This window comes from uncultured Duncaniella sp., from assembly GCF_910578445.1.
GTDB lineage: Bacteria > Bacteroidota > Bacteroidia > Bacteroidales > Muribaculaceae > Duncaniella.
In genome coordinates this window covers 1-57,671 of sequence record NZ_CAJTQC010000019.1, presented here as the reverse complement: position 1 = coordinate 57,671, position 57,671 = coordinate 1, and the positions used below count along the sequence as shown (strand labels likewise).

The following is a 57,671-nucleotide window of genomic DNA, read 5'->3' as shown; positions in this document are numbered from 1 at the left end:
GTATTTCAGGCATTCGCCTCGTTGTTTATCGACAGTGGATTTTCCTCAGCTTTGATTCAGCGCAAAGAGCCGACACGTCTTGACTACTCGACTGTCTTATGGTTTAATCTCGGCGTGGCTATAGCTTTGTATATAGTGCTGTTCTTTGCTTCGCCTTGGATTGCGCAATTGTTTGGCGGTGACCAACGGCTGATTCCATTGGCAAGGGTGATGTTCCTTTCATTCATTCTAAATGCCAGTGCGATTGTCCAGACCAACATACTTATGAAAAAGATGGAGGTCAGGATGGTGGCCGTCAGCAATTCAATCGGACTGATTGCCGGCTCTGTGGTCGGCATCGGTCTTGCAGTCACCGGTTGGGGGGCATGGGCGATGGTATGGCAGACAATTGCCATCGGAGCTGTGAAATCCTTGATTTTGTGGACAACCGGAGGGTGGAGGCCGCTATGGGCTTTTTCGTCAGAATCTCTTCGTAGCTGTTTTGCCGTTGGTAGCGGTGTCATGTTTTCGTCGTTTCTCAACACGGCGTTCCAGAATATATCAGGTTTTATCATTGGTCTGAGAGCCGGACTTGTGCCGTTGGGTTACTATGGTCAGGCCGACAAGTGGAGTAAGATGGGCGTCATGTCCCTTTCTCAAGTCTTGACAGCGTCATTTCTGCCATTGCTGTCAAAGGTGCAGGATGATTCGGAGCGTTATGTGCGCATGTGTGCGAAGACACATCGTTTTACGGCCTATCTTCTATTTCCGGCAATGGGCTTGTTGATATTGATGGCGCGCCCTATTTTCCACACATTGTTTGCCACTAAATGGGATCCGTCGATAATACTTTTCCAGATTCTTTTAGGTCAGGGCGTTTTTACGGTGCTGATGTTGCTTTACCGCAATTACATATTGGGGCTTGGGAAAGCAAAATTGCTTGTCGTGACTGAAATTGTCAGGGACTTGGCAGCGATTGTCGCTATAGTAATAGTTTTTCCTTACATCGGTCTGGAGTCGCCGGAATCGCCGGTTGAAGGTTTGAAATATCTGCTTTGTGGACAGTTTGTGGCTTCGGCTATTACGTGGGGTGTGACGCTTTACTATGTCATTCGGCTTACAAAACGTTCGCTATGGGCATATATGCTTGACATTGTCCCTTATTTTTTTCAGACTGTGCTCATCTCGATTCCGTGTGCGTTTATAGGAAATCTCGATTTGCAACCATTAATTATATGTCTGTTGCAGGCAGTTATATTTGCCGGTTTGTATTTGGGCGGAAATTTCTTGATGAATTCAAAAATACAGCGTGATGCGATCGGCTACTTTAAGGGTAGGCTGTAGAACGTCAGGTGAAAAATTAAGGGATATATATATTATGTATATATCTCAGTTCGTAGAATGATGTCTTAGCCGAGTCGACTTGATTCCGAGATATCGAATAAAATTATGTGCGTTAAATTTTATTGTCTGATTGACTCAATCATGATTCCAGACAATTATAATAGGACGCAGACTGGCGTGATAAATGCTGTAAAAAAGAGAGTCGTGTCGTATATGGATTTATACTTTGGAGTCACTTTTTGAAAACGTGTGGACTCAATAGGCGGCCTTAGCCTCGGAATCTGTAGCTGGGGGTTGCGGCGGAACTGCGGGTGATATACAGAGTCAGTTTGAAAATTTAATTAATAATGCAATCAGACTAATGATTGTCGTCAAACGTATGGTGGTGGCCGTATCATTGCTTCCTGTGGATAGCGACTGGTGACGCGCTTTGAAATTGATGCCTCTAAGTTGAGATATGCAAATGTCTAATATTACATAGTTATTAAGGGAAATTAACATGTTATTACTTGTAATATTGTAAATTTTACCTAAATTTGCAATTGCAGAACTATAATGATGTGCAGATACTTAATCGTGTAGACTATACAAAGTCTAATGTTTATATTTTTGACTAAAGTAACTGTTTTCACCATGAAAAAGAAAGAACCTAATTATATCCACTGCTTATGAAAAAATATATCTATACATTGGTTTTACTTCTGTCATTTTCTTCGATTTTGGCAGAGGAAAGGGATATGGCTAAACTGAAAGCCCAGTATGTCGCATGGAAAAGTTATGATAATAAAAAACATGATAACCCCCGTAAGCGTGAATATAAATACATTCTGCAAATAGGAGATGGCTTATCATATTATTATGATCCTCAGACCTATTATGTTGACTCTCTTAACAATGATCCAGCGGGATGTGCAATCAGAGACAAGGTTATGGGAGATGCTTTCAGGCAAGCCCGTGACACCGGTGAAGATCCCTTTAAATTGATGAGAGAAAAAGGGTTAATGGCAGATAGCAGATATAAATGCAGGAAAAATTTCTCAACTAACCTGATAACAGTCTGGGATAGCAATGGTGACATATATCAGTATGAGGTTGATATGAATGATCTTTCATGGGAATTGTGCGATTCGACAACGACGATCCTTGACTATGAATGTCATCTTGCGACGGCGGATTATCACGGTCGAAGATGGACGGCTTGGTTTGCTCCGGAGATTCCTGTTCAGGATGGTCCGTGGCAATTATGCGGTCTTCCAGGGCTTATCATGAAGGCTCAGACAGACGGTGGTGAATATGGATTTGAAATCACAGGTCTGCAAAAATGCAGTGAGCCATTCAAGCCGACTCTTATCAATCCTGATAAACTCTTCAAGACTAAAAGAATATCATTTTTGAAGATGAGAGATTATAGCCGACGCAACAGAAGCGCGCAGATAGCTGCCATGACCAATGGAAAGGTAATAGTAAATGCTGATTACAAAGGCACTATCGATTTCCTCGAAACTGATTACCACGAGTGAGACAGAAAAACAGTGTCGTAGAATGACATAATGGTCATGGAATCAATGATGCCACTCGTCGTCGGCGCTCCATTGGCTGTCAAAATTTTATAAAAAGTTAGCGGAACATATGGATGGCCGGAATGGCATTCCATATGTTCCGCTTTTTATCTGACTAATGGCGTGATCGATTTTAATTTTGTGAGTTGACGCGTATTGAGCCTCCGATTGACTTGTCGACTTTCGAATTGCGGACGGTAAGCCCTGAGGCTTTTATAGAACCGCCGCTTGATGCGGAAAAAGAGCCTTTCGTAGAGATGCCGGCGACTTTGATGGATCCACCTGATGATGCCTCGCAATCAATCGAAGCTGTGGAGACATTGTTGACACTTATGGATCCGCCGGATGATACTTCGAGTTCTGCCTTGTTGGCCTTTAATTTTTTGATGCTGATTGCTCCACCTGATGTCGCATCGAGTTCAACACGGCTGCAATCTATTGATGTAAACGAAATTGAAGCGCCTGATGATGCTTCGAATTCCATTTTACGTGATGAAATTGAAATCGGGACATCGCATCTGACAGATGCGGCTGCCGAAACATCAATTTCGTTGACCATCGGTGCGCTTACCGTAACGATTACACCTTTGATTTGGCTGCCGTTACGATTGCCAAAGCGGTCTCGTTTAGGCGATATTTTAAGGGTCTTTCCACTTATGCGTACATCAATATTCGCGATTCGTTTTGAATCTCCTGAAATCTTGACCGTGGGGTTGTTGCGATTTCCCGGCTGGTAGATAATCTTTACTCCTGCACTTGCTTCAAGTTCGGAGAATGGTTGGCGTATGTTGACGATTTTTGTTTCAGCGGATGCTGAGAATACCCCTAATCCCAATACGAGAAACAGAAGGGTGATAAGTGATTTTTTCATCATTATAGTGTAGTTTTCGTTAATTTTAAAGTTCTTAATGAGGGCCCGGATAGTTAACGTTTCTATATATAAGACGGAGAAATCACGGATTAGTTACAATAAATTTTAGATTTTTTATAATATATTGATAATCAGAGTCTGTTATCACGGCCTATTTTGTGGCAATTGGTTTGTTTGGCGTGAAGATCCGGTCGATTATTGCGGCTATAGCTCCGTCGCCGGTGACATTGCACGCTGTCCCGAAGCTGTCCATCGCGATGTAGAGAGCTATCATCAGTGCCACCATCTGCTGGTCGAAACCAAGGATTGATTGCAGTAGCCCGATTGAAGCCATTATAGCTCCGCCGGGGATGCCGGGCGCGGCTATGATGGTTATGCCAAGCATGCCGATGAAATGACAGAAGAGACCTAAATCGTGTGGCTGGTCGTGCATGATCATCAGCGCAAGCGCGCATGCGACTATTTTGAGCGTACTGCCGCTCATGTGGATAGTGGCGCATAGCGGAATTACGAATCCTGCTATGTCTTCGCTTACACCCATTTTTATGGACTGGCGTAGTGTCACCGGAATTGTGGCGGCCGATGACTGTGTCCCAAGTGCCGTAAAATAAGCCGGAAGCATGGTGCGCAACATTGTGAATGGATTTTTGCGCGCAAATAATGCTGCGATGCAATATTGTAGCACCAGAATGAAGACATGGAGGATAAAGATGATGACTATTATTTTTATGAAGCATTTCAATATCATCCCCACCTGTCCTTCAAGGGTCATGTTTAAGAAGATGCCGAAGATGTAGATAGGCAGAAGTGGAAGGATGGCGGTGTCGATTGTCTTTGAGACAATATCACGGAATTCGTCGAAGCCTCTGCGAAGGGCAGTCTCTTTGACAAATGCCATGCCAAGCCCGAACATAAAAGCAAAGACAAGCGCCGTCATGACTGTCATAAGAGGTGGCATTTCGATATTGAAAAATGGCGATATTTTCGGCGTATCGCCGAGTAGAGCCATCCCTTGTTCACCGCCGATGAGAGACGGGAATGACAGTGAGCCGGTGAAATAGGAGAGTATTCCGGCAAAAAATGTCGCGGCATAGGCTATGGCGGCTGTGACGACAAGCAGTTTGCCTGCTCGTCCGCCGATGTCGGCGATAGCCGGTGCTACGAACCCTATTATTATCATCGGAATCATGAATCCGAGAAACTGGGAGAAGATTGAATTGAAGGTGGCCATTATCTGAGCAAACCACATCGGCGATATGTATCCGATGGCTATGCCGAGAACGATGGCTATTAGTATTCGTGGTAGCAGACCAAGTTTTTTCATGATTTTTTAGAAAGTTAAGATGTTATTTCCATAGTGTGGAGGATGCGTCGGATGGCATTCGCCAGTCGCCACGGGGAGAGAGGCACACGGAGCCGACTTTAGGTCCGTCAGGGAGGCATGAACGCTTGAACTGCTGGCTGAAGAACCGGCGGAAGAATGTAGAGAGCCAATGGCGGATTACCTCGTCGGGATATTGCTCTTTCGAGAATGCATGGCGTGCAAGAAGATAGATTCGTTCGGGAGTGAATCCGAAGCGGAGTGTATAATACAGGAGGAAGTCGTGGAGCTCGTAAGGACCGACGAGGTCTTCGGTCTTCTGTTTGATGTTTCCGTTGCTGTCGGCCGGGATTAGCTCGGGGCTGATTGGGGTGTCGATTACGTCGAGGAGGCATTTGCGCACTGTCGACATTTCCGGGACTTCATTGGCGAAATATCCGACAAGGTATTTGACAAGAGTTTTGGGAACGCCGGCGTTTACGCCATACATTGACATATGGTCACCGTTATACGTAGCCCATCCTAAGGCGAGTTCCGAGAGGTCGCCTGTGCCGAGGACGATGCCTCCGGTCTGGTTGGCAATGTCCATCAGAAGTAGTGTGCGCTGACGGGCCTGTGAGTTTTCATAGGTCACGTCATGTATGGAAGGATCATGGTCGATGTCTTTGAAATGTTGTGTGACGGCCGGAGCGATTGAGATTTCGCGTGAAGAAACGCCGAGACCTTCCATCAGTTCGACGGCATTAGTGTGTGTGCGGTCTGTCGTGCCAAAACCCGGCATTGTCACACCGATGATCCCTTTGCGGTCAAGTTTCAGGCGGTCGAATGTGCGTACGGCGATGAGGAGTGCAAGCGTAGAATCCAGACCTCCTGAAATGCCGACTGTAAGAGTGGTGCAGTGAATGGCGTCGAGGCGTTTGGCAAGTGCTGCGACCTGAATGTTGATGATTTCCTCGCAACGCTCGCGTCGTGCTTCGTCGCTTGCCGGGACAAACGGATGTGGGTCTATATATCTTAATAGTGTTTGTGTATCGGCGGAAAGGTCGGTTGTGTCGGCATTCCTGACTATGGGTTCTATTTCGATACCGTTGCATTCGGCTTCTGCACAGTCGGCAAATGTGGTCATGTGGAGACGGTCGCGGTTGATGGCCTCAATGTCTGCGTCGGCAATCGAAGTGTTGTCAGAAGGATTCCAGCGCTCGTTGGCCTTTAATATAGTGCCGTTTTCTGCGATGATTGCTTTGCCGTCAAATGTCAGGTCGGTTGACGATTCGCCCCATCCCGCGCCGGCATATACGTATGCGCACAGGCAGCGAGCCGACTGCTGACGTAACAGTGACCGGAGGTAGGCATATTTGCCAATGAGGTCATCGGAAGCCGACAGATTGAGTATCACCTGCGCTCCTGCCATTGCGAGGCGTGAGGAAGGAGGAATAGGAACCCAGAGGTCCTCACAGATTTCTATGCCGACTTTAGCGCCATGGGAATTGAATATGCGTCCTGCCGACATTTCGAACTGTTCGCCAAGAATGCTGACAGTCACGGTTTTTCCTGACGGAAGAGGCCTCCACCATCTGCGTTCATAAAACTCGTTATAGTTTGGAATGTATGTTTTCGCTACGAGGTCGACACGTCCGTTGCGGATAAAAGCAGCGCAGTTGTAGAGCGCTCCGGCATGGCTTACAGGCAGGCCGACGGCGAAATGTAGATTGAGAGTGTGGGAATAATCGCGAAGTTCAAGAAGCGCACGGCTTGCGGCATTGAGGAGCGTTGAATTGTGAAAGAGGTCGGCGCACGTATATGCCGTCAGGCACATTTCAGGGAATACGGCAACTTCTACGCCAGCTTTATCGAGTTCGGCAAGTTTTGATTTGATTTGCGAGAGATTGAAATCGACATCAGCGACGCGTACGGTCGGTGCGGTGGCGGCTATGCGGAGAAAACCTGAATGCATTGTTGCTGGTTTTAGAGATTGATAAAAATTGAAGTTCAGATTCAGTCCTATATATTTCTAAGGTTATATAGGTCGATGAAGAGAATAGAGTACGAAATTAGAAATAATTTCTTGATTTTTGTCAAAGTTGTGTTGATAAAGTTAGGGGAATGAGTTAACTTTGCGGACAATCAACATGAAAATAAGCTTCCGGGTTGTTTTCCGGAGCCCACATGAAAGATTATGCACGATGTCTTTATAAGTGAATTTATAAGTCTTAGCTGGACCAACCTTTGGTGGGGGTTGGGGATTGGCTATGTCGTGATGATTCTTTGTGTGATAGTGGTTGTCATAAGTGAAAACCGCAATCCGTTGAAGACATTGGGGTGGGTGATGGCTCTGCTGCTATTCCCGGTAGGAGGTGTAATCCTGTATTTTGTATTCGGTCGCAGCATACGCAACGTGCGTATGATTTCGCGCCGTAACCGCCGGAAGCTTCTTAAGCATGAGGGTACGCAGCCCTTGCCGAAACTCGACAAGCAGCTTTCAGTCGAAAACCGTCAGCGCATCAGACTTGCCTACAGCATAGGGGGCGCAAACCTTTATACCGGAAACGATGTCATGATTTTCAGCAACGGTGAGCGTCATTTCGAAGAGCTTTTCGACGATTTGCGAAATGCGCGGGAATATATCAATCTGCAATTTTACATCATTGCTTGCGACCCACTCGGACGACGGTTGCGTGACATTCTAATCGAGCGAGCGCGTGCCGGTGTCAAGGTCAGGGTGATTTATGACTACATCGGGTCGTTTGATGCCCGCCGTCGTGACTTTTTTCAGCGTATGAAAGAGAATGGAGTGGAAGTGCACTCGTTTTTCCGTCTTTCGTTTCCGACGCATGTCAATCGTCTTAACTGGCGCAATCACCGCAAAGTCGTGGTCATTGACGGCAAGATCGGATATATAGGCGGAATGAATGTGGCTGAGAGGTATGTGTCGGGCGGAACTTTGGGGAAATGGCGCGACACGGCTGCTCGTATCACCGGACCGTGTGTCGCCGCTTTGCAGTATCATTTTGCCGTTGACTGGAAGTTCATGGGCCACGAGCTTCTCTGCGATCCAATCGGGGCTGTCACTGATGTGTTGCACGAGGGCGTGAGTAATGTCACTATGCAGGTGCTTGCATCCGGCCCGAATGACCGTTGGGGAAATATGACATTGCTTTTTTATAAAGCTATTTCATCGGCGCGTCGGCGCGTCTGGCTTCAGACCCCATACTTCCTGCCAAGCGAAGGACTGCTGAAAGCGCTCGAAAGCGCGGCGCTTGCCGGTGTTGATGTCAGGGTGATGATGCCTATGTGGTCAGACTCTCGTGTGCTCACATATGCGTCCCACAGTTATGTGGAGGAATGTCTGCTTGCCGGAGTAAAGGTCTATCTTTATGATGCCGGAATGCTGCATGCAAAGGTTCTGATTGTGGATGACGATTTTTCGACACTCGGGTCTACTAATTTTGATTTTCGCAGCCTTGAGCATAATTTTGAGGAAAATCTGGTCATGTATTCGCCTGAGACCAATCGCATACTTACCAAAAATTTCGAAGAGGATTCCAAGGAATGTGTCAGGCTTAAGCTTGCTGAATGGAATCGACGCGACCGCAAAAGAAAATTTCAGGAATCACTCTGCCGTCTCCTGAGTCCGATATTATAATCTGGCTTATAGACCGATATGGGCGGCCTGAGTAAGGGGTCAAAGCCTTTTTTACAGCATGTAGCCTATATGGTATATAAAAAACGAAGGGTGGCCTCACGGTCATCCTTCGCTGCTTACACATAGTACTTAACGTCAGTGGATTTATAAATGTCTAATAATGCAAATGTCTCTTGATTTTGGTTGAGAGCTTTGTTAACATCACGGCGCGAATTGTTTTACTTAAAATGTTTTTGAGCATTGCGCTCCGTGATGTTGATGCAAAGTTATATTTTAATTTTTAAAAATCCTAATCCTGTAAGGTTGCTATAAAACACATCTTTATAACATGGATATGTTTTGTTGCCGAAAGGCTGAAAATTTGTTAAAGATGCTGTGGATATGGCAGACAGATTGTAAGCCATTTTAGGTTGGATTGAATCAAAATGTTATTAAGTTAAAGTAAGTTAAATATTGTATGCAAAGAATGTTCATTGCATGTAAATAGTGCGTTTTGATGAATGGTGACACCTATAATTAAAATAGGAGAGTGGTGATTGAGATTAATTGAGGAAAAATAATTAACTTTGGGGTCGCGTTTTGCCAAACGGCTTGTTGCAGGCGGTGTTTTTTATCCGTTATCCGATGAGGCGTATGTATTTTCGCCTGTGAGCGTTTTTATGGAAGCTCATGGCTACTCCGTTTGGCCAACATGAACACAACAGATGCACAATAACTCAGAGATGAAAGAAGACAGCACAAAAATAGTGTCGGTCGGACAGATTGACATAGGTGTGCCGGCAGAGCGTCCGACACCCGATTTCAACGACCTCCCCATAATTGCCATGCGTGACCTCGTGTTGTTTCCGGGTGTCACTTTCCCGATAACACTTGCACGTGAAGTGTCGGTAATGACAGCTGCCGCAGCAGCTGAAAATCATATCCCTGTCGGAATATTCTGTCAGCGGGATGCTTCGACTGAACATCCGGCATTGGAGGACCTTTACGAATATGGCGTCGTGGCCGATGTCCTGAAGACTTTCGATCTGCCCGACGGGACGCATACTGCGATTCTTTCGGCGCGTGAAAAAATCAAGATTACCGGGAAGGCTGAAGGACGACATATCCCGGGTGCGCTTGCAGCTCAGGTAAAGTCTGTCCGGGAGAGCACCTCGCGTCAAAGCGACAAGGAGTTCATCGCACTCGTAGACGATATACGGCAGACAACACTCAATATTCTTCATGCCGGCAACGAGAAGATGACAGATCTTGCATTCAACATAGAGAATATCCCGGGGCCGCAGTTGCTTATAAATATTATATCGACACATTCTCCGTTCACACCTGAGGTGAAAATCGAGCTCCTGCGCAAGAATCGCATGAAAGACCGCGCACAGCTGCTCCTGTCTCATCTTGCCCATAGCGAGGAAATGGCTGAAATCCGTGCGGATGTCCATCGCAAGGCACGTCGCAACATCGACGAGCAGCAGCGCAATGCATTCCTTCAACACCAGTTTGAGGTGCTCCGCGAAGAGCTCTACGGCGATGATGACGATTGCAGGGTTCTTGAAGAAAAAGTCAAGAAGCTTGATTTGCCGGAGGCTGTGAAGCGTACATTCGATAAGGAACTCGAAAAACTGCGCAGACTTAACCCGCAGAGCCCCGACTATTCGGTTCAATATACCTATCTGCAATTGCTGACAGACCTTCCGTGGGGAAAATATTCTGAACTCGATACAGATTTTCAGGCTGCCGAAAGGATTCTCGACGAGGATCATTATGGCCTTGAGAAGGTAAAGGAGCGCATTCTCGAACAGCTTGCGGTGATGATGAATACACCGGAAGGCCGTTCGCCAATTATCTGCCTTGTCGGTGCGCCCGGTGTAGGCAAGACTTCGCTTGGTCAGTCGATTGCGAAGTCGCTCGGTCGCAAGTATCAGCGAGTGTCGCTCGGCGGTCTGCATGACGAAGCTGAAATCCGCGGTCATCGCCGTACGTATATAGGCGCGATGCCGGGACGTATCATTGATGCCATCAAGCGCGCAGGGACATCTAATCCGGTCCTCTTGCTCGATGAAATCGACAAGACAGGCAGCGATTTCAAAGGAGATCCCTCGTCGGCTCTTCTCGAAGTGCTTGACCCTGAGCAGAACAGTCATTTCCATGATAACTACGTGGATGTCGACTATGACCTCTCGCACGTGCTTTTCATCGCTACCGCCAATACTCTTTCGACAATTCCACGTCCGTTGCTTGACCGAATGGAGATTATAGACATCTCCGGCTATCTCCCGGAAGAGAAAATAGAGATAGCGCGTAAGCATCTCGTGCCGCGTCTGGCTGAAGAAAACGGATTTGGTAAAGACGAAATCACATTCTCGACTGAAGCACTGACGAAAATAATAGAAAGCTATACGAGTGAAAGCGGTGTCCGCCTGCTCGAAAAGGAACTTGCCAAAGTGATCCGCAAAATCGTTCTTGGAAAGATGCGCGGTGAGTCATATAAGCTCCATGTCGAGCCCGATGATTTAAGAGCATACCTCGGTGTCGAGACTTATACCCCCGAGCGCTATGAGCTTTCCGACACTCCCGGAGTGGCGACCGGTCTGGCATGGACCGCTGTCGGTGGCGAGATACTTTTCATCGAATCGTCCATCACACAGGGTAAGGGAGAGAAACTGACAATCACCGGAAATCTCGGTGATGTGATGAAGGAATCTGCCGTAATCGCCACTCAGGTGGTGAAAGCCCGTGCTGAGCGTTATGGCATTGACCCCGAGAGCTTCGAGAACCGTCAGCTTCATATCCATGTCCCGGAAGGTGCTATTCCGAAAGACGGTCCGTCGGCCGGTATTACAATGTGTACGTCAATACTGTCGGCCATTACCGGACGCCCTGTCAAATCGCGTCTTGCAATGACTGGCGAAATAACTCTTCGTGGCAAGGTGTTGCCTGTCGGCGGTATAAAGGAGAAGATTCTGGCTGCCAAACGGGCCGGCATTACTGATATAATACTCTGCGCTGACAACCGTAAGAACATTGAGGATATAAAGCCGGTTTATATTTCGGGATTGACTTTCCATTATGTTTCGACTATAGATGAGGTTTTTGCCATCGCATTGGGAAAATAGCCTTCTGATATTAAATATGTATAATTCATAGGTGTATGAAAAGAATTCTCCTCCACATTGGGCTGATGTTTCTGGTGGCTGTTGTCATTGGATGGCTTGCCATGATGTGGCTTGATGTGTGGACTCGTCACGACGACACGATTATAGTCCCGACTGTTAAGTCGCTCACTTACGACGATGCCTCCCGCCGGCTTTCCGAGGATGGGCTTGTCGCGGTTCTGAGCGATTCAGTCTACGATAAGTCGACCCGTCCGGGAACAGTAATCGACCAGAATCCTAAGGTCGGGACAGTTGTGAAAGAAGGCCGTGAAATTTATCTCACAATCAATGCTTTTTCGCCTAAGATGGTGACAGTCCCGACTCTTACCGACATATCGGTGCGTCAGGCCAAGTCGATACTCGAGGGATTGGAAATCAAGAATATTGTCGAGAAGCGCATCCCAAGCGACTTCAAGGACCTCGTGCTGGGTGTCTATTATAAGGGCCACCGTCTTTCACCCGGAGCGCGAGTCCCTGTCAATGCCACGGTCGAACTTGAAGTCGGCCAGGGAGTAAACGACACGTTCGTTGATGATGACAGCATCGCCGAATCTTCGGATTCCATTGAACATCTCAATCTTTTCGAATAAAAGGAATGAAAGAGCTCGATAAGGATGTCCCGGCTGAGGATATGACGGATTTCGACATGGAGTCGGAGATTGATGCCGGGGAAGTTAGTGTCGGTGACGGCGCAGAAACGGAGATGTATGAACACTTCCGTTTTGTGGTCGACAAAGGTCAACAGCTTCTGAGAGTCGACAAATATCTTGTCACCCGGATGGAGAAATCGTCGCGCAACCGCATTCAGCAGGCTGCGGATGCGGGATGCATTCTGGTCAACGGCAAAGCCGTGAAGTCGAATTATCGTGTCAAGCCGCTTGACACGATACAGATTGTGATGGACCGTCCGCGTTATGAACTTGAAATCATACCTGAAGATATTCCGCTTGACATAGTGTATGAAGACGACGCGCTTCTTGTCGTCAACAAGCCGGCAGGACTCGTGGTGCATCCGGGTCACGGAAACTATTCGGGGACGCTTGTCAACGCTCTCGCATGGCATTTCCGCGACAATCCCGACTACGACGTGAGCGATCCTCGCCTTGGCCTTGTCCATCGTATTGACAAGGATACCTCCGGGCTGCTTGTCGTTGCCAAAACTCCTGATGCGAAGACCCATCTCGGCCGGCAGTTTTTCAACAAGACAACTAAACGTGAGTACAACGCCCTTGTCTGGGGAGTGCCTGATCCGAAAAATGGCCGTATAGAAGGAAATATCGGGCGAAATCCCAAAGACAGGCTACAGATGGCTGTGCTGCCCGATGATGATCCTACGGGAAAGCATGCGGTCACTCACTACGAGGTGCTTGAGGATTTCATACATGTGGCCTTGGTGAAATGTGTGCTTGAGACAGGACGCACTCATCAGATACGTGTGCACATGCGTCATATCGGTCATCCGTTGTTTTCGGATGCACGCTATGGCGGCGATGTGATATTGCGTGGAGAACGCAGCGGTTCCTATCAGAAATTCGTGGGAAATTGTTTCGCTTTATGTCCTCGTCAGGCTCTGCATGCGCGTACGCTTGGCTTTGTCCATCCTGACACCGGTGAAGAGATGTTTTTCACAGCGCCTATTCCGGCCGACATGACCGCGCTCATTGAAAAATGGCGTTCTTATGCAGTGAAATGAGTCTGTTCCCTGTCTGTAATCTAAGGATTGAGGCCTAAATTTGAACTTTGTTGTTAAAATTTGGTTAAATCTCTTGACATCAGCCACAGTCGGTTGTATTTTTGCACTTTATTATTTATCATGGCTAAAAGGCGTCATCATTTAATTCCGTTGTTCACCACTCGTGCAACCGCGACACTGTCTGTCGCGCTGGTGCTTTTCATACTTGGCCTTGCTTCCTTCATGGGCATAGCTGCCCACAAGGTGACACAAGGGATAAAAGAAAATATGGGATTCGTTGTGCTCTTCAATGAAGAAGTCACAGCCTCTGATATCAGTTCGGTAAAGGCGAAAATAGAAAAAATGGGAGGTGTGCGTGCCACAGTCTACTCGTCGCCTGATGCGGTTCTTGACCGTTGGCAAAAAATGGTAGGCGAGGAGGAAGACATCGTGCGTCTTGCCGGTGTGAATCCTTTTGTCGGAGAGCTTGAGGTGAAGGTCTATCCTGCATATGCTTCAAGTGACAGCATTGCACTTCTGACGTCTCCGCTCATGCTCATGCCTCAGGTTAGCGAGGTTAAGGTCCACACGGCTCTTGTCGACCGTGTGAATTCTTCGTTGCGAAGCCTTTCGCTTGCGTTGGTGTTTGTAGCCGTGGCATTGCTTACGGTTTCATTTATCCTGATATTCAACACTGTCCGTCTGACGGTTTATGCCCGGCGGTTTACCATTTACACTATGAAGCTTGTTGGCGCTACAGGCGCATTTATACGTCGGCCGTTTCTGGCCGATAATATCGTCAACGGTTTTGTCGCAGGAGTGATAGCGTCGCTGGCTCTCGTGGCGACAGTTTGCTATGGACGGACCTACGAGCCTGAACTGGGCGACTTCCTTAGCTGGGAGATTGTTGCGGTTGTTCTCGTCGGGATGGTGTTGACAGGTATGCTTATCTGCTTTATCGCTGCAATTTTCGCGGCAAACCGTTATCTGCGGTTATCATACGATGAAATGTTTAAATAAATCAAATATATTAATATGGCTTATAACCCTGCTCCAAAGCGCGACGAGGATGAATCGCGCCTGCTGAAAGAAAACGAAAGCAGTCTTCCGTTACTGAAAACCAATTTTATTCTTATGGCCATAGCGGGTATTCTCATTGTGGCAGGCTTTTGTCTGATGGCCGGCGGAGCTACCGACTGGGATGCCTTTAATCCTGACATATTTTCGACACGACGTATCGTTGTCGGGCCCTCGATTGCATTTATCGGTTTCATTTTCATGGGTTTTGCAATCATGTATAGCCCTAAGGGTAAAGAAAAGAATGACTAAAATTTATCTGAAATAATAATACAGAAATGGATTGTATTGACGCTCTTATTTTAGGCATAGTCCAGGGACTTGCCGAATATCTGCCTATCAGCAGCAGTGGACATCTTGAGATTTTCCGTGAAATTCTTGGCCTGAAGCTTGAAGGCTCGGATGCCCTTGAATTTGACATTGTGCTCCACGTAGCCACTGTGCTTAGTACTATAGTGGTGTTATGGAACGAATTTGTGCCTCTCTGCAAGTCATTCTTCACCATTGCGCGTGACGATAAATTTTTCTATGTCTGCAAGATTCTTCTTTCATGTATCCCCGTGGCTATTGTCGGGCTCTTCTTTAAAAGTTTTGTAGAACAATTTTTCGGTGATGGTCTGACTGTGGTCGGCTGCTGCCTTTTTGTTACTGCGATTCTCCTTTCGTTTGCCTACTTCTTTAGAAATCCGCAGCGTGAACGTGTCGAAGGAATCAAGGGACACGACATCACATGGGCCGATGCTTTCATCATCGGTTGCGCACAGGCTGTGGCCGTTCTTCCCGGTCTCAGCCGTTCCGGCACTACGATTGCTACAGGTCTGCTTCTTGGCGACAAGCGCGATAAAATTGCACAATTCTCGTTCTTCATGGTTATAATCCCTATTCTTGGTGAAGCTCTCCTGAGCGCCAAGGATCTTATTGCCGGAGAAGGCGTTGGCGCTTCTGTCGGTACTTGGCCTCTGGTCATCGGATTTTTCGCTTCATTCATAGTTGGTTGTATCGCCTGCAAATGGATGATCAACATTGTGAAAAAAGGTAAGCTTATCTGGTTTGCGCTCTACTGCCTCTGTGCAGGTATCCTCTGTCTCGTATGGTAAAATCCTGAATATGCCATGGATTTTGTAACAGGTGAAATACTTTATATAGATAAACCTCTCGAATGGACATCATTTGATGTTGTGAAACGTCTCCGTGGTGTGTTGCTTCATCGTCTCCACCGTAAGAAGTTCAAGGTCGGCCATGCCGGTACTCTTGACCCTCTCGCTACAGGTGTGATGGTGGTTGTGACAGGCCGGGCGACAAAGCTTATCGAGTCTTTGCAGGCCGGTGTCAAGGAGTATGTGGCCACTGTCAGACTTGGTGCTACTACTCCGTCGTTTGATCTTGAAACCGAGATTGATGCGACCTATCCTACGGAGCATATCACACTTGACCTTATCCGGGAGGTGCTTCCTCGTTTCACAGGTCGTATAGAGCAAGTCCCTCCTGCATTTTCTGCATGCAAGGTCGATGGGAAACGTGCGTATAACATGGCCCGGAAAGGCCATGATGTGGAACTTAAGCCCAAAGTGCTGGTTATCGACGAAATAGAGCTGTTGGATTTCAACTCAGCCGAGATGACACTGACTCTACGTATTGTATGCAGTAAGGGTACATACATCCGTGCGATAGCCCGCGATCTTGGCGAGGCTCTTGGTTCCGGCGGACATCTCATCGGTCTGCGTCGTACGCGAGTGGGAGATGCTGTGATTGACGACTGTCTGACAGTCGAGCAGGCGGTCGAACTTATCCGCACCGTCGAGCTCACTTTCCCGGATGACGATGAGGCAGGGAAAGCACTCCTCAGTTCGGACACAGACTGATTTCAGTCCCGTTGATTAACGGCATAAATATTTGATAATTCAGAAGAAAATAAGATAATTTTTAGCATGAAGCTTTCTCAATTCAAATTCCGTCTACCAGACGAACTCATAGCCCAGCGTCCCGCGCCTGAGCGCGACCAATCAAGAATGATGGTGGTCAACAGACGTACAGGAGAAATCGAACATAAAATCTTTAAAGACATCATTGATTATTTCGATGATGGAGACCTCTTTGTCTATAATGACACAATGGTTTTCCCTGCCCGTCTCTATGGCAACAAGGAAAAGACAGGTGCGCGCATCGAGGTGTTTCTGCTTCGTGAGTTGAGTGCTGAAAACAAGTTGTGGGATGTCCTTGTCGAGCCTGCCCGCAAAATCCGTATCGGCAACAAACTCTATTTTGGTGATGATGAGTCAATGGTAGCCGAGGTTATCGACAACACTACCTCGCGCGGACGTACTCTGCGTTTTCTCTATGATGGCCCTCATGAAGAATTTAAGAAGGAGCTTTATAAGTTAGGAACAACTCCGCTTCCTTACTATATAAACCGCGAGCCTGATGAGGAGGATGCTGAAAGATTCCAGACCATATTCGCCCGCAAGGAAGGTGCGGTGATTGTCCCCGGTGCAGGACTCCATTTTTCCCGTGAACTTCTGAAGCGTCTTGAAATCAAGGGCGTTAATCAGGGCTTCATCACAATCCACAGCGGCCTCGGCAACTATCGCGAGATTGATGTGGAGGATCTTACAAAACATCGTATGGATTCGGAAGAGATGGAAGCAAGCGAGGAACTTGTCGATCTCGTAAATGCGACAAAGGATGGTGGACATCGCGTTTGCGCGGTCGGTACATCCGTGTTGCGCGCTGTGGCAAGCTCTGTGAGCATGGGCGATCATATGAAGACATATTCAGGCTGGACTAACAAATTTATCTTCCCTCCTTATGATTTCTCAGTGACAGACGCCCTTGTGTCTAATTTCCATCTGCCTTATTCGACAATGCTCATGATGGTGGCCGCTTTCGGTGGCTATGATCTTGTGATGGATGCTTATAAGAAAGCTGTCAAAGAGGGATATAAATTCGGCGTTTACGGCGACGCTATGCTTATAGTTTCTTGATTTTATTGAGTAATTGGCTAATTACCTTACCATATCATCGCAAAGTGAAGCGGCTTTTCGTGAAAAGATGAGCCGCTTCATCTCTTTTGCCATTCCTGTGTCTTCGGCTGAGGAAGCAAAGGAATATGTGGCTCTTTATACTAATGAATATCACGATGCGCGTCATGTGTGCTGGGCATACATGATTGGGTCTGACCGTAAAGAATATCTGTCGTCTGACAACGGAGAGCCCTCAGGAACGGCCGGCAAGCCTATCCTCGGACAGATAAACTCATTCGGCCTCACCAATATTGTGATAATAGTGGTGAGATACTTCGGAGGTATAAAACTGGGCACATCCGGCTTGATAGCAGCCTATCGCGAGGCTGCCCGTATGGCCATAGAGGCTGCCGAGATAATAGAGGGAAAAGATATGACATCATTGAGCTTCACGTTCCCTTATCTCGCCATGAACGATGTCATGAAACTGCTTAAGGCGCAAAATCCGCCGGGAGGACGTGAAGTCGTTAAAATCATATCGCAGGAATTCGACAATACGTGTCTGCTTTCAATCTCGCTTCCGCTTGACCTTCTTCCTGAACTTTCATCAAGAATCTCTGCCATATCGGGGACATCGATACTGTCTTGAGTGGGGATAGCTCCGGCTTAGAACTTTTTTCTATACTTGTCCTCCTCTGAATCGTCGAGGATTGAAAGATAAGATGAATACCGTGATTCTGATATAAGATGGTTTTCGAGTGCATCGCGGACTGCACATCCCGGCTCATGTGTGTGGGTGCAGTTGCCGTAACGGCATTCCGAACCGATTTTGAAAATTTCGGGGAAAAAATGGCTCACTTCATGCTTGTCGAACTCCAATGTGCCGAACCCTTTTACCCCCGGAGTGTCTATGATGTAGCTTTTGTCGTCCATGCCGGGTATTTCAAACATTTCAGAGAATGTTGTGGTGTGCATACCGGTGTCGTGTGTGTCTGAAATTTCTGAGGTCGCAAGTTCAAGACCCGGAATAAGATCGTTTATGAGTGTTGACTTACCGACGCCCGAATTGCCCGAAAAGAGAGTGGTTTTTCCATTGAGCTTTGATTGAAGCACATTTATACCTTCTCCTGTTTTTGCTGATAGCCTGACCACGGCATATCCGATTGATTCATAGAGGTAGCTCACTGCATTCAGATAGTCCATTGCCTCGGCGTCATCTTCAATAAGGTCGATTTTGTTTATGACCAATATCGCAGGGACTCGATAGGCTTCGGCCGTTGCAAGAAACCGGTCGATGAAAGTGGTCGATGTGACGGGATGGAAAAGAGTGACCACAAGACACACTTGGTCGATATTCGCAGCCAGAATGTGGCCTTGTTTCGACAGATTTGTGGCTTTGCGTATGATGTAGTTGCGGCGTGGCTCAATCGCTGTTATATAGTTGGTCTCATCCTTGTCTCCGCTGATGACTACGCGGTCGCCTACGGCAACGGGATTGGTGGTGCGTATTCCTTTCAAACGGAAATTTCCCTTTATTTTGCAGCTGATATTTGTTCCGTCATCTGTACGGACGAGATAGTTGCTGCCTGTATTTTTGATTACTGTTCCTGTCATAGACTCTGAATTTTGTGCGGACTTTCCACCCTTTTGGGTTGTTTCCTATTTACGTTTGGGCATAGCGTCCGAAATCTGGTTGCTTAAGAATTGTGTGGCGCGCGTCTTGTCGATACCGAGTTCGACGGCTTTCCGTGCATCCGCTTCGGCATCTGCCGGACGGTAGCGCATTTTATTTAACGCCGCACGGTAGAGATAAAGTTCACCGTCATCGGGCGTAAGCGCCAGAGCCGAATTTATGTCGTCTGAAGCTTCCTGAAGTGAACCGGTAAGGAGATAGCAGTATGCGCGTCCGCTGTAATATTCGGGATCTTTGCGTTCGAGGAGTATCCTGCTGTAATATGGGATTGCACCGGCAAAATCACCTGTGCCGCTACGTACAGCCGCGCCTGCGATTTCAGTCTCTATATTTCCCGGAAAATTCTGCTCCATGAATTCCATGTCTGATTTGGCGGTGCGGAAGTCGTGACGACGCAGGGCAAACAGACAGCGTGGAAGCCTTGCCGATATTTCAAGGGAGTCGAGTTCGATGATGCGGTTATAATCGAGATAGGCATCTTCGTCATATCCGTTGGCAGCAAGTACTTTCGCCCGGTTGGATAATATCGTGACTGATGACGGGGCCATTGAATGGGCGTCGTTGAGGGTCACTATTGCAAGAGAATCCTGCCCCATATTGAACCGTATTATTCCGAGGTTTGAAATCAGAAGCACGTTTGACGGGTTTGACGGTTCTGCCCGGAGAGCCTCGATAAGCGCATTTTCAGCTTCAGACCATTGGCCATTGGCACATGCTTTGTCTGCTTCGTCAATTTTCTTGAAATACAGCGACTCGGTCTCTTTTTCCGAAGCTTCTGTCGCCATAGGAGAGAGCAGAAATACCGATAGAAGAAATGTGACCGAAAATTTTTTGAGTACTGACATTATCTTGATGGAGAGGTGTGACATGAATGTGGATTATATGATTTTGAGTACTTATGACTCGGATATGCGGTTTCGGTATTCTCGTGGCGAAAGGCCGGTGAGATGCTTGAAATATTTCCCGAAAAATGACTGATTGGAAAAATTGAGGGCGACACTGATTTCCTGAATGTTCATTCCGGTCGTCCTTAGGAGGAGTTTCGCTTCGAGTATGACTCTGTGGTCAATCCATTCTCCGGCCGTTTTTCCGCTGATTTCTTTAAGTACGGCCGAGAGGTGCTTAGGTGTTACAAAAAGCTTTTCGGCATAGAAATTCACTGCACGTTCGGTCTTGAAGTTAGCTTCAATCAGGTCAATGAATTGAGAGAGGAGCTCTTCGCGACGGGAATTATGCTTTGTGTTGTTTACGCGTGAGGCATATATGCCGAGCGTGTTATAAAACAGCACCTCGCACATCGAACTTAGAGCCATTTTGTTGAAAAGCCTGTCAGATGATTTTATCTGGCGTTGTAGCATCGCATAGATCAGAGTCTGCGTCTCAAGTTCCTCCGCCGTGATTTCAATAATGGGATTGGCATTGTAGTGAATGCTGTAAGGAATCACATAGTGGAGCGAGGGAAGAATTTCATTGATTTTTTCCTCTTGCACTACGATGAAGAATCCGTCGAAATCATCGCTTTGTCTGCATTGGCTGATGATGTGTCCCGGTCTGAGCACCATGATTGAGCTTGGGCCCATGCGTCTTGGCGCAACATCGATGACAGCTGAAATCTCACCTTGTTTGCACACGGCGAGAAGCATACTGTCGAGACGCGATGGAAAACTGACTGAAGGTATGTCTGACAATGAGCGAAACACGCTGATCATCTCTGTTCTTGAAACCGGAGGTGTGTTGGAAGGCATACTCATCGGAAATATGTTCGGAGCTAAGGACTGTGTGGGTTGGTAGATAGGGTTTAGGATGGAATACTGGTGGTGTTATCGTTCAAAGGCTGGCCTTGACAGCCTTTAGGTATTGTTGACAACATGTATGTTGTCGCTGCAAAGTTACACAAACTTTTCGAAAAAGTGGTCGCTTTTACCGATTTTAAGCCCGGTTATATCCGATTTTTCATTGGACCGGAAATCCGAAATATGATTTTTGTCTCAATAAAACCCGATATGCCTGAATGTCGTAACAAGTCCGGGCGTCTATGCCGTGTCTCAGCAGTTGCCGTCGCCGGCTTCTTTAAGCAGCTCGATTGCACGGCTGGCATCTTTCTCGTTGACCATAAGATTTACATCCGACAATCCTGACAGTGGGGTCGGGTAGAGCGCACCCATCGCTTGATTGTCTATCACGGAATGGATTCCGTTGGCTTCGAGCATCCCTTGTGCGATTGATGCAGATATGCTGTCTGGAAAAGTGGCTATTGATTTCATGAGGAGAATTGTGGTTAATGTAGTCTTATGTAGTCTTATGTAGTCCTAACGTATGCCGCGGCGGTTAAGTTCGGCCTGATATCGTCGGGCATTCGCTTGATGCGTCGGATAGTCCGATGCAAAGTTGTGGTATCCTGAAAAATCCTCCTTCGCACACATATATATATAATTGTGATTTGGCGCATTGAGGACAGCATCGATGGTCGACGATGCCGGCACGCGGATTGGACCGGGGGGGAGGCCGGTTATTTTATACGTGTTGTAGGGTGATTCGATTGCAAGATGCTTTCCTGTGATTCGGCGGAGAGTGAAATCGCCCGATGCGAATTTCACAGTCGGGTCGGCCTGAAGTCTCATGCCTTTGTGGAGACGGTTGAGATATAGGCGTGCTACTTTTGGCTTTTCATCAGCTTTGGCGGTTTCCTCCTCGACAATCGACGCTATTGTTGCGACTTCAGCCGGGGTAAGTCCCAGCTTGGATGCCTTGCCTCGTCGGTTCTTATCCCAGAACCTGTTGCGGTAGTCAAGCAGACGGCGGACGATGTTACGTGGCGATGCGCTCCAGTAAAATTCATAGCTGTCAGGGATAAAGGCCGCAGGGTAGGTTTCCCGTGTGAAACCGCTGTCAGGGAGCACCTCGTCGCAGGCGTCGATAAACTCAACGGGTGTGCATTGGAGTTGGGCGGCTATGCGTTCCGACAGTTGCCTCATGGTGCGTGTGCCGTTAAATTTTACTTCCACAGGAGTCTGTCGGCCGAGTGCCACTCTGCGGCTGATATTGAGTGCGCTTTGTCCGGGGATGACTTTATAAGCGCCTTGTGATTTTTCGGAATTCCCACCCATGAGTTTCCATATTATATATACGCGCGTTCCCATCGACGAACCGAGGTTTGATTTCATGGAATCCTTCACGGCAGACTGTGAAATCCCTTTGGGGATGTAAATCCATTCGCTGTCGCTCTCTGAGCCGGAATAAGGGATGAATACAAATGCGAGTGCTGATATTCCGGCTACGAAGATGGCTATCCCTGCAATCAGCAATCCGAGGGAATGCCTGTAAAACCACGACTTCTGCCTATTTTTTTTGCTTTTGGATTTTGTTGATGATTGTCTTGTTGCCATGATTGACCGCTATGATTATCGAAGTTTGTGGAGTGAGTCGAGCATTTCCTGAAGTGTTGCTCTGATTTTTTTTAGCTTTTCGACGGTTTCAAATTTCTTGACCACTCCGTCACGATTGCGTCTGAGCTCTTCTTGAGCCGCTTCAAGCTTCATGCCCTTGTCTTTGACAAGATAGGCTATCATGCGGATTACCTCTATGTCGCGTGGAGTGTAGAATCGTGTCCCACGGTCGTTGCGACGTGGATTGATGGCCGGAAAATGATTTTCCCAGAAACGCAGGGTCGACATTGGTAGCCCGAGCATTTCAGAAACCTCACTGATTTTGTAATATTTTTTACTTGTAATATCCATCCGTCTGGAAAAATATTGGCAAACTTAGTCATAAAAACTGAAAAATGCAAAATAGAATACCGTCCTAATTATGTCGTGATATAATGAATCGTTGAGTCCGGAATCAATGCTTTTTTGCCATTAAACTATCAATTGGATGACTTATTTTGGACGATTTCATAATAATTTAACAAGATTCTTTAACATAAATCTAAATTATTACGTAAATTTGTAAAAAGTTTCAAACTGTATCAAAGCGAGCGTTATATTTTCAATGTAAAAAACGGTTTGAGTCCTTAAATATTAGAACTACAAGTAACGTAAATATCAATCATTTAATCCAATCATTTATTAACCATCCAAGCAAATTAGTTCTATGATTAGGAGACTTATTCTCTTAGCAGTGGCCCTGATGCTGACGTGTGTGTCAGCTGTGGCTGCCCCTAACGACATTAAGTGCAGCGGTGTACTTGTCGCGGAAGATGGCGAGCCCATTATTGGTGCTACCATCTCAGTGCCCGGTACTAAAATCGTGGCAACGACAGATGTCGACGGGCGTTTTACCCTGACTGTTCCAAAGGGTAAGGAAATCCATGTGAATTACATCGGTTACAAACCTCTCAACCTCACGGCAAGTGCCAATCTCGGAGAAATCAGAATGGAAGTGGAGTCACAGATGCTCCAGGATGTCGTGGTCACTCAGTCGATTGCCCGTACGCGCCGCACTCCGGTGGCAGTTTCGGCAGTCGACGCAGCTACACTTGACATAAAGCTCGGAAATCAGGAGCTTCCTGAAGTCCTCAAGACCACTCCCGGCGTATGGGCGACAAAGGACGGCGGCGGTTTCGGCGATGCCAAAATCAACATCCGTGGCTTCAAGTCGTCAAACACCGCCACAATGGTCAACGGTGTCCCCGTCAACGATATGGAATGGGGCGGTATCTACTGGTCTAACTGGTCAGGTCTCGGCGACGTGATTTCGTCGATGCAGGTTCAGCGCGGTCTCGGAGCCACAATCATTTCATCACCCTCATTCGGCGGTACTATCAACATGGTCACCAAAGGTCTTGATTCAAAGAAAGGTGGCACTGCATGGTACGGACTCGGCAACGACAACTCGATGAACTACGGTATTTCATTCTCGACCGGCCTGATGAAGAATGGCTGGGCCATGACCTTCCTCGGTTCGCGTAAGACCGGCAACGGATATGTGCAGGGTACGGACTATGAGCAGTTCAACTACTTCTTCAATATCTCCAAGCGTCTCAACGATAAGAACCAGATTTCACTCACCGTGACAGGCGCACCCCAGACCCACTACAAGCGCAGTTCTCAGGACGGTCTTTCGGTTCAGGGATGGCAGGATGTGGCCAACTTTATGCCCAAGGGTCAGGCTTACCGCTATAATCCGACCTACGGTTTCGGACTCAACGGCGAACGTAAGACATCGCAATACAATGTCTACAACAAGCCTGTCGCAATGCTCAACCACGTATGGCAGATTAACCACAAGTCGTCACTCTCATCTGTTGTCTATGCCTCTATCGGTACAGGCTACGGTTCAAGTGGTCAGGCTTCCACCAGCAGTCTGCGTAGCTATTGGTATGGCTCAAGCAACGGTAAGCTAAACTGGAACACATACGAAAACAACGGTGTTACTTACCATTTCCGCCATCCCAACGGCCAGTTTGCCTACGACCAGATTCAGCTCATGAACCAGAACAGCACCACCGGTTCACTCATGGTGATGTCAAACTCTGTCAACAACCACAAATGGTTTGGCGGTATCTCCAACTACAAGAACGAGATTAACGACCATCTCTCTGTCACTGCCGGTGTCGACATCCGTTACTACTATGGCGAGCATACAAATGAGATTTCCGACCTCTACAACGGCGCATATTTCATTGATAACGCCAACCGTGCGTCGGCCACAAACCGCCGTACTTTCGCTACTGAGGCTGAAAAGCTCGCTTATCAGAACCAGAAACTCGGTGTCGGCGATGTGGTTTACCGCAACTGGGATAGCCGTATCTGGCAGGAGGGTCTATATGCACAGGCAGAATATCAGGCTTTCGACAAGAAACTCAACGTTGTGCTTGCCGGTGCTGTCAACCTTAACACCTACACTCGCTATGAGCATTTCTATGCTAACGAAGAGGATAGCGAATCACCGTCGAAGACCTTCTTCGCAGGCAATATCAAGGCTGGTGCAAACTACAACATTGACCGCCACAACAACGTCTTCGTCAACGGCGGTTACATCACACGCGCTCCCTACCTCCAGTATGGCGTGTTCGTTTCTCCCGCCAACTCCAATGCCATCAACCCCAATCCCAAAAACGAGAAGGTTCAGGCAGTCGAGGTCGGCTATGAGTACCATTCACCCAAGTTCACAGCCCAGCTCAACGGCTACTACACCATGTGGAAGGACCGTACGCTCATCACTTCTGGTACGCTTTCCTATGACAATGACCGCTACACAGCCACAATGAACGGTGTTGACTCGCGCTATATGGGTGTCGAACTCAACTTCGTCTATAAGCCCGTCAAATGGTTCGAGCTTTCAGGTATGTTTGCCTACGCTGACAATACATGGCAGAACGACCCTGTCGGTTATTACTACAACAGTTCAGGTCAGGCTCTCGCAAGTCTCGGCGACCGCAATGTCCCTGCGACCATCACTACTCCGCTTTCGCCCGACCATCTTTTCGCCACAATCGACCAGAAAGGTATAAAGGTCGGTGGTTCGGCTCAGATGACAGGCGCTCTCGGCGTTCAGTTCCGCCCCTTCAACGGTTTCCGTATCGGTGCTGACTGGACATGCAATGCGCGCAACTTCAGCGACTTCTCGCTCTCAAACAACAGTAGTGTCTCTATTGCCCCCGGACAGACTCTCAAGATTTCCGAGCCATGGGAAATCCCCTTCGGCAATCAGCTCGACCTCAATGCAAGCTATAATTTCCCGATCACCGAAGGTGTGCGCTGCACATTCCAGGCCAACGTCTACAACGCATTCAACAACTACTACATCATGGATGCCTATACAGACTACAGCTCGGTCGGCACATGGGAAAACGCCTATCGTATTTTCTACAGCACCGGACGCACATTCAACCTCCGTGTGAAACTCCATTTCTAATCAAGCACCATACTCATAAACAACAGACATGAATAAGAATATTTTTAACGCCTTCATTGTCGGCTCTCTCGCTATGGGTCTGGCAAGCTGCAGCGAAAATAGCTGGAACGACCACTATCTCGATGGCTTCGAAGGTGGTGTCGACTATGACGATGCTGTCGAGGGTACTTACGCGCTCACTGCTGCCGACTATTCCTCGATCGCTTCCATAATGCAGGGAAAGGCTACGACTGATGAAGAAAAGGCTGCTGCCAAAGCCATCGGTACAAAGCTTTATTTTGACAAGTTTGGCATCTATCCCGCTCAGGTCGCTCTTCCGGGTTTTCTTGACACCTCGTCGTTCCCCTACTATCTTGCGTCAAACGGTTCGGTGGTCGACATAACATATCAGGAAGCATCTGAGGTTCCTGCCGAACTCACGGCCCTTGCCGGAGCAAAGACCTACACGGTGACAGCTGCCGACTATAAGACCGTATGGGGCAGCGATGAAAATTACATCAAGGGTTTTGCTCCTGTCGCTCCTGCCGCGTCTAATCTTCCCGCTATCCTTGCCGTGGCCCTGCCCGATGTTGATGCGGATACCTATGCGGTTGTCAGCTATGAAGAAGCTTCGACCAATCCTGTTTTTGGCAATATTTCCGATGAAGGCCCGAAAGTATATATCGATGAGACCTTTGCTGAAGGTTTCGGCGATTTTACCATCGAGAATGTGATAATACCTGAAGGGTCTACCTATGTATGGAAACATGACACATACAAGGACGATTCCTATCTTAAGGCAAGCGGATTTGTAAATAAGGCATGCCGCGTTTCCGAAGGTTGGGTAATCTCGCCAGAAGTAGCGCTTTCAGCTAAGGCCAATGCTGTCCTGTCGTTCGAGCAGGCATGGAATAAGTTCGGTTCTCTTGAAGAAGCCAAGAATGAAGCCACTGTGTGGGTTCGTGTTAAGGGTGGTTCATGGAATCAGCTTACCGCAAAAGAGATTCCTGCCAATGACAGCTATACATTCTATCCTACCGGCGATATTGATCTCTCGGCTTATAACGGAAAGACTGTTCAGATCGGTTTCTGCTATAAGAGCACCGAGCAGAGCGCAGGAACATGGGAGCTGAAGAATCTCAAGTTGCAGGATGGCGGCCAGAGCTCACGCAGCAGCCGTGCTGTCGCAGCGGAAGTCCCCACTGAAGCCAAAAACGCAGTTTATGCCTACAATGGCAGCAAATGGGCCGTGGCTGAAGGAGTGGTAGTCCTCAATCCTGCCGATTATACAGCTATGGGCTTCAGCAACAATAAGCTGACTGACCCTGAAATCTTCATCCCGCTCTATCTCCGCAACAAACTTCCGTATGCTCTGAGTGGAGCTCAGGAATATGTGGTCTATAACGGCACAAAGGCCGACCTCTTCGTTTTCGACGGTACTAAGTGGACTCTCAACAACAATGGTCTTGAAACAGTAACCGGACGTTTCCAGAAGAAGGACAATGTATGGTCGTTTGTCAAGTATGTCGGAAAGGCTATCTTCTCTGAATTTAATGAGGCCGAGATTATCCGCGACCGCACATATCTGCTTGTCTCTGGAGACATCTGTGCTGTACCCGTGAACAAGAGCAGCAATTACGGCTATCTCCAGACTTCGTCAATCACGATTTCCGGCGGTCAGATTGTAGAGAAGAGCGATGTCAATGGCTTCACCTTCGCCGCATCGTATGAAGACGATGATAAGAACGTGACTCAAGCGCCTGACGGACAGTTCCTCCTCCGTGATTCAAACGGACGTTACCTTTACATGTCTGGCACTTATTCAAGCGCCAATCTTTCGGCTGCCCCGACCATTGATGGTGGTAAGATTGCAGACCAGTATCTCTGGACAGCCACTCCCAACGGCGACGGTACATGGTCGATAAAGAACGTTGGCAACAACCGCGTGATGGCATACTCAAGCAACTATGGCAGCTTCGGTGTCTACGAGTCACTGGGAGCTAACGATGTTTGCCCGAGCCTCTACATCCTTGGTGAATAATCAGTCAACCCGGCCCGGAGTCTGATAGCTTTGTCGGATTGGTCTTCGGGTCTACGATAAATGACGGTGCGTGACCGCTATGCGGAACGCACCGTCTGTTTTTATGATACCTTTGTTTTTCTTAACTTTTATACGCTTTTGGCGAACCATTGTCAGATTTCTCTTGTTAGTTTGATAGTTGTATTTGAAGAATTTCTTTGGAAACAACAATCTTCTTATCAAAATCTGTTCATTATGAAAAATTTATTTTCATCAGTCATCGCATTGATGCTGCTTGGTGTTCCCGGCGTGATTTCTGCCCAGACTCAGCGCAGCAAAGAATTCAAAGACAAATATCAGCTTAAAGAAGCTGTCGTGTTGAGCCGTCACAACATCCGCTCTCCATTGTCGGACAGCAAGAGTGATCTCGGACGCATGACTCCACACAAGTGGACTGAATGGAGCGCAGGTAAAAGCGAACTCACCTCGCGCGGTGGTGTGCTTGAGACAATGATGGGGCAATATTTCCGTAAATGGCTTGTTGACGCCGGCATGTTTCCTGAAAACTATGTCCCAACGGCCGATGATATAAACGTGATAGCAAACTCCATGCAGCGCTGCATTGCCACCGCCCAGTATTTCTCCTCCGGTTTTATGCCTGTTGGCGGGATAAGGGTCAATCATCGCTATACTCCAAGCAAGATGGATCCGCTTTTCAATCCGCAGCTGACAAAAGTCAGCCCTGAATTTGTCAAGGTGGCTATGGAGCAGATAAACGCTATGGGTGGAGAAAAGGGGATAGTAGGCATTAATGAGGCTATCGCTCCCGATTATGCTCTGATGACCGAAGTGCTCGATGTCAGTGATTCGCCTATGGCAAAAAGCGATGATCCGAAACTGAAGGCTCTTGACAATTACAATACAGAAATCGTGCTTGAAAAATGGGCTGAACCTTCGATGAAATCCGGATCGGCTCTCAAGGAACTCAATTCGGCGAGTGATGCGTTTATACTTCAGTATTACGAAGAACCTGACAGCATGAAGGCTGCATTCGGCCACAATCTCACCCGCGAGGACTGGGCTAAACTCGCCCATGTCAAGGATACGTATCAGGACGTATTGTTCACCGCTCCGATAGTGGCGGTCAATGTGGCAAATCCTCTGATCAGGTATATGTATGACGAATTGCGTTCGCCCGACCGCAAATTCACCTTCCTTGTCGGACATGACAGCAATCTTTCGAGCGTGGCCACCGCCCTTGGAATAGAGGAATATGAGTTGCCGGAGGCTATTGAAAAGAAAACGCCGATCGGATCGAAGCTCGTGATTGAGAAATTTGTCGGTCCTGACGGTGAAGAATATGCGGATATAAATATAGTTTATCAGTCGGTGGACCAGCTTCGCGACATGGAGCTACTCGACCTTAATAATCCTCCGCAGATTTATCCTCTGTCGTTCAAAGGATTGTCGAAAAATGCCGATGGCCTATATAAGATGTCGGATGTGGCATCAAGATTCGAACAGGCATTGAAGGCATATGAGGATATTCCTTAAGAGAAACAGACAATGCTAAAAATACAGCCGCTATTCAAGTCAGAGTGACATGGATAGCGGCCGTATTTTGTTATGTAGTAATATCAGTTGGATAGGGAGTAGAGTGTCTGATAGCTGTATTCGGCATCGGGATAATAGTAGGGGTCATATGTGGTGACATAGGAGGAGAATTTGAATGGCGAAAGCTGGTCGATAGCCCAATATTCGTGTCCGACACCTTGAATGTACAGATGGATAACGGTCGGATCATACGGCGAGAAATCCCATTGGAAGTAACGGGTCTGTTGCTGTGTGCCATATATGTCGTCCTCGTAATAGCTTTCCCAGACACCTGTGCCGTCGCCATAGAAATCCCAGTAGTCCGACGAATAATATTCCTGTCCGTCGGGGTAGAATCCGCCGGCTTCTGCATACCATGTCGTGGAAGTGAGGTTGTAATATATATCGTTTTCGATGTTGTCGTCATCTTCGCATGATGTAAGGAACAAAGGCAATGCGATTATGGCAAGAAGGTATATCGTTGCTTTTGAAATCTTTTTCATTGTTGGCAAGGTTATTTTTGTGTTGCTATTCTTGTTGTTGGAACTATGGTTTGCAAAGGTAAGCGAAAGGATGGAATATAAAACTCTGTCGGGAATGTAATTTTAGTTAAAGTTTGTGAATGCAATGGCTGTTTGGTGCGAAAAATTTGTAACTTTGCAGTCGCTTTTTAGCATCCCGTGTGATGGGAAATTAAGAGCAATTCAAATTACAACTTAATTTTTAGTAACACAATTTAAAACAACCCAATCAGAAATGAAGACATTTCAACTGACCGCCGAACCCCGTACCGATCTCGGCAAGAAGGCTGCCAAGGCCATCCGCAAGGAAAACAAGATTCCCGTAGTGCTCAATGGTGGCGAAATCATCACTCTTCCTTATGACAAGGAGCTCAAGGCTGGTGAAAAAATCGTTGAAATCGGCAACGGCAAGGGTCTCATCACAACTGACCTCGTAGTTTCACAGGACGCTGTGCGCAAGCTCGTGTACACTCCCGATATCTACGCTATCGAACTTACCGTTAACGGTGAAACCCGTATGGCAGTCCTCAAAGATATTCAGTTCCATCCTGTAAAGGACACCATCATGCACATCGACCTTCTCGAAGTTAACGACAAGAAGCCTGTTGCTATCGAAGTTCCCGTTAAGCTCGAAGGCCATGCAGAAGGTGTTAAGGCCGGTGGTAAGCTCACTCTTTCAATGAAGAAAATCCGCGTTAAGGCTGTCTACACTGAAATCCCCGAACGTGTTGTCATCAATGTTGACCACCTCGGCCTCGGCAAGACCCTCCAGATTGGCGAACTCCACTTCGAAGGTCTTGAACTTATGAATGCCAAGAACGCTGTTGTCTGCGCCGTTCAGCTCACTCGTGCTGCCCGTGGTGCTCAGGCCAACGCAAATTCATAAGCAGACGGCTTAGAATAGTCATAACGACAGATTTTCTCATTGTTCACATTATTGCATGCTGGCTGAGAAGATCTGTCGTTTTTTTATTATCCGAAAATTGCCGCTTAGGCAGTCATCATGCCTTTGGAAATAAATAGAAAAATCTACAAATATGAAATATCTAATTGTCGGTCTTGGAAACATCGGTGCGGAGTATGCGATGACCCGTCATAATGCCGGGTTCAGGATTGCTGATGCCCTTGCCGAGAGCGGAGGTGCGACATTCTCTACGGAGCGCTATGGCGATATTGCCCGAATGAGGGTGAAGAATGCCCAGCTTGTGATTCTGAAACCGTCGACATATATGAATCTTTCAGGCAATGCCGTGAGATACTGGAAGGAAAAGGAGGGAATTGAAAATGGACAGATTCTGGTCATAGTGGATGACTGTGCCCTGCCTTTCGGTGCAATCCGCATCAAGCCGCGAGGAAGCGATGCCGGACATAACGGATTGAAGAATATCGCGCAGATGCTCGGGACTCAGGACTATCCCCGCCTTAAATTCGGCATCGGCAATGACTTCCCGCGAGGCACACAGATTGACTATGTGCTCGGACGTTTTTCTGACGAGGAGGAGAAGGCTATGGGGGCGCGTATCGAACTCGCGGTCGATGCCATCAAGACTTTTTGCCTCGCAGGCATTCAGACTGCCATGAATACCTATAATAATAAATAACAGGAGTATGAATGAAGTAAGAGTTGACAAGTGGCTGTGGGCCATGCGTGTGTTCAAGACGCGTACGGTGGCTACAGAGGCCTGCAAGAAAGGGCGTGTTTTTATAGGCAACACCGTCGCCAAGCCGTCGCGCACAATCAAGGTTGGCGATGTCGTGAATGTACGTAAACCACCGGTGACTTATTCATTCAGGGTTCTTGCGTTGGCGCAAAACCGTCTCGGCGCAAAACTTGTGCCCGAGTATATGGTGAATATTACTCCTAAGAGTGAGCTTGATTTGCTTGAGGTCGTTAAGATTTCCGGTTTTATCGACCGTCGCAAGGGGCTTGGCCGTCCTACGAAGCGCGAGGGGCGCGATCTCGCCCAGTTTACCGAGTCTATGTCTGACGGATGGGACATGGATTTCCTCGATGATGAGGATGACGAATAAAATCTATCATTCTTTTACCGATATTATCCTTAGTTATGAAACTTCACCGGACTACAATTCTGTTTTCAGCTTTCTGCTGCAATCTTGCGGCCTTTGCCTGCACTAATTTCATTGCAGGCCGTAAAGCTACGACCGACGGCTCGGTCATGGTTACCTATGCCGACGATTCCTACACACGTTTCGGCGATCTTTTCCATTCTCCGCGCGGCAAGCATGCGCCCGGTACTATGCGGCAGGTGATCGACTGGGGCGACAACAGTCCTCGAGGCGAGATTCCACAGGCTTCGGAGACCTACAATGTTGTCGGAAATATGAATGAACACCAGCTTGTGATAGGCGAGACCACATGGACCGGTCATCATGAGCTTGCAGATACCACCGGCGTTTCCATGCTTGACTATGGATCACTCATCTATATAACTCTCGAACGTTGCAAGACTGCCCGCGAAGCTATCAGGACAATGGCTGATCTGGTGGAGAAATACGGTTATGCCAGCACCGGCGAGACTTTTTCCATCGCTGACAAGAATGAGGCTTGGATCATGGAGATGATTGGCAAAGGTGCGGAGAAAGGTGCGGTGTGGATTGCGGTGCGTGTCCCTGACAATGCCATCTGCGCCCACGCCAATGAGCCGCGTATCCGCAAGGTGGACTATAAAGACACCGAAAATGTGATGTATGCCAAGGACCTTATTCCGTTTGCCCGCAGGCGCGGTTATTTCTCCGGCAAGGACAAGGATTTTTCGTTTGCTGACGCTTTTGAAAACCACGATGCAGCCAAGCGCCGCTCGTGCGATGCCCGTGTATGGAGCTTCTTCCGTCGTTTCGCCTCCTCGGAGGAGGATAAGGCTTGGTTTAAGTGGGTGAATGCCGAAAGCGACGAGCCGATGCCTCTTTTCATCATACCCGACCGCAAACTGTCGCTTCAGGATATGCAGGCCCGCATGAGAGACCACTACGAGGATACGCCTTACGAAATGACTTCCGATCCGGGGGCTGGTCCTTATAAAGCTCCTCAGCGCAACCGTCCGATGCGCTATGAGGTCGATGGTAAGAAATATACCCATGAGCGCCCTGTCGCAACCCAACAGACAGCATGGCATTTTGTCAGCCAAAGCCGTGCCGATTTGCCTGATCCCGTAGGCGGTGTCCTTTGGTTCGGTACGGACGATGCCAACACATCTGTCTATATGCCTTTCTATTGTTCGATGACAGAAGTTCCTGAAGAAGTGCGTCCGGGCAACGGAGACCTCTACACGTTCTCTCCGACAGCCAATTTCTGGGTGAACAACTGGGTGGCAAATCAGGCTTACGGTAAATATAATCTTATGATTGATGACATCCGCAAGGTGCAGGGTGCGCTTGAAGACAGGTTTACCGCCACGCGTCCTGATTTCGAGGCCGAACTTTTAAAGTTGTATCAGTCCGGTGACATTCAGGCGCTTGAGGCTCGTGTCAATGCCGACGGTGCTTCGATTGCCAAGGAGGCTACGGATGCCTATAGGGATCTCGCGCTTTTTCTTCTTGTCAGATACCTTGACGGCGGACGCAAAAAGATAGACGAAAATGGCGATTTTGCACGTAATCCTCATGGCAAGCCGCTCTCTCCGGAATCTCCCGGATTTTCCGAGGACTTCTATCGTCTCATTGTCGAAAAGACCGGAGACCATTTTCTTCTTAAATGATTCATTCTTCTGAATTTCCAGATATTATTTGGTAGAAAATATTACTAAGCAGCCCGGGCAGAGTCTGTCCGGGCTGTTCTGTGGAAGTAGATAGATGGAAAATCACGTTAGATGAAACATAATTAGTAGTCATGGTGTGTCAGATTAAGACGGTCTGACACACCATGACTACTAATATTATAGGCGGATATAAGGGTTGTATTGTATACCTAATGTAGCTTATGTAAATTATGGTCGAACGGCGCTTGAGGGTAGCGACCAGTCAGCCACGAATTCAACAGTCGATTTTGGCGCGACAGTTTTTTTGATGGTCTCAACGATAGTTCCTACTACGTTTCCAAAAAAGTCGTCATGTGCTGTGTTAAATTTGTCTTTTAATTCCATTGTTACTGATGTTACGTTAGATATGTTGAGTAAGATTTTCTATATGTTAAACATATAGGAGTTGAAAAGGTTTAGAATAAAAGTGTTAAATTTTGTAAAATATAAAAAAATAACACGAAAGTAGAAAGAAAAGGTTCGGTTCAATTCAAAATTATGCGGGATAAGGGCTCGCCTTTGGGGCGATGGAATGAGGATCGGGGAGAAATGATGGCGGATTGGGAAAGATTGAAGCGGATAGGCGGAGCTGTTGTCAGCGTCCGGGTGTCAGGTCGATAGAGAAATGGTCAGAGGAGCGATATGCCGGGAAGCGTTCGCGTCCCTCCTTGAGGTTTGTGAGGTCGAGCAGTGCATAGATGTGGCCGTTGCGGCGTGTTTCCTTTATATCCTCACCAAGATTGTCGAAAATTGAAGACATGCCGGTGGTGTAATCGCCATATTTGTCAACTCCTGTGCGATTACAACCTACTGTATATATCTGATTTTCGATTGCGCGGGCACTTAGCAGGGTTTTATAGGGCTTGACGCGTGAAATCGGCCAGTTGGATGGTACAATGAGCAGGTCGTAGAGATTTTCGGGTTGATTGCGCGTCCACACTGGGAAGCGGAGATCGTAGCAGACAATAATTTTAATGTTCCATCCGCGGAATCGGATGGTAGGGGGCAGAGATTGCCCCGGGGTATAGACGGTGTTTTCAGATGAGAGAGGGAACAGATGACGTTTATCGGAAAAGGTGATGTCGCCCATCGGCTCTACAAAAAACGCACGGTTGAAGTATTGTCCTTGTCCGTCGGTAGCGAGGAAACTTCCGGCAATTGCAAATCCGAAATATTGTGCCCAGCGTTTGAGCGCATCAACGGTGTGTCCGTCAATCGGTTCGGCTTTTTCGGCAACGGTTTTTGCGTCAGGAATAAAAGCTGTGGTAAACAATTCCGGCAATATGACTATATCGGTGTCGGGTTCGACCTGATTGAGCTGATGGGCGACTGAAATCAGGTTGTTCTCGACATCGGCATATGTTATGTCAAACGGTATTGCGCAGATTTTCATTCCAATAAATGACAGGACGATAGGTTGGTTGTGTGTATTATTGTTTTTGGTCAGATGGCAAAATTTTCAGGCTTTATGCCCTTGAAATCACGATAGTAGCTTTTGATGGCGGCCATATCGGCTTCAAGATTGCCGGTCGGGTGATATGTCTTTTCCAGATGTATGGTCTTGTCGCTTGCCTGAATAGCGCCGAGCACGATGGGTACGCCTGCGCCATAGGCTATCCGTAGAAATCCGGTGTGCCATTCAGTGACGCGAGCTCTTGTGCCTTCCGGGGTGATTGCCACCGACATTTTGTCGCAGCTACGGAATTTGTTGATGAGAGCCTCAGTGAGTGACGCACCACGGCGTTTTCTTGGGACAGGGATGCCTCCGAATGCTTTGAAGAGCAGGTTCATCGGGAAGAAAAACCATGTCTCTTTGATTAGGAATCCGGCCTGACGGCCGAGCGACCAATAGGCTAATTTTCCGAGCACGAAGTCCCAGTTGGATGTATGTGGAGCCACACAAATGATACATTTGGGGTAATCAGGGACAGTGCAGATGACTTTCCATCCAAACAATCGCAATATGGTTTTGCTCAGGGACATCGGCTTGGAATGTACGGTTAGTTATTAATTATATGGATTTTATGCTTTTAGAGCGGCTACGTTGGCATCTTTCTGCTCCTGAGGCAGTATGGCGTTCATTTTCTTTATGATTGCATCGACATGGGCATTGAATTCAGCTTTGAGCTTTGAGAATGCCGCATGGAAATAAGCTGCACGAGCTTTGCGATATTCATGTCCGTTAGGAAATGATTTAGCTGACTGGGGGAAAGATATGCTGATGCGGCGTAGCGCATTTTCCTGAAGGTCGGCAAGTTCATAGATGATCTCGTTAAGCTTTTCACGGTCGATACCGGGAATTGAAAACTTTGCTACGACACATTCGCCTGCGAGTGCTCCGCAGATAATGCGTATTTCTTTTTTGAGAAGACGTTTGTTTGAAGCCATTGTTGTTCAAGTTTTAAGGGTTGTATAGGTCAAGCGGCTGTCTCCGCTTGGCGACTTGCATGGCAAGTCATAATGCAAATTTACAAAAAGTATTGATTTTATAGGGTAGAAAGCAAAACTTTTTTCAACGCAAGTAGCGATGGGGTTATCCGTGGAGTGTCGTGATGGATGTCCGGATTCCCTGTCGTGGTGGGGATTACATTCTCGGGTAGTATTCCTGTCGCAGCCTTTACTGCCTGCGGGAATTTTGCCGGATGGGCTGTCGCAAGGAAGATTCCTTTTTCGCCGGGAGCGAGGTTTTCGCGTAGAGCCTCGTAGGCTGTCGCGCCGTGCGGGTCCATGAGATAGCCGTGGCGGGAATAGACATTTCTCATCGCCGAGATAATCCTTTCGTCTGATAGGGCATATCCCTTCATGTCGCGGCTGATTGCTTCACGGTCGCCATTATAGAGGTCGAGAATGCGTGAAAAATTTGAGGGGTTGCCAACATCCATCGCACAAGCTACTGTGCGCTGAGGTTTTTTAGGCTCGAATCTCTCTCCTGCAAGGTATCTGGTGAAAGAGTCGTTGATGTTGTTGGCCACTACAAATCTTTTGACCGGAAGACCCATCCTCATGGCAAGCAAGCCGGCGGTGAGATTGCCAAGATTGCCACACGGGACAGAGATGACCGCTCCGTCCGCAGGGGGGGCCGGTTCGTTGCGGAGGAGCTGGCTATATCCATAATAATAGTAGAACATCTGCGGAAGCAGACGGCATACATTTATAGAGTTTGCCGAGGTAATGTGCATTTCCTCACGCAGCAACTTATCGACGAAGGCTTCCTTCACCAGACGTTGGCAGTCATCGAATGTGCCCATTATTTCGATGGGATATACGTTGTCGCCGAGCGATGTGAACTGATGGCGCTGGACTGATGTCAGACCACGTTCGGGGTAGAGGACGAAGACATTTACGCCGGGGACTTTATGAAAGCCGGCAGCGACAGCCCCTCCAGAATCGCCGGAGGTGGCTACAAGGACGTTGACAGCTTTGTTGCCTTGAGGCGAGAAGTGGCTGATGATGCGTGCGAGGAAGCGTGCGCCCACGTCCTTGAATGCGAGTGTCGGGCCGTGGAACAGTTCGAGCGCATAGATGTCGTTGTCAATCCTGCGGAGGGGGATTTCGAATGAAAAAGTATCAAAAACAATCTGTTTGAGCTCGGATGCGTCGATGACATCTCCGAGGACTGTCGTTGCCACGATGTATGCGATGTCACTGACTGACATTTCGCCTATATTGTTGAAAAAAGCACGCGGTATGACCGGAATCCTCTCAGGCATGTAAAGCCCTCCGTCGGGTGCAAGACCGGTCATCACCGCTTCTTCGAGCGAAGCATGTTGGCTATGTCCGTTTGTGCTATAGAATTGCATTGGGATTATTGAGTGAAATAGGGTCAAGCAAAAATATGAATTTCCACCTGAAAGTGCAAAAGCCTATTGTTAAATTTACCGAAAATGATTAAAAAATAATCCTTGCGAGCGAATCGCAATTTTTTCGAACGTAGTCAGTGAATCCGCGCTCGTAGTCGACAGCCGACTGGCATCCGAGGTTTGACTCGATGTTGCTCATTCTGGCACGGATGTCGAGCAGTCCTTCCTGCACGCTGTCTTCATCGTGTGCTGATTTGAGCAGATTCATCGCATGTTTTTCTCCAAGTGCGTAAGCTTCGCGGTCGTGGACTTTAGACGATACTTTTTTAGCGGAACTGTGGCTTTCAGTTCCACCGCACGATGTGAAAATGATGGCTGATGAAAATGATAAGGCGAGGACTGAGAAGATTCCTATAGCAGCGGACCTGAAAAATCTCATAGGATAGTCATTGCGATTTTAGCGCACCCTTCGGCGTCGGCGAGTGCGTCATGGTGATTGTTGAACGGAATGCCGAGGAATTCACAGACATAGGGTAGGGAATATGATGACAGGAGTGTCTTCGGGAATTTGCGGCGTGCCGTCTGATAAGTGCAAAAGAACGGGTAGCACGGATAGTCCATGCCGTAAGCACGATGGGCGGCGCGTATGCAGCGTTCATCGAAAGCCTTGTTGTGGGCAACGAGCGGCAGTTTCCCGATAAGGCGGTCGACATCGCGCCACACTTCACTGAACACTCTGGCATTTTCTGTGTCCTTGCGCCCGATTCCGTGGATGTTAAGTGTGAAATGTCGGAAATAATATTCCGGCTCCGGTTTTACAAGCTCGTAAAAACGGTCGACGATACATCCATCAATGACTTTGACAGCTCCGATGGCACAAATTGATGTCGGCTCTGAATTGGCGGTCTCGACGTCGATGGCTACGAAATTTTCCATGTGGATACATTCGATTGTAGAATAGTTTATGGTGTGGAGGCTATTGGCTGTTGGATTGTTATCCGGCAGTCTCTGCCAGACATGCGGCGACCGTGTCGCGCACATCTTCCATGAGCCAGCGCGGGGTGGATGTCGCACCGCATATGCCTATGCTTTCCGCTCCTTCAAGCCATTCACGGCAGAAGTCTGAAGGGTTTGAGACGAGGTGAGAGCGAGTGTTGACGCTATGGCATTCGTTGTAAAGCACTTTGCCATTGCTGCTCTTTGCGCCTGCCACGAAGAGGATTACGTCGTGGCGGCGTGCGAAGTCGCGCAGATGGTCCACACGGTTGGCAACCTGACGGCAGATAGTGTCGAACGATTCGAATTTCACACCCGGCATTATCCGATGGTTTATTTCGCTGACCATTTCGGCGAATCCCTGTAGCGACATCGTAGTCTGAGAATAGAAAGCGATGTCGCGTGAGAAGTCGATTCGGCAGAGCTGGCTGATGTTTTCGACAACAATCGCTTCGCCGTTTATCTGCCCGACAAGTCCATTGACTTCGGCATGGCCGGCTTTGCCGTAGATGACAATCTGCGGGCGTGGACGCGAGTTGTCGTAGGCATCCTTGATGCGCTGCTGAAGCCTCAGGACGACCGGGCATGTCGCATCAATGATTTCAATGTCTCGTTCACGGGCAAGCGAATAGGTGGAAGGTGGCTCGCCGTGGGCACGGAGAAGCACTCGCGACGATGAGAGCTCGCGAAGGTCGTCATGCGTGATTGTCGACAGCCCTTTGCGTTCGAGGCGCTCGACCTCGTCGCTGTTATGGACTATGTCGCCGAGGCAGTATAGCGGCTGGTCGCTGCGTTCGAGTTCTTCTTCGGCCTTGCGGATTGCAGTGACCACTCCGTGACAGAACCCTGAGCGGGCGTCGATTTCTATTATGGGCGCTTTGGTTTCCACTATTTTGCAGTGATTGAGTTGTAGAGATTGAGCAGCCAGTCGTTCTGTTCGTCTATGGTCATGGCCGAGTTGTCGAGCGCGACGGCATCGTCTGCGCAGCGGAGCGGGCTTTCTTCGCGTGTCATGTCAATGTGGTCGCGCTCAGTGACGTTGGCGAGGACATCTTCATAAGTGACGGATATGCCTTTGGCGGTCAGTTCCTTGAAGCGGCGTTCGGCGCGGCGTTCAGGGGTGGCGTTGCAGAATACTTTCATTTCCGCGTCGGGGAAAACGACTGTGCCGATGTCGCGGCCGTCCATGACTATGCCTTTTGTCTGTCCCATCTCGCGTTGCATCCTGACGAGCGAATGCCTGACGGCCGGAATGGCAGCGACAGGTGACACGTGGTTCGATACTTCGAGCGTGCGGATTTCATTTTCAACGATTTCACCATTCAGCATTGTCTGCTGTCCGTTTTCGTCTACCCGGAAGTCGATGTTTATCAATGGAAGCGAAGCGACGAGCGATTCTGTGTCGACCGCTCCGTCGGGACGGATAAATCCGTGACGCATGGCATAGAGTGTCACCGCGCGATACATGGCTCCTGAATCAATGTAGCGGTAGCCGATTGTCTTGGCAAGTTTGCGGGCCATAGTGCTTTTCCCCGAAGAGGAATAGCCGTCAATGGCTATTATGATTTTATCAGAATTCATATAGTTTAGTTGAAAGGTTGAGCATGATTGTTGTCGCACCGTTGTGGGGCTGTGACAGGGCGATTCCGACACCGAAATTTCTGACGTTGAGGCCTGCGCATGCTGAGAATCCGGAAAGGAAACTGCGTTTGTAGGTTGACATGTCGGTGCGTGTCTTGTAATTGTAGCCGATGCCTATGTGGAATTTTTCACTCGGGACAAAGTCAGCGGCAAAAACAAGATGGCGCATGAGGTTTGAACCGAATTTATCTTTAATCACAGGTGTAGTGCCTGTCGAGCCGTCGCCATTGTCGTAGAATGGCAGATGCCATTTGGTGAGATTCCATGCAGTGACCGACCATATTACCGGAAGAGTGCCGAATGATTTCGAAATGCCGAGACGGACATCTATGGGCAGGCGGTCATAGCGGGTGTCAAAGCGTTTTACCTGCCCTCCGAGATTGGCTATCACGGCTGAGAACGAGAGGTTGCGTTCAGGATCGTAATAATTGACTCCAAGGTCGGTGGCGATAGCCATCGCCGTGTAGGAATCATAGCTTGAATATATGTATTTGAGCGTGGCTCCGCCACGCCAATGATCGCTTATGTCGTGGGAATATGTGGCGCTCAACACCATGTCCTTCGGTGAAAAGTCGCCTGTGAGGACTCCGTTGACATCCGCGCCTTTGATTGTTCCGTAGCCAAAATATTGCACTCCTGCCATCCATGCACCGTGTTCTCCGGCACTCCTGCCGAATTTCACGCCGGCGAAATTGCTTTCGCCGATATAACGCATGTAGTTGACTCCAAGCTGCATCTCTACTTCCGGGCCGAGGAGACCGGGGTTCTGGTCGATACTGTTGATGTCATCCTCGATAGCAGTGATGTTTATTCCGCCAAGACCGTAGGTGAGAGTGGATGAAGGCAGATTTAAAAAATTATAGGCAGTTGACGATTCCTGACTCCATGCGTCAATGGAACATAGAGTGCCAAACGCGACAGAGAGCAATGACAGGCGAACAGTAGTGTGTAGGATTCGGGATAGGGTCATGGCTATAGTTATTCTTATATACAACGGACGTTGGCCTATATTATTATAATATGTGCGGCCATAATTGTCATGGCGTAGCGGATGGCGTCAAAATTAAAATGTCAATAAAGCTAAAACTATTGTAATCAATCTCAAAATAGTTGCAATTCAAAGGTCTGTGCGCTAATTTTGCTTCACTACATTTTTGCTTATTCTATGCTTAGAAATATGACACGATTCATTCTCCTCCCTCTCATCGCGGCCTATGCTTCATCTGTTGATGCGCAAGCAAGACAGCGTGATGCCGGAATGTCGGAAGCCCCTAAAACTCAGGTGTCCATTGATGTCTATGAATATGAAAGCGTCGATGTCCATCCGAGTTTTCCCGGGGGTGACGGGGCAATGTATCGATTCATCAACAGGGAGCGTCGCTATCCGTCGCAGGCCTATCGTGATGGCATCGAGGGACGTGTCCTGTGTAGTTTTGTCGTGAATGAGGATGGAACGATCTCACACATCTCCGTAATCAAAGGGGTGGAGGAGTCGCTCAATCGTGAGGCGGTCAGGATTCTCACAAAGATGCCTGCGTGGGATGCCGGCATGATTGACGAGACACCGGTCCCGGTCTATTGCATTCTGCCGATTGCTTTCCGTCGTTAACCGCACCCCCACGGCAATTAAGAAACGGAATTCCAAATCGTAGAGCAGGCGTGCCGGTTTATGTCTGCTGTTTGCTTGCCACGCTTTTTAACTCCCACTTGTTTAAGAAGCGGTTTCGGGGTGAGGTTTGGCAGCTTTGCTGATGGTCACGAGGTATACTCCCGAGAAAATGAGCGCGACAGCTACTACCTTGACCGGGGTGAAGCGGTCGAGGCCAAGGTAGACTCCGATGAGCGACGCGATTATCGGCTGGACGTAATTGTACATTCCGACCAATGTGGGACGCAGATTTTTTTGTCCGATCATAGTGAGTATGTATGCGAGGAATGTTGCGATGACAACCACGTAGGCAATCCCTGCTATTTCAGTGTGTGAAACCGCGCTCCAGTCTGTCGATATCCATTCTTTGATTGAGATGGGGAGTATCACTATGCTTGCGAAAGTGAACATCCATTTCATCAGTGTGAATACGGAATATTTTTTTATAAAATTCTTATAGAAAGTCAGATAAAGCGCGTAGCTCAGCTGTGCGGTGAGTACGAGCAGGTCGCCGAGCATTGGATTGTCTCCCTTCATTGCGGACTGCGCTCCGCCAAACACGAGCAGTAGCGCTCCCGATGCTCCGAGTGCGATTCCTCCGGCTTTTTTCCAAGTGATAGGCTCTTTAAGTATCACGGCGGCAAGCAGCATTACCCATATAGGCATGGTGGTGGTTATGATTGACGCTTCACCGGGCGAGGTGAATCCTATGCCGGTGATGTAGCTTCCCTGATTGAATACAATTCCCAGCATTCCCGCGCCGGCCATACGCAAAAGGTCGCGCAGCGGAACATGCTCATATTTTGTGAATATTGATGCTGTCCAGAAAAGGATGGCTGCTCCTAATATACGGAAGTTGGTCAGTAGTAATGGAGATATGACTCCGGCGGTCATTACTATCTTTGCAATCGGAGCCATCATGCCCCATGTGGTGTTTGCGCCAAGCATTGCAAGATGCCCTTTTAGCTTGAAATCCTTGTTCATTGATATGTAGTATGGTTAATACCGAAAATTTGAATTAATTTTGCAAGGCTGAAAAACAATTGAATCTCGTCGGTTTCGAGAAATTCGGCGCAAAAGTATAATAAAAGCTACAGATAGCAAAATTCTTGTTGATAAAAGATGACACCATCAGAATTTACAGAGAGAGGAGTGCCGGTTGTGTGTAATAGCAATCACTCATGGCTGAATGTCATTGCAGACCGTGGTGCATATAAAATAATGTTCACATCGCGAGGGGCAGGCTGCGGATCTTCGGCATACGGTGGTTTTAACATCTGTCATTACACCGGCGACAGCGTTTCGCATGTGGCTGACTGTCGACGCAATCTGGCCGAGGCTCTCGGAGTTGATGCCGATCGGATTATTGTGCCACGGCAGACTCATTCGGTGAATGTGGCCGTCATCGACTCTTTTCCTCCAGACGACGCGACGCTCGAAGGGGTGGATGGAGTGGTCTCTATATTAAATAAGGTGGTAATCGGTGTCTCGACTGCCGATTGTGTGCCGGTTATTCTTGTGGATGAGATTGCCGGAGTGGTTGCCGCGCTACATGCCGGATGGTGTGGGGCGGTCGGTGGAATTGTCAGGGAAGGTGTCAGCCGGATGATGGAAACCGGAGCAGTCCCTGACAGGATTATGGCATATATAGGCCCGTCAATATGCGTGGACTGTTTTGAAGTCGGCGAGGAGGTGGCCGAGAAGTTCCCTGACGAATGTGTTGTGAGATATGATGACGGGCGTCGGCCTCATGTCGATTTACCACGCTATGTTGCTTTGATGCTGAAGCAGGAGGGGATAAAGGATTGTAATATCACGCCATTTGCGAAGAACTTATGTACGCGATGTCACTCTGAACAATATTTTTCGGCTCGGGCTTTAGGCGTGGAGTCGGGGCGTAATTACACTTTTGTAATCAAGAATGATTTATGATGTAATGTAAATGGAAAATATACTTATTTAAAATGGTTATAAATAATATTGCCTTGTGGAAATAGAAGCGTCCGATATACATAGCTCGGATTTTCAGGGAGATTAGAGTCAGATTCTTTAATTAAATATAAGGAGACGACAGACTGCTATTGTTGTATAAGATGTTGTAATATTGCGTTATAACTCGTTTTGATTAAAGTAAAACTTTAAGTATTTTGAATCTTGCGTACTAATATGCTGAAATTCAGCGATGTGTAAATTGTTTATAACTTCCAAATAAAAAAGTGCTTGATTTTCAAAAATGTTTTTAAGAAATTTGCATTGAAAATTGAATGTAGATATCCCTACATCAGGCGGAAATTCAAGAACCCTTTTCGTGCAAATAGGTACGCGGTCCGTCTAACTCTTGCTTGTTGAAGATTAGCTACCCAACTGACCGATGCAAAACGAATACTCCCAGAAATGGGACAAGTGTCTCGAAATCATTCGAGATATTGTCCCTGCCGAACAATTTAAATCATGGTTCAGCCCGCTGACATTCCGTCGGGTTGAAAATGATGTGCTTACTATTTATTGTCCTACAGAATATTTTGCTGAGCAGCTTGAAGAAAGATATATCAATGTGCTTGGCAAGACCCTTAAGCGCGTGTTCGGTTCAAACATTCGTCTCATATATGAATTTCCGGTAGTTGCAAATGATCCCAGCACACAGATAGAAGTCGGCAGCGCTCATCCGAGCAATGCTGTGAAGCCGATGCCCGGCGCGACATCAAATCCGTTCAAGGAGCAGATTGTCGAGGATATTGACTCGCAGCTTAATCCTGACTATACGTTTGAGAATTATTGCATAAGCCATAGCAATAAGGTCGCACAGTCTATCGGTGAGGCTATTGCAAACGATCCGAAGCTTAAGACTTTTAACCCGCTCTTTGTTTTCGGTCCTTGCGGTGTGGGTAAGACACATCTGATTCAGGCGATAGGCATCCGCATCAAGGAGCGCAATCCGCGTGCGCGTGTGCTTTATCTTACCGCCCGCTTGTTTGAGAGCCAGTACACGGCCGCTGTCATGCGCGGAAAGCTTAATGAATTCATTAACTTCTATCAGAGTATCGACACGCTGATAATTGATGATATTCAGGATTTCATCGGCAAGGAATCCACGCAGAAGACATTCTATCACATTTTCAACCACCTGCGTCAGAATAACCGCCAGCTCATCATGTCGAGCGATTGCAGCCCTTCCCAGATGGAGGGCATGCAGGATCGTCTGCTTTCGCGATTCAAATGGGGTATGACCGCTCAGCTCGAGCGTCCTGATATTGAATTGCGTCGCGATGTCCTCTTCCAGAAGTCTTTGCGCGACGGAGTGAAGCTTCCCAAAGATGTGATGGATTTCATTGCGTCTAACGTTACCCAGAGCATTCGTGAAATCGAAGGCGTTGTGGTTTCACTTATGGCGCATGCGACATGCCTTGGCGAAGAAATTACTGTCGACCTTGCGCGCCGTGTACTTTCCAATTCGGTTAAACTCAGCAAGCGTACTGCCAATTTTGAAAGCATCGCACGGACAGTGAGCGATTTCTACAACATAGAAGTTGACCAGATTTTCACGAAATCACGTAAACGCGAGATTTCCGATGCGCGCCAGATGGTGATGTATCTTGCCAAGAAGCACACCAAGATGCCGCTAAAGGCAATAGGAACACGTCTCGGACGTACGCATGCTACGGTTCTCTATGCTTGTCGTCTGATTGATGAGCGCCTTCCGATTGAAAAGAAACTCAGTGAGGATATAGCCCAGCTTGAAACCGAACTGCTTTCCGTATAAAGATTAAATGACAAGAGCGTATGTGGTCATCCACATACGCTCTTGTCGTTGTTTTCTGTATGAACCCAAGATTGCGTGTGACGCGAATCGCAAATGTCTAATCGCATAAATCGCTATAACATGGGATTTCCTGAAGGAATCGGTAGCGTCGGGTCTCGCTGTCGAGTGCGCAGCAGTAATGGCGTAGCCCATTGCTTACGATAAGGTATTTTACTTTTAATGCCAGACTGTAACGGGCGATTTGGTTGAACACATCTTGCGTGAGGGTTATCGAAGGCGCTTTGTACTCGATAATCATTATCGGCTGTCCGTGTCTGTCGTATACCACGGTGTCGCAACGTTTCGATGTGTTGTTGAGTTTGATTGCGATTTCGTTGGCCATTAGAGATGCCGGATATGACAGGTCTGTCCGGAGATAAGAGGTGAAATGCTGTCTGACCCATTCTTCAGGTGTAAGCAACAGCCATTTTTTTCTCAGCGGATCATAAATTTCATTGCCACGGGTGGAGGAACGTAATCTCACGTTGCCGGGAGGAAGATTCAGCGGGCAGATTGCATTGTCGTCGTTCTGGATGTGGTGCATATAGACGGTGATTTTCGGCAAAGTTAGCAAAATTCGCTAAAAATATGTAAATTTACACTCTGAAACCATAAACATACCCATCAGTAATGGCCTCGTCGAATCCTACATTCTCGGAATTAAAACGTCAGCTTGCAGCGCGTGTCAAGCTTGCGCCTGTCTATCTTCTTCACGGAGAGGAGGGATATTACATTGATGAACTTGTGAAAGACTTTGAGGCACTTGTCCCGGAAGAGGAGCGCGACTTCAATCTGTATGTTCTGTATGCTCCCGAATCCGGAGTCGAGACGGTGATGGATGTGTGTCATCGTTATCCTATGATGGCTCAGCGGCAGGTTGTGATTGTTAAAGAGGCTCAGGCTGTGCGCGCCGATCAGTTGAATAAGCTCCATAGCTATGTAGAGCGGCCGAATGAAACGACAGTCCTTGTGATTTCATGCCGTGGCGCGCAGGCTAAGGGCAAGGAATTGCTCGCCGCAGTGAAAAAGAACGGTGTCATTTTCGAATCAAAGCGCCTGAGCGAACGCAATGTTGTGCCTGTGATTAACGATCTGATTAAGGAAAAGGGCCTTAATGTCGATCCGAAGGCGCTGGCTATGCTTAGGGACTACATCGGAGCAGACCTGTCACGCCTGTATAATGAAATAGGAAAGCTTGCATTGATTCTCGGCCCGGGGGCAATGGTCACGCCTGAGGCTATCGAGCGGAACATAGGGGTGTCGAAAGACTATAATAATTTTGAATTGGTCGACGCCATTGTGAGCCGCAATCCGGCTAAGGCTTTTGCGATTGTAGAGTATTTCAGAAACAATCCTAAAAATAATCCGACGGTGATGACGGTGTCTTCGCTGTTCAATCAGTTTTCAAACCTGCTGATTTATCACTACACTCGCGATAAATCACAGAGTGGCTATATGGATGCGCTTGGCATGCGTAATGCTTGGGGATTGCGTGTCTATGAAGTTGCCGCGCGTAATTACAATGTCAGGCAGACGATTGAAATCATATCTGCTATACGCGAATTTGACGCTCGCAGCAAGGGTATAGGTTCGCGCCAGAATGAATATGACCTGCTGAAAGATCTGGTCTATCGGATTCTTACTGCGCGAGGGATTATAGGCTGAATCGAGGCTATTGGCGTTGTCCGGAGTCTGGGCATGCGAGACTCGGTAATGAAAAAAAGGTCTTGAAACCCTCCGCGGTCAGCATTGAAATTTACTTTAACGAAAATTTGGATATTAGGCGCTTGCTTTGTAATTTTGTCAATTGATGAACGATGAAAAGCGAAAAAGTGATGCCGAAGAACGGCTGCGGCACTATCTGTCACAGCATCGTCTGCGTTGCACCCCTGAGCGCTTGATGATTCTTGGAAAAGTCGTGGAGATGAAAGGCAGTTTCTCACCCGCGCAATTGCTTGATGCTCTTCTCGGCGGCGACTTCAGACTGAGTCAAGGAACGGTCTACAACAGCCTTAAGCTGTTTGACGCCGCAGGGATTGTCAGGCGACGCAGGTCGGAGGATGGTGTCGAAATCTACGAATGTGCTTCGCGAGAGGACGAGCATCTGACATTGGTGTGCTCTCGATGCGGACGTTCGCGAGAGCTGAGAGATGCGGAGCTTGTCAGGTATCTGAAATTGCGTCGCTATCCGTCGTTTGTCATGACCGGATTTGACCTTTACATCCATGGCCTCTGTTCGCGGTGTCGTGGCGGAGGACGCGTCAGGAAGTAATCGAGATTACGGTGCAGAGTAACACTTGAAAATTAAATGCAATAATAAATTTATATATATCACGTAAAATGAAAGTTGATGTGCTTCTGGGTCTCCAGTGGGGAGACGAAGGAAAAGGTAAGGTTGTGGATGTACTCACTCCGCGTTACGATGCGGTGGCCCGCTTCCAAGGTGGTCCTAACGCCGGCCATACGCTGGAGTTCGAGGATAAGAAATATGTCCTCCGCTCAATTCCGTCAGGCATTTTTCAGCATGGCCAGATAAATATCATCGGCAATGGCGTTGTGCTTGATCCTGTCCTGTTCAAGCAGGAGGCCGAGGAATTGGAAAAGAGTGGGGTTAACCTCCGTTCGATCCTTAAGATTTCCAAGAAAGTCCATCTGATTGCGCCGACTCACCGCCTGCTTGATGCTGCCAATGAAAAGGCTAAAGGCGGAAAGAAAATCGGCACTACAGGTAAGGGTATCGGCCCTACTTACACAGATAAAATCTCGCGTAATGGTCTGCGTCTTGGCGATGTGTTCCATAATTTCAAAGAAAAATATTCAGCGCTCCGTCAGCGCCATCTCAGTCAGCTTGAGGCCTTGGGTTCTACTCCCGAGAACCTTAACGAGCTTGAAGAGAAGTGGATGGATGCGATTGAGTATATAAAGGGCTTCGGAATCGTTGATTCGGAGTTTCTCATCAACAGCCTTCTTTCGGAAGGAAAGAGCGTGCTTTGCGAAGGTGCGCAGGGAACTCTGCTCGACATCGATTTTGGCTCGTATCCATTTGTGACTTCGTCCAATACCATCAGCGCTGGTGCATGTTCCGGACTTGGTGTCGCTCCCAATAAGATAGGTGAGGTGTTTGGCATTTTCAAGGCTTATTGTACCCGTGTCGGCAGCGGTCCGTTCCCGACAGAGCTTTTTGACGCTACCGGTAAGCGCATCCGTGATCTCGGTCATGAATATGGTGCTGTTACAGGTCGTGAGCGCCGTTGTGGCTGGATTGACCTCGTGGCTCTCCGCTATGCGATTATGCTCAACGGTGTGACACAGCTTATCATGATGAAGAGCGATGTCCTCGATGATTTTGATGAAATAAAGGCCTGTGTGGCATATAAAATCAATGGTGTTGAGACTAATCAATTCCCATTCTCCATCGAGGAGGACATCGAGCCTGTCTATGCCACTCTTCCCGGATGGAAGACCGACATGACAAAGATGCAAAGCGAGGATGAGTTCCCGCAGAACTTTAAGAATTATATCGATTTCCTCGAAAAAGAACTTGCCACTCCGATTACGATTGTTTCAATCGGTCCTGACCGCAAGCAGACTATCGTACGCGAGAAGAAAGCTTAAGCGATAAATTTTATTGACAATGGAAGCCATGACCGTCGCGGGCTGTCGCAGGACGGTTTCGCGATGAGTCTGGCTCTATTTTTCCATACCTTAATCAAGTTAACCTCTGAAACCATGGCAAAAGTAAAACCGTTCAAGGGCATTCGCCCTCCGCGCGAAATGGTCACTGAAGTGGCATCGCGTCCCTATGATGTGCTTAACTCTGAGGAAGCCCGTAAGGAAGCCGAAGGCAATCCTCGTTCGCTCTATCACATAATAAAGCCTGAGATTGATTTTGCTCCGGGTACTGATGAGCACGCTCCGGAAGTCTACGACAAGGCAGTCGAAAATTTCAATGCTTTCTGTGGAAACGGATGGCTTGTGCAGGATGATAGCGAGCATTATTATATCTACGCTCAGACTATGAATGGCCGCACTCAATATGGCATCGTTGTCGCTGCCAATGTGGCTGACTATATGGAGGGTCGCATTAAAAAGCATGAGCTTACCCGTAGGGATAAGGAAGAGGACCGCATGAAGCATGTCCGTATCAATAATGCCAATATCGAACCTGTGTTCTTCGCTTTCCCCGACAACGATGCGCTTCAGAAAGTGATCGACGTCGTAACTGCAGGAGAACCTGAGTATGATTTCACTGCTCCCGACGGTTTCGGGCATCACTTTTGGGTGATTGACGATGAGGAGATGATTGCGACCATAACCGAGGAATTCGCAAAAATCCCATATCTCTACATTGCCGACGGTCACCATCGCTCGGCTGCGGCCGCTCTTGTCGGACATGAAAAGGCGCTTGCAAATCCCGCACATACAGGCGATGAGGAATACAACTACTTCCTTGCAGTTGCTTTCCCGGCTTCACATCTTAATATTATTGACTACAACCGTGTGGTCAAGGATCTTAATGGGCTTTCACCTGAAGAATTCATCGGCCGCCTTGGCGAGCATTTTGTGGTTGAAGAAATGGGAGCTGATGAATACCGTCCCGCTTCACTCCATAACTTCTCGCTTTATCTTGGCGGAGTGTGGTATTCGCTCACAGCAAAAGAGGGAACTTATAATGATGATGATCCTATCGGTGTGCTTGATGTGACTATATCGAGCGATCTTATCCTGCGCGATATCCTTGGCATAACAGATCTTCGCAGCGACAAGCGTATTGATTTTGTCGGTGGCATCCGTGGTCTTGGCGAACTCAAGCGCCGTGTCGATTCAGGAGAGATGGCAATGGCTCTCGCTCTTTATCCTGTGTCGATGAAACAGCTCATGGATATTGCTGATTCAGGTAATATCATGCCTCCGAAAACTACTTGGTTTGAGCCGAAGCTCCGCTCAGGCCTGATTATCCATCGTTTGGATTAATTATCGGCATAGTCATTACAAAAATAAAAAACTCACGATACCGTCGCGGTGTCGTGAGTTTTACTTTCTATCTATGTCTGATGTCTGAAAATTGTATATTCGTTTGTTTTTTCATTCCTTAATCATGCCTTGGCATCAGCCGGAATGATGCGTTTTGCTCCGATATAGCGTTTGGAGTAATAACCCCCGTCGGGGAATTTCTGATATACAACACCTTGAGAGGTAGATGCGTGGATAAATACGCATGAGCCGTCGGGGTTTACGTCGACCACCATGGCTACATGGCCCACTCGGGAACGGCCGCCTCCTCTGCCTGAGAAAAACATGAGATCGCCGGGGCGGAGGTCTCCTGTCTCAACTTTCTCTCCTTCGTGATACTGGGTGCTTGAAGAGCGACTGAGGTTGAAGCCGAAGTTTTTGAATACAAAACCGATGAATCCTGAGCAGTCAAATGCCTTTGGGCCTGCACTGCCACGGCGATAACGGGTTCCGAGGTATTTCGAGGCGAAATCTTTAAGCTGGTTGATGAGTTCGCCGTTGTCTGTGCCGGAAGCTTGCTCCACTGATTCTTCAGCGGCAAAAGGGGAAAATGCTCTGACGGTTTCGAAGCTGCTTTCCATTATAGAGGAGCTTGCTTCAACCGCAGTTGTATGGGCTGTGGGTAATTTATATGGGGTCGGGTTGTCTGCTTTGGCTGTAAGGGCCGCGCCGCAACTCATTAAAAGTGATACTATAGATATGGTTATTGACCTCTTCATGAGTCAGTGTTGATAATTTTTAAATTAAGATTATGTGAAAAACTGTGATTGATTTTAATTTCACATTGCAAAATTACTCAAGAAATCCTTTTTTTCAAAATCGCAAAATGTTGAGATATGGTGTTTTGGCCTGTTTAAAAGATTTCGAAAGAGAATGTAACATAATTTTGCATGAAAGTTTAAAATGTTAATGAAAACGGTGAATTATGGTGGTTTGAATACAATAATTAACACATCTTAACTATATTCTCCTCGGAATTTCTTTACGATTGGTCTATGTTATTGGCAATTTAGAAGGCTTGTTGATGTAAGTGTTAAAACGATGAGTGTGTATTGGCGACCTAAATACGTAATAAATAATGAATTGCACATATATGGCAACGGTGTGTAATTTACAATATTTTGCGTATTTTAACACTGCTGTGCGTGATATTGAGTATTGATAATTTTGAGGTGCTCAATTTCTTGATTTTTTGCGAAATATTTGCGACCTTTGCGTATGTTAAGACCTTAATCATAGGTTTTGATTGCTTTTTGCATTCAAAATGGCCTCTCCTTCTTGCAAAATGATAAAAATCAAGTAAATTCTAATAACTCTCAAATGAAAAAAAGTGCTTTGCAGCAAGCCCGTGCGGCTTACAAGCCCCAACTTCCAATCGTTCTTACCGGTGGAGTAAAAGTTGTAGAAGGTCAGCCGACTCAGTCGGCCGGTGATCAGGAAGATATTAAGAATCTTTTCCCGAATACATATGGCCTTCCTGAAATCCGTTTTGAAAAAGTTCCTGCAACTGAGTCGGCCGAGCCGATTAATGTAGGCGTGATTCTCTCCGGAGGTCAGGCCCCCGGCGGACACAATGTCATCAGCGGTCTTTTCGATGGTATAAAGAGTATCAACCGCAAGAGCCGTCTATATGGCTTCCTCATGGGCCCCGGTGGTCTTGTTGACCATAAATATAAGGAGCTCACAGCTGATATTATTGATGAATATCGCAACACCGGCGGTTTTGACATCATAGGTTCCGGCAGAACGAAGCTTGAGACAAAAGAACAGTTCGACAAGGGTCTTGAGATTCTCCGCGAGCTTGACATCAAGGCTCTCGTGATAATCGGAGGCGACGACTCAAACACTAATGCTGCTATCCTTGCTGAATATTACAAGGCTATTGGCGCAGGCGTGCAGGTGATTGGTGTGCCTAAGACTATCGACGGAGACCTTAAGAATGATGTGATTGAAACTTCTTTCGGTTTTGATACTGCGACTAAGGTTTATTCTGAAGTTATCGGAAATATCCAGCGTGACTGTAACTCGGCTAAGAAATATTGGCATTTCATCAAGCTCATGGGCCGTTCTGCGTCACACATCGCTCTCGAGTGTGCCCTGCAGTGCCAGCCTAATGTTTGTATAGTGTCTGAGGAGGTCGAGGCAAAGAACATGACTCTTGCTCAGGTTGTCGATGACATCGCTGAGTCAGTTGTTGCTTGTGCTAACGATGGAAACAATTATGGTGTTGTGCTTATTCCTGAGGGCCTCATTGAATTTATCCCTGCTGTCAAGGCGCTTATCGCTGAACTCAACGACCTTCTCGCTGCTAAGGCTGGTGAATTTGCAGCGATTGATCCTGAAAAACAGCGTGAGTGGGTTGTCGCCCAGCTGAGCGAAGAGAACGCGAAGACCTATGCTTCGCTTCCGGCCGGCGTTGCCCGTCAGCTTACACTTGACCGCGACCCCCACGGAAATGTGCAGGTTTCGCTTATTGAAACAGAAAAGCTTCTCTCTGAAATGGTGGGCAAGCGTCTTGAACAGCTCGCTGCGGAAGGTAAGTACAAAGGAAAGTATGCAACAATGCACCACTTCTTCGGTTATGAAGGCCGTTGCGCAGACCCGTCGAACTTTGATGCCAACTATTGCTATGCGCTTGGCTATACAGCAGCATGCCTTATCGCGGCTGGCAAGACCGGCTACATGTCAAGCCTTCGCAATCTGACTTTCGCTCCTGTCAACTGGATTGCCGGCGGTATACCTATCACTATGATGATGAACATGGAACGTCGTCACGGAGAGATGAAGCCTGTGATCCGCAAGGCGCTTGTCGAGCTTGACGGTGCACCGTTCCTCAAGTTTGCAAAGGAGCGTGACCAGTGGAAGCGTGAGACCTGTTACGTATATCCCGGTCCTATCCAGTACTTCGGTCCGGTTGAAGTATGCGACCAGCCCTCACTTACCCTTGTTTACGAGCAGAAGCGTCGTAAATATTAATAGATATTAAGTCTTTGCACTCCGCTTTCTTTTTTGTTGGCGGAGAGCGCCATACGGCATCCCCCCGGTTGTGAATGACAGCCAGGGGATGCTTGTATCTATATTGTGTCGCTTCAGCTTCGGTGAAATGATGGGGTAGGGTATAAAAATTAGCTGACATCCGCAGTGAACGGATGTCAGCTTATGAGAAGCGCCGGAGGAAGATGATGAAACTCCGAATGACAGGATTTGAGTGCTTGCCGTCCTTTGTAATCCTCCGGGCAGTTATGCCTTCCTCCGAAGAGGACTGAGGCCCGCCATTGGGCGGCGAAGCTTGTCTCGGTATTTCAAAAATAATTGATGAGTTTCCCAATCGTGCTCCGGCGCGGGATTTTATTTACTCTCAATTTTACAACACAAAATTAATGTATTTCGTTTAATTTTCCAAATAGGAAATTTAAATTTTATGAAAAATAAAAACGACTCTTTCTTGGTGAGAGAGCCGTTTGTTTTTCTTGTAGCCCATAGCAGAATCGAACTGCTATTTCAAGTGTGAGAAACTTGCGTCCTAACCGTTAGACGAATGGGCCGGTTGGTTATGTCGGTTTGAAGATTGACTTGTCGTGATGTCTCTCATTTCGACAGTGCAAAGGTAGGCAGTTTTATTTAAATGTGCAAGCGATGCAATCTGATTTAACATATTTTTACCAATCTTTTGCGCCGGGTATTTTCAGATGGTTTAGGCCGGCATGTAAAACTAAATGTGTATAACAATTGTTAAGAGTATAACGCTGACACGATTTTTAATCAGTTCATGATAATTCAAGGAAAATGATTACCTTTGTGTCTAATTTATCACATAATTTAGATTCAGATAATTTAAAAGTTTCAACGTCTATCGAAGCAAAATTCATGACAGAAAAAACAATTGACATACTTCCTCTCGTCATCGAGGGAATCCGCGAGCGCAAAGGCCGCAAGATCACGACAGTGGATATGAGTGAAATCGATACCGCTGCAGCGCGCAGGTTTATAATATGTGAGGGCACATCTACTCAGCATGTAGCTGCCGTGGCTGACAGCGTCAGAGAATATTTGCTCGAAAAAGAGCATATCAAACCATATAATTACGACGGCTATGGAAATTCGCAATGGATAGTCATAGACTATGGCGATACACTCGTGCACGTCTTTCTTCCTGAGACACGCAGTCTCTATGATCTCGAAGACCTGTGGAGTGACGCACGGATTACGGACTATCCGGACGAAGACTGATTGTCCGTACAGCTATTTTATCCTAACAATTGCAAGCATTGACACATTATGAGTTCACAGACTCCTCCCAACAACAACCCTAAGCCTAAAAAGCCGATAGGGATAAAGTTTAGCATGTATTGGGCCTACGCTATAATAATAGTGTTTCTTCTTGGCATGCTCTATATCGATGACAATTCGATAACTAAAGATGTAAGTTTTACAAAATTTGAAGAATATGTGACTAACGGTGGTGTTGGAGACATGACCGTCTATACCAATACCAACCGTGCGGAAGCAGTTCTGTCTGATTCTCTCGCGAGTGCCATTTTCCCTGAAAGCCAATATCAGAGCGGAAAGGGCAAGATTGCACGTATCGTGACAGATATTCCCTCTGCCGACCGTCTTCAGGACAAGATTGACATGTGGGCTGAAAAGGGTATATATAACGGACATGTGAAATATGAGAAGGCTTCGGATTATTCGACTCTCTTATGGACATTCGGTCCTATAGTTCTTCTGGTGGCATTCTGGTTCATCATGATGCGCCGGATGTCGGGAGGCGCGAGTGGCGGAGGCCCCGGTGGCGTTTTTAATGTTGGCAAATCCAAACCCAAGGTTTTTGATAAGGGTGAGGGCACAGATGTCACATTCAAGGATGTTGCCGGATTGACAGAGGCCAAGACCGAAATCCGTGAGATTGTGGAGTTCCTTCGTAATCCGCAGCGTTACACCGATCTTGGTGCGAAGATTCCTAAAGGCGCTCTGCTCGTAGGCCCTCCGGGAACAGGTAAGACTCTTCTTGCCAAGGCTGTGGCAGGCGAGGCCAATGTGCCGTTCTTCTCGATGTCGGGTTCTGACTTTGTCGAAATGTTTGTGGGTGTCGGTGCTTCGCGTGTCCGCGACCTTTTCCGTCAGGCTAAGGAGAAAGCTCCCTGCATTGTGTTTATCGACGAAATCGATGCCGTCGGTCGTGCGCGTGGAAAGAATCCCAATATGGGCGCTAACGACGAGCGCGAAAATACGCTCAACCAGCTTCTCACCGAAATGGACGGCTTCGGGACTAATAGCGGTGTGATTATCCTCGCGGCGACCAACCGTGCCGATATTCTTGACAAGGCTCTTCTTCGTGCCGGACGTTTTGACCGTCAGATTAATGTCGACCTTCCTGAGCTTAAAGACCGCATAGAAGTGTTCAAGGTGCATCTTCGCAACATCAAGACTGATGAGTCGGTCGATGTCGACCTTATGGCTCGCCAGACAGCAGGCTTCTGTGGCGCTGACATTGCGAACGTATGTAACGAAGCTGCGCTTATCGCAGCCCGTAATAATAAGACGGCTGTTGACCGTGAGAGCTTTATGGCTGCGATTGACCGCATAATCGGAGGTCTTGAACATAGCTCCAAGATTATTTCGGCTGACGAGAAGCAGGCTATCGCTATCCATGAGGCGGGCCATGCCACAGTGTCGTGGTTCCTTGAATACTCCAATGAAATGGTCAAGGTGTCAATCGTGCCTCGCGGCATGGCATTGGGCGCTGCATGGTATATGCCCGAGGAGCGGCAGATTACTCCGCTTCAGGCTCTTCTCGACCAGATGTGTATGACTCTCGGCGGCCGTGCGGCCGAGGAGCTGACTTTGGGACAGGTTTCCACCGGCGCTCTCAACGACCTTGAGAAAGTCACCAAGATGGCATATGCTATAGTGGTCTACTATGGCATGAGCGAAAAGATTCCAAATGTGTGCTACTATGATTCTACAGGTCAGTCGTATGGATTCTCGAAGCCCTATGGCGGTGAGCGCGCTAAGCAGATTGATGACGAGGTGTCGCGTATTATAAACGAGCAGTATGAGCGTGCTAAACAGATTCTTCGCGAGCACAAAGAGGGTCACGCCAAACTTTCCGAGACTCTTCTGACGAAGGAGGTGATGTATGCCGAGGATCTTGTCAACATCTTCGGAAAGCGTCAGTGGAAGTCGCGCACTGAAGAAATCATGAAGCTACAGGCGGAGCGTGATGCAAAACGCGCTCTTGAAGAAGCTGAAAAAGAAAAGGAGAAGAAGGATAATGAGAAATCAGATGAGTCTTCAGAGTTGACAGCCGAGGTAGTCGACGTTACGGAGACTGTGGTTGAAGTTTCGCCTGAATCCAAGAATCCGGATAATGAAACTGACAAAGACGGAGATGACAAACCGATTCCTACTCCTCCTCCTTTTAAAAAAGACTGATAGAAAATAAATACTCATTAGTTACGTCAATCAATCGTATGGCCACTGCACCGGTGTTAATGGTGTAGTGGTCATTTTCATTGCTTTATTGTGGATTTGATTCTAAAAAATATGAGCGATAATAAAAATAATCCTTGAAAAATTTGGTTTATAAAATAAACTGATTTATTTTTGCAGTGTGAAATTTATAAAGAGTGACATCGCGCGAGTTTACTCTTTTATTTTTCCAAGCACGGTTTATTTTATAAACCTGTTTATTTTAAATATTAAAATTTACTCTCTAAATCCAATATTGTCCTAAATAATTTTTGAGTGCTACTCAACGTGCAGAGGCATCAGCCT

General features: G+C 47.6%; 52 protein-coding genes and 1 tRNA gene (1 of these 53 running past the window's edge). 30 read left to right on the top strand and 23 right to left on the bottom strand.

What is annotated here, in order from left to right:
• On the top strand, window positions 1-1,323 hold the 3' portion of the coding sequence (locus QZ311_RS08695) for a lipopolysaccharide biosynthesis protein (protein ID WP_297066766.1). It extends 168 nt beyond the left edge of the window; only the last 1,323 of its 1,491 coding nucleotides appear in the window; the start codon falls outside the window, past its left edge; the stop codon is at window positions 1,321-1,323.
• Between the two features lie 668 nt (window positions 1,324-1,991).
• Window positions 1,992-2,843, top strand: coding sequence for a GLPGLI family protein (locus QZ311_RS08690; RefSeq protein WP_297066764.1), 852 nt, complete (start codon window positions 1,992-1,994; stop codon window positions 2,841-2,843).
• A gap of 172 nt (window positions 2,844-3,015) precedes the next feature.
• Here the strand turns inward: QZ311_RS08690 and QZ311_RS08685 are convergent, their stop codons facing one another.
• From QZ311_RS08685 to QZ311_RS08675, 3 genes are all read right to left on the bottom strand, one after another.
• Complete coding sequence (locus tag QZ311_RS08685) at window positions 3,016-3,756, bottom strand: DUF2807 domain-containing protein (protein ID WP_297066762.1); 741 nt, start codon at window positions 3,754-3,756, stop codon at window positions 3,016-3,018.
• Between the two features lie 148 nt (window positions 3,757-3,904).
• The gene (locus QZ311_RS08680; RefSeq protein WP_297066760.1) at window positions 3,905-5,077 is read right to left on the bottom strand and encodes a dicarboxylate/amino acid:cation symporter; all 1,173 of its coding nucleotides are present in this window, start codon (window positions 5,075-5,077) and stop codon (window positions 3,905-3,907) included.
• A 22-nt stretch (window positions 5,078-5,099) separates the two neighbouring features.
• A complete protein-coding gene (locus QZ311_RS08675; RefSeq protein WP_297066759.1) occupies window positions 5,100-7,028 on the bottom strand; it encodes an NAD(+) synthase in 1,929 nt (642 codons plus the stop codon).
• Window positions 7,029-7,250: 222 nt separating this feature from the next.
• On the opposite strand from QZ311_RS08675, the gene cls reads away from it, so the two are divergent.
• The 10 genes from cls (at window position 7,251) to QZ311_RS08625 (ending at window position 18,224) form a co-directional block, all read left to right on the top strand.
• Window positions 7,251-8,717: a cardiolipin synthase gene (gene cls / locus QZ311_RS08670; RefSeq protein ID WP_297066757.1), complete on the top strand. Its 1,467-nt coding sequence runs from the start codon at window positions 7,251-7,253 to the stop codon at window positions 8,715-8,717.
• Window positions 8,718-9,421: 704 nt separating this feature from the next.
• Complete coding sequence (gene lon / locus QZ311_RS08665) at window positions 9,422-11,827, top strand: endopeptidase La (protein ID WP_297066755.1); 2,406 nt, start codon at window positions 9,422-9,424, stop codon at window positions 11,825-11,827.
• A 35-nt stretch (window positions 11,828-11,862) separates the two neighbouring features.
• On the top strand, window positions 11,863-12,456 hold the full coding sequence (locus QZ311_RS08660; protein WP_297066753.1) for a PASTA domain-containing protein: 594 nt from the start codon (window positions 11,863-11,865) through the stop codon (window positions 12,454-12,456).
• Window positions 12,457-12,512: 56 nt separating this feature from the next.
• Window positions 12,513-13,559: an RluA family pseudouridine synthase gene (locus QZ311_RS08655; RefSeq protein WP_297066777.1), complete on the top strand. Its 1,047-nt coding sequence runs from the start codon at window positions 12,513-12,515 to the stop codon at window positions 13,557-13,559.
• A 120-nt stretch (window positions 13,560-13,679) separates the two neighbouring features.
• A complete protein-coding gene (locus QZ311_RS08650; RefSeq protein ID WP_297066751.1) occupies window positions 13,680-14,558 on the top strand; it encodes a permease-like cell division protein FtsX in 879 nt (292 codons plus the stop codon).
• A 15-nt stretch (window positions 14,559-14,573) separates the two neighbouring features.
• Complete coding sequence (locus tag QZ311_RS08645; protein WP_297066749.1) at window positions 14,574-14,867, top strand: DUF3098 domain-containing protein; 294 nt, start codon at window positions 14,574-14,576, stop codon at window positions 14,865-14,867.
• A gap of 26 nt (window positions 14,868-14,893) precedes the next feature.
• On the top strand, window positions 14,894-15,712 hold the full coding sequence (locus QZ311_RS08640; protein WP_297066747.1) for an undecaprenyl-diphosphate phosphatase: 819 nt from the start codon (window positions 14,894-14,896) through the stop codon (window positions 15,710-15,712).
• A 15-nt stretch (window positions 15,713-15,727) separates the two neighbouring features.
• Window positions 15,728-16,477: a tRNA pseudouridine(55) synthase TruB gene (gene truB, locus QZ311_RS08635; protein WP_297066745.1), complete on the top strand. Its 750-nt coding sequence runs from the start codon at window positions 15,728-15,730 to the stop codon at window positions 16,475-16,477.
• Window positions 16,478-16,543: 66 nt separating this feature from the next.
• Window positions 16,544-17,596 (top strand): tRNA preQ1(34) S-adenosylmethionine ribosyltransferase-isomerase QueA, encoded by a 1,053-nt coding sequence (queA, locus tag QZ311_RS08630; RefSeq protein ID WP_297066743.1) that lies wholly within the window; start codon window positions 16,544-16,546, stop codon window positions 17,594-17,596.
• 67 nt (window positions 17,597-17,663) lie between these two features.
• Entirely contained in the window at window positions 17,664-18,224 is a 561-nt protein-coding gene (locus QZ311_RS08625; protein ID WP_297066741.1) for a YigZ family protein, read from the top strand.
• Between the two features lie 17 nt (window positions 18,225-18,241).
• Here the strand turns inward: QZ311_RS08625 and rsgA are convergent, their stop codons facing one another.
• The 3 genes from rsgA to QZ311_RS08610 are packed head-to-tail and all read right to left on the bottom strand — an operon-like array spanning window position 18,242 to window position 20,830.
• Window positions 18,242-19,189, bottom strand: a complete 948-nt coding sequence (gene rsgA / locus QZ311_RS08620) for a ribosome small subunit-dependent GTPase A (RefSeq protein ID WP_297066739.1) — start codon at window positions 19,187-19,189, stop codon at window positions 18,242-18,244.
• 45 nt (window positions 19,190-19,234) lie between these two features.
• On the bottom strand, window positions 19,235-20,113 hold the full coding sequence (locus QZ311_RS08615) for a tetratricopeptide repeat protein (RefSeq protein WP_297066737.1): 879 nt from the start codon (window positions 20,111-20,113) through the stop codon (window positions 19,235-19,237).
• A 51-nt stretch (window positions 20,114-20,164) separates the two neighbouring features.
• On the bottom strand, window positions 20,165-20,830 hold the full coding sequence (locus QZ311_RS08610; RefSeq protein WP_297066735.1) for a helix-turn-helix domain-containing protein: 666 nt from the start codon (window positions 20,828-20,830) through the stop codon (window positions 20,165-20,167).
• Here QZ311_RS08610 and QZ311_RS08605 point away from each other — a divergent pair.
• Window positions 20,829-21,059 (top strand): hypothetical protein, encoded by a 231-nt coding sequence (locus tag QZ311_RS08605; RefSeq protein ID WP_297066734.1) that lies wholly within the window; start codon window positions 20,829-20,831, stop codon window positions 21,057-21,059. The genes QZ311_RS08610 and QZ311_RS08605 overlap by 2 nt on opposite strands.
• Before the next feature lie 254 nt (window positions 21,060-21,313).
• Here the strand turns inward: QZ311_RS08605 and QZ311_RS08600 are convergent, their stop codons facing one another.
• From QZ311_RS08600 to QZ311_RS08590, 3 genes are read right to left on the bottom strand one after another with little or no spacing between them, the layout of a single operon-like run.
• Window positions 21,314-21,532 (bottom strand): DUF2007 domain-containing protein, encoded by a 219-nt coding sequence (locus tag QZ311_RS08600; RefSeq protein ID WP_297066732.1) that lies wholly within the window; start codon window positions 21,530-21,532, stop codon window positions 21,314-21,316.
• Window positions 21,533-21,577: 45 nt separating this feature from the next.
• Window positions 21,578-22,654 carry an endolytic transglycosylase MltG gene (gene mltG / locus QZ311_RS08595; RefSeq protein ID WP_297066730.1) on the bottom strand — a complete coding sequence of 359 codons (1,077 nt, stop codon included), beginning with the start codon at window positions 22,652-22,654 and terminating at the stop codon, window positions 21,578-21,580.
• Window positions 22,655-22,669: 15 nt separating this feature from the next.
• Window positions 22,670-23,005, bottom strand: coding sequence for a MerR family transcriptional regulator (locus tag QZ311_RS08590; RefSeq protein WP_297066727.1), 336 nt, complete (start codon window positions 23,003-23,005; stop codon window positions 22,670-22,672).
• Window positions 23,006-23,360: 355 nt separating this feature from the next.
• On the opposite strand from QZ311_RS08590, the gene QZ311_RS08585 reads away from it, so the two are divergent.
• The 3 genes from QZ311_RS08585 to QZ311_RS08575 all read left to right on the top strand — a co-directional run bounded on the left by QZ311_RS08585 (window position 23,361) and on the right by QZ311_RS08575 (window position 29,679).
• Window positions 23,361-26,126, top strand: coding sequence for a TonB-dependent receptor (locus QZ311_RS08585; RefSeq protein ID WP_297066725.1), 2,766 nt, complete (start codon window positions 23,361-23,363; stop codon window positions 26,124-26,126).
• 28 nt (window positions 26,127-26,154) lie between these two features.
• On the top strand, window positions 26,155-28,146 hold the full coding sequence (locus QZ311_RS08580; protein ID WP_289741265.1) for a choice-of-anchor J domain-containing protein: 1,992 nt from the start codon (window positions 26,155-26,157) through the stop codon (window positions 28,144-28,146).
• Between the two features lie 234 nt (window positions 28,147-28,380).
• Entirely contained in the window at window positions 28,381-29,679 is a 1,299-nt protein-coding gene (locus QZ311_RS08575; RefSeq protein ID WP_297066723.1) for a histidine-type phosphatase, read from the top strand.
• 83 nt (window positions 29,680-29,762) lie between these two features.
• Here QZ311_RS08575 and QZ311_RS08570 read toward each other — a convergent pair whose 3' ends face one another.
• A complete protein-coding gene (locus QZ311_RS08570; protein WP_297066721.1) occupies window positions 29,763-30,221 on the bottom strand; it encodes a hypothetical protein in 459 nt (152 codons plus the stop codon).
• A 253-nt stretch (window positions 30,222-30,474) separates the two neighbouring features.
• Here QZ311_RS08570 and QZ311_RS08565 point away from each other — a divergent pair, with 253 nt between their 5' ends.
• The 4 genes from QZ311_RS08565 to QZ311_RS08550 all read left to right on the top strand — a co-directional run bounded on the left by QZ311_RS08565 (window position 30,475) and on the right by QZ311_RS08550 (window position 33,955).
• On the top strand, window positions 30,475-31,125 hold the full coding sequence (locus QZ311_RS08565; protein WP_297066719.1) for a 50S ribosomal protein L25/general stress protein Ctc: 651 nt from the start codon (window positions 30,475-30,477) through the stop codon (window positions 31,123-31,125).
• A 151-nt stretch (window positions 31,126-31,276) separates the two neighbouring features.
• Window positions 31,277-31,840, top strand: a complete 564-nt coding sequence (pth, locus tag QZ311_RS08560; RefSeq protein ID WP_297066717.1) for an aminoacyl-tRNA hydrolase — start codon at window positions 31,277-31,279, stop codon at window positions 31,838-31,840.
• Window positions 31,841-31,847: 7 nt separating this feature from the next.
• Window positions 31,848-32,270 (top strand): RNA-binding S4 domain-containing protein, encoded by a 423-nt coding sequence (locus QZ311_RS08555; RefSeq protein ID WP_297066716.1) that lies wholly within the window; start codon window positions 31,848-31,850, stop codon window positions 32,268-32,270.
• A 35-nt stretch (window positions 32,271-32,305) separates the two neighbouring features.
• A complete protein-coding gene (locus QZ311_RS08550) occupies window positions 32,306-33,955 on the top strand; it encodes a C69 family dipeptidase (protein ID WP_297066714.1) in 1,650 nt (549 codons plus the stop codon).
• 634 nt (window positions 33,956-34,589) lie between these two features.
• Here QZ311_RS08550 and QZ311_RS08545 read toward each other — a convergent pair.
• The 9 genes from QZ311_RS08545 to porQ all read right to left on the bottom strand — a co-directional run bounded on the left by QZ311_RS08545 (window position 34,590) and on the right by porQ (window position 41,401).
• On the bottom strand, window positions 34,590-35,387 hold the full coding sequence (locus QZ311_RS08545; RefSeq protein ID WP_297066712.1) for a nitrilase-related carbon-nitrogen hydrolase: 798 nt from the start codon (window positions 35,385-35,387) through the stop codon (window positions 34,590-34,592).
• 50 nt (window positions 35,388-35,437) lie between these two features.
• Window positions 35,438-35,977, bottom strand: a complete 540-nt coding sequence (locus QZ311_RS08540) for a 1-acyl-sn-glycerol-3-phosphate acyltransferase (RefSeq protein ID WP_297066711.1) — start codon at window positions 35,975-35,977, stop codon at window positions 35,438-35,440.
• A 39-nt stretch (window positions 35,978-36,016) separates the two neighbouring features.
• Window positions 36,017-36,382: a hypothetical protein gene (locus QZ311_RS08535; protein WP_297066709.1), complete on the bottom strand. Its 366-nt coding sequence runs from the start codon at window positions 36,380-36,382 to the stop codon at window positions 36,017-36,019.
• A gap of 98 nt (window positions 36,383-36,480) precedes the next feature.
• Window positions 36,481-37,794: a threonine synthase gene (gene thrC / locus QZ311_RS08530; RefSeq protein ID WP_297066708.1), complete on the bottom strand. Its 1,314-nt coding sequence runs from the start codon at window positions 37,792-37,794 to the stop codon at window positions 36,481-36,483.
• Between the two features lie 88 nt (window positions 37,795-37,882).
• Complete coding sequence (locus QZ311_RS08525; RefSeq protein ID WP_297066706.1) at window positions 37,883-38,233, bottom strand: hypothetical protein; 351 nt, start codon at window positions 38,231-38,233, stop codon at window positions 37,883-37,885.
• Window positions 38,230-38,730, bottom strand: a complete 501-nt coding sequence (locus QZ311_RS08520) for a 3'-5' exonuclease (protein WP_297066704.1) — start codon at window positions 38,728-38,730, stop codon at window positions 38,230-38,232. The genes QZ311_RS08525 and QZ311_RS08520 overlap by 4 nt, the downstream gene beginning before the upstream one ends.
• Before the next feature lie 58 nt (window positions 38,731-38,788).
• Window positions 38,789-39,679: a 4-hydroxy-3-methylbut-2-enyl diphosphate reductase gene (locus QZ311_RS08515; RefSeq protein WP_297066702.1), complete on the bottom strand. Its 891-nt coding sequence runs from the start codon at window positions 39,677-39,679 to the stop codon at window positions 38,789-38,791.
• Window positions 39,679-40,371, bottom strand: coding sequence for a (d)CMP kinase (gene cmk, locus QZ311_RS08510; protein ID WP_297066700.1), 693 nt, complete (start codon window positions 40,369-40,371; stop codon window positions 39,679-39,681). Before cmk ends, QZ311_RS08515 begins: the two co-directional genes overlap by 1 nt.
• The gene (gene porQ, locus QZ311_RS08505; protein WP_297066699.1) at window positions 40,361-41,401 is read right to left on the bottom strand and encodes a type IX secretion system protein PorQ; all 1,041 of its coding nucleotides are present in this window, start codon (window positions 41,399-41,401) and stop codon (window positions 40,361-40,363) included. The genes cmk and porQ overlap by 11 nt, the downstream gene beginning before the upstream one ends.
• A gap of 207 nt (window positions 41,402-41,608) precedes the next feature.
• Here porQ and QZ311_RS08500 point away from each other — a divergent pair, with 207 nt between their 5' ends.
• Complete coding sequence (locus QZ311_RS08500; protein WP_297066697.1) at window positions 41,609-42,040, top strand: energy transducer TonB; 432 nt, start codon at window positions 41,609-41,611, stop codon at window positions 42,038-42,040.
• Window positions 42,041-42,142: 102 nt separating this feature from the next.
• On the opposite strand, the gene QZ311_RS08495 is transcribed toward QZ311_RS08500, so the two are convergent.
• Window positions 42,143-43,063, bottom strand: a complete 921-nt coding sequence (locus QZ311_RS08495; protein WP_297066695.1) for a DMT family transporter — start codon at window positions 43,061-43,063, stop codon at window positions 42,143-42,145.
• Window positions 43,064-43,201: 138 nt separating this feature from the next.
• Between QZ311_RS08495 and QZ311_RS08490 the strand changes: the two genes are divergently transcribed.
• Both QZ311_RS08490 and dnaA read left to right on the top strand, forming a co-directional pair.
• Window positions 43,202-44,011, top strand: coding sequence for a polyphenol oxidase family protein (locus tag QZ311_RS08490; protein ID WP_297066693.1), 810 nt, complete (start codon window positions 43,202-43,204; stop codon window positions 44,009-44,011).
• 439 nt (window positions 44,012-44,450) lie between these two features.
• Window positions 44,451-45,839, top strand: coding sequence for a chromosomal replication initiator protein DnaA (gene dnaA, locus QZ311_RS08485; RefSeq protein ID WP_297066692.1), 1,389 nt, complete (start codon window positions 44,451-44,453; stop codon window positions 45,837-45,839).
• A 97-nt stretch (window positions 45,840-45,936) separates the two neighbouring features.
• Here dnaA and QZ311_RS08480 read toward each other — a convergent pair whose 3' ends face one another.
• Window positions 45,937-46,443, bottom strand: coding sequence for a type I restriction enzyme HsdR N-terminal domain-containing protein (locus tag QZ311_RS08480; protein ID WP_297066690.1), 507 nt, complete (start codon window positions 46,441-46,443; stop codon window positions 45,937-45,939).
• A gap of 65 nt (window positions 46,444-46,508) precedes the next feature.
• Here QZ311_RS08480 and holA point away from each other — a divergent pair, with 65 nt between their 5' ends.
• The 4 genes from holA (at window position 46,509) to QZ311_RS08460 (ending at window position 50,852) form a co-directional block, all read left to right on the top strand.
• Window positions 46,509-47,543, top strand: coding sequence for a DNA polymerase III subunit delta (gene holA / locus QZ311_RS08475; RefSeq protein ID WP_297066688.1), 1,035 nt, complete (start codon window positions 46,509-46,511; stop codon window positions 47,541-47,543).
• A 145-nt stretch (window positions 47,544-47,688) separates the two neighbouring features.
• Window positions 47,689-48,150, top strand: coding sequence for a Fur family transcriptional regulator (locus QZ311_RS08470; protein WP_297066686.1), 462 nt, complete (start codon window positions 47,689-47,691; stop codon window positions 48,148-48,150).
• A gap of 68 nt (window positions 48,151-48,218) precedes the next feature.
• Window positions 48,219-49,493: an adenylosuccinate synthase gene (locus QZ311_RS08465; protein WP_297066684.1), complete on the top strand. Its 1,275-nt coding sequence runs from the start codon at window positions 48,219-48,221 to the stop codon at window positions 49,491-49,493.
• Window positions 49,494-49,607: 114 nt separating this feature from the next.
• Complete coding sequence (locus tag QZ311_RS08460) at window positions 49,608-50,852, top strand: DUF1015 domain-containing protein (protein WP_297066682.1); 1,245 nt, start codon at window positions 49,608-49,610, stop codon at window positions 50,850-50,852.
• Between the two features lie 122 nt (window positions 50,853-50,974).
• Here QZ311_RS08460 and QZ311_RS08455 read toward each other — a convergent pair whose 3' ends face one another.
• Window positions 50,975-51,571: a C40 family peptidase gene (locus QZ311_RS08455; protein WP_297066681.1), complete on the bottom strand. Its 597-nt coding sequence runs from the start codon at window positions 51,569-51,571 to the stop codon at window positions 50,975-50,977.
• Between the two features lie 640 nt (window positions 51,572-52,211).
• On the opposite strand from QZ311_RS08455, the gene QZ311_RS08450 reads away from it, so the two are divergent.
• Window positions 52,212-53,867, top strand: a complete 1,656-nt coding sequence (locus QZ311_RS08450; RefSeq protein WP_297066679.1) for a diphosphate--fructose-6-phosphate 1-phosphotransferase — start codon at window positions 52,212-52,214, stop codon at window positions 53,865-53,867.
• A gap of 497 nt (window positions 53,868-54,364) precedes the next feature.
• Here the strand turns inward: QZ311_RS08450 and QZ311_RS08445 are convergent.
• A tRNA-Glu gene (locus QZ311_RS08445) sits at window positions 54,365-54,436 on the bottom strand.
• A gap of 322 nt (window positions 54,437-54,758) precedes the next feature.
• On the opposite strand from QZ311_RS08445, the gene rsfS reads away from it, so the two are divergent.
• Both rsfS and ftsH read left to right on the top strand, forming a co-directional pair.
• The gene (gene rsfS, locus QZ311_RS08440; RefSeq protein ID WP_123614506.1) at window positions 54,759-55,121 is read left to right on the top strand and encodes a ribosome silencing factor; all 363 of its coding nucleotides are present in this window, start codon (window positions 54,759-54,761) and stop codon (window positions 55,119-55,121) included.
• A gap of 48 nt (window positions 55,122-55,169) precedes the next feature.
• A complete protein-coding gene (ftsH, locus tag QZ311_RS08435; RefSeq protein WP_297066675.1) occupies window positions 55,170-57,329 on the top strand; it encodes an ATP-dependent zinc metalloprotease FtsH in 2,160 nt (719 codons plus the stop codon).
• Window positions 57,330-57,671 lie beyond the last annotated feature (342 nt).

What these genes read in the sequence shown, in the direction of transcription:
- QZ311_RS08690 (WP_297066764.1), top strand. Translation starts at nt 1,992, where the DNA reads ATGAAAAAATATATCTATACATTGGTTTTACTTCTGTCATTTTCTTCG.
- QZ311_RS08685 (WP_297066762.1), bottom strand. Translation starts at nt 3,756, where the DNA reads ATGATGAAAAAATCACTTATCACCCTTCTGTTTCTCGTATTGGGATTA.
- QZ311_RS08680 (WP_297066760.1), bottom strand. Translation starts at nt 5,077, where the DNA reads ATGAAAAAACTTGGTCTGCTACCACGAATACTAATAGCCATCGTTCTC.
- QZ311_RS08675 (WP_297066759.1), bottom strand. Translation starts at nt 7,028, where the DNA reads ATGCATTCAGGTTTTCTCCGCATAGCCGCCACCGCACCGACCGTACGC.
- cls (WP_297066757.1), top strand. Translation starts at nt 7,251, where the DNA reads ATGCACGATGTCTTTATAAGTGAATTTATAAGTCTTAGCTGGACCAAC.
- lon (WP_297066755.1), top strand. Translation starts at nt 9,422, where the DNA reads ATGCACAATAACTCAGAGATGAAAGAAGACAGCACAAAAATAGTGTCG.
- QZ311_RS08660 (WP_297066753.1), top strand. Translation starts at nt 11,863, where the DNA reads ATGAAAAGAATTCTCCTCCACATTGGGCTGATGTTTCTGGTGGCTGTT.
- QZ311_RS08655 (WP_297066777.1), top strand. Translation starts at nt 12,513, where the DNA reads ATGGAGTCGGAGATTGATGCCGGGGAAGTTAGTGTCGGTGACGGCGCA.
- QZ311_RS08650 (WP_297066751.1), top strand. Translation starts at nt 13,680, where the DNA reads ATGGCTAAAAGGCGTCATCATTTAATTCCGTTGTTCACCACTCGTGCA.
- QZ311_RS08645 (WP_297066749.1), top strand. Translation starts at nt 14,574, where the DNA reads ATGGCTTATAACCCTGCTCCAAAGCGCGACGAGGATGAATCGCGCCTG.
- QZ311_RS08640 (WP_297066747.1), top strand. Translation starts at nt 14,894, where the DNA reads ATGGATTGTATTGACGCTCTTATTTTAGGCATAGTCCAGGGACTTGCC.
- truB (WP_297066745.1), top strand. Translation starts at nt 15,728, where the DNA reads ATGGATTTTGTAACAGGTGAAATACTTTATATAGATAAACCTCTCGAA.
- queA (WP_297066743.1), top strand. Translation starts at nt 16,544, where the DNA reads ATGAAGCTTTCTCAATTCAAATTCCGTCTACCAGACGAACTCATAGCC.
- QZ311_RS08625 (WP_297066741.1), top strand. Translation starts at nt 17,664, where the DNA reads ATGAGCCGCTTCATCTCTTTTGCCATTCCTGTGTCTTCGGCTGAGGAA.
- rsgA (WP_297066739.1), bottom strand. Translation starts at nt 19,189, where the DNA reads ATGACAGGAACAGTAATCAAAAATACAGGCAGCAACTATCTCGTCCGT.
- QZ311_RS08615 (WP_297066737.1), bottom strand. Translation starts at nt 20,113, where the DNA reads ATGTCAGTACTCAAAAAATTTTCGGTCACATTTCTTCTATCGGTATTT.
- QZ311_RS08605 (WP_297066734.1), top strand. Translation starts at nt 20,829, where the DNA reads ATGATTGAGCTTGGGCCCATGCGTCTTGGCGCAACATCGATGACAGCT.
- QZ311_RS08610 (WP_297066735.1), bottom strand. Translation starts at nt 20,830, where the DNA reads ATGGTGCTCAGACCGGGACACATCATCAGCCAATGCAGACAAAGCGAT.
- QZ311_RS08600 (WP_297066732.1), bottom strand. Translation starts at nt 21,532, where the DNA reads ATGAAATCAATAGCCACTTTTCCAGACAGCATATCTGCATCAATCGCA.
- mltG (WP_297066730.1), bottom strand. Translation starts at nt 22,654, where the DNA reads ATGGCAACAAGACAATCATCAACAAAATCCAAAAGCAAAAAAAATAGG.
- QZ311_RS08590 (WP_297066727.1), bottom strand. Translation starts at nt 23,005, where the DNA reads ATGGATATTACAAGTAAAAAATATTACAAAATCAGTGAGGTTTCTGAA.
- QZ311_RS08585 (WP_297066725.1), top strand. Translation starts at nt 23,361, where the DNA reads ATGATTAGGAGACTTATTCTCTTAGCAGTGGCCCTGATGCTGACGTGT.
- QZ311_RS08580 (WP_289741265.1), top strand. Translation starts at nt 26,155, where the DNA reads ATGAATAAGAATATTTTTAACGCCTTCATTGTCGGCTCTCTCGCTATG.
- QZ311_RS08575 (WP_297066723.1), top strand. Translation starts at nt 28,381, where the DNA reads ATGAAAAATTTATTTTCATCAGTCATCGCATTGATGCTGCTTGGTGTT.
- QZ311_RS08570 (WP_297066721.1), bottom strand. Translation starts at nt 30,221, where the DNA reads ATGAAAAAGATTTCAAAAGCAACGATATACCTTCTTGCCATAATCGCA.
- QZ311_RS08565 (WP_297066719.1), top strand. Translation starts at nt 30,475, where the DNA reads ATGAAGACATTTCAACTGACCGCCGAACCCCGTACCGATCTCGGCAAG.
- pth (WP_297066717.1), top strand. Translation starts at nt 31,277, where the DNA reads ATGAAATATCTAATTGTCGGTCTTGGAAACATCGGTGCGGAGTATGCG.
- QZ311_RS08555 (WP_297066716.1), top strand. Translation starts at nt 31,848, where the DNA reads ATGAATGAAGTAAGAGTTGACAAGTGGCTGTGGGCCATGCGTGTGTTC.
- QZ311_RS08550 (WP_297066714.1), top strand. Translation starts at nt 32,306, where the DNA reads ATGAAACTTCACCGGACTACAATTCTGTTTTCAGCTTTCTGCTGCAAT.
- QZ311_RS08545 (WP_297066712.1), bottom strand. Translation starts at nt 35,387, where the DNA reads ATGAAAATCTGCGCAATACCGTTTGACATAACATATGCCGATGTCGAG.
- QZ311_RS08540 (WP_297066711.1), bottom strand. Translation starts at nt 35,977, where the DNA reads ATGTCCCTGAGCAAAACCATATTGCGATTGTTTGGATGGAAAGTCATC.
- QZ311_RS08535 (WP_297066709.1), bottom strand. Translation starts at nt 36,382, where the DNA reads ATGGCTTCAAACAAACGTCTTCTCAAAAAAGAAATACGCATTATCTGC.
- thrC (WP_297066708.1), bottom strand. Translation starts at nt 37,794, where the DNA reads ATGCAATTCTATAGCACAAACGGACATAGCCAACATGCTTCGCTCGAA.
- QZ311_RS08525 (WP_297066706.1), bottom strand. Translation starts at nt 38,233, where the DNA reads ATGAGATTTTTCAGGTCCGCTGCTATAGGAATCTTCTCAGTCCTCGCC.
- QZ311_RS08520 (WP_297066704.1), bottom strand. Translation starts at nt 38,730, where the DNA reads ATGGAAAATTTCGTAGCCATCGACGTCGAGACCGCCAATTCAGAGCCG.
- cmk (WP_297066700.1), bottom strand. Translation starts at nt 40,371, where the DNA reads ATGAATTCTGATAAAATCATAATAGCCATTGACGGCTATTCCTCTTCG.
- porQ (WP_297066699.1), bottom strand. Translation starts at nt 41,401, where the DNA reads ATGACCCTATCCCGAATCCTACACACTACTGTTCGCCTGTCATTGCTC.
- QZ311_RS08500 (WP_297066697.1), top strand. Translation starts at nt 41,609, where the DNA reads ATGACACGATTCATTCTCCTCCCTCTCATCGCGGCCTATGCTTCATCT.
- QZ311_RS08495 (WP_297066695.1), bottom strand. Translation starts at nt 43,063, where the DNA reads ATGAACAAGGATTTCAAGCTAAAAGGGCATCTTGCAATGCTTGGCGCA.
- QZ311_RS08490 (WP_297066693.1), top strand. Translation starts at nt 43,202, where the DNA reads ATGACACCATCAGAATTTACAGAGAGAGGAGTGCCGGTTGTGTGTAAT.
- dnaA (WP_297066692.1), top strand. Translation starts at nt 44,451, where the DNA reads ATGCAAAACGAATACTCCCAGAAATGGGACAAGTGTCTCGAAATCATT.
- holA (WP_297066688.1), top strand. Translation starts at nt 46,509, where the DNA reads ATGGCCTCGTCGAATCCTACATTCTCGGAATTAAAACGTCAGCTTGCA.
- QZ311_RS08470 (WP_297066686.1), top strand. Translation starts at nt 47,689, where the DNA reads ATGAACGATGAAAAGCGAAAAAGTGATGCCGAAGAACGGCTGCGGCAC.
- QZ311_RS08465 (WP_297066684.1), top strand. Translation starts at nt 48,219, where the DNA reads ATGAAAGTTGATGTGCTTCTGGGTCTCCAGTGGGGAGACGAAGGAAAA.
- QZ311_RS08460 (WP_297066682.1), top strand. Translation starts at nt 49,608, where the DNA reads ATGGCAAAAGTAAAACCGTTCAAGGGCATTCGCCCTCCGCGCGAAATG.
- QZ311_RS08455 (WP_297066681.1), bottom strand. Translation starts at nt 51,571, where the DNA reads ATGAGTTGCGGCGCGGCCCTTACAGCCAAAGCAGACAACCCGACCCCA.
- QZ311_RS08450 (WP_297066679.1), top strand. Translation starts at nt 52,212, where the DNA reads ATGAAAAAAAGTGCTTTGCAGCAAGCCCGTGCGGCTTACAAGCCCCAA.
- rsfS (WP_123614506.1), top strand. Translation starts at nt 54,759, where the DNA reads ATGACAGAAAAAACAATTGACATACTTCCTCTCGTCATCGAGGGAATC.
- ftsH (WP_297066675.1), top strand. Translation starts at nt 55,170, where the DNA reads ATGAGTTCACAGACTCCTCCCAACAACAACCCTAAGCCTAAAAAGCCG.